The organism is Dolomitihabitans soli, from assembly GCF_022213955.1.
Taxonomy (GTDB): Bacteria; Actinomycetota; Actinomycetes; order Streptosporangiales; family Streptosporangiaceae; genus Streptosporangium_A; species Streptosporangium_A soli.
The window spans coordinates 1-57,671 of record NZ_JAKNTW010000010.1; the positions used below are offsets into that span (position 1 = coordinate 1).

Consider the following 57,671-nt stretch of genomic DNA (forward strand, 5'->3'; position numbering starts at 1 on the left):
CGGACTTGTCCTCCGAACTCGGCAGACTGGGCTCCACCTGGCCGGGCGGGCCATCCGGAGTCGGACTGCCCGGACCCTCCCAACTCTCCCCGTACTCCACCGACGGAATGTCCAAGGGCTTGGCATTCTCCATGTTGTCGATGATGTAGCGGAGTTCCTCCATCGTGGGCCGCTCGAACTGCTGCTCGATAATCCGCACCCCGTCGACCTCGAGCTCCCTCCGCGAACCCCCGGGACCATCGGAGTCATTGGGATGATCCTTCTCCGGAGTGTCCGGCCGATCCTGGGAATCGTCCCTGTCCTCCTCCTTCGGAGCGGCATCATCCTGCTGCGGTGGAGGCGTGTCCTCCTTGGGCGGCGGCGTCTCGTCCGCGGGCGACGGCTCCGCGCCGTACTCGATCCCGCCGGCCGCGGGCGGCAGGTCGGTCCCGATCCGCGCCTCCGACCCGTAGGGCGTCCCGACCTCGGCGGCACGCAGCGTATCGGGCTGGGACACGGTGCCATTGGCGGTCTGGACGGTCTGAACGGCCTGGTCCGTAGCGGGGCCGTTCTGCTCCGGGACCGGCCCGTCGGACTTGTCCTCCGAACTCGGCAGACTGGGCTCCACCTGGCCGGGCGGGCCATCCGGAGTCGGACTGCCCGGACCCTCCCAACTCTCCCCGTACTCCACCGACGGAATGTCCAAGGGCTTGGCATTCTCCATGTTGTCGATGATGTAGCGGAGTTCCTCCATCGTGGGCCGCTCGAACTGCTGCTCGATAATCCGCACCCCGTCGACCTCGAGCTCCCTCCGCGAACCCCCCGGACCATCGGAGTCATTGGGATGATCCTTCTCCGGAGTGTCCGGCCGATCCTGGGAATCGGGATCGGTGTTACCGCCCTCGGGGCCGGTGGGGTCGGTGTTACCACCCTCAGGATCGGAGGGGTCGGTGTTACCACCCTCAGGATCGGAGGGGTCGGTGTTACCACCCTCAGGATCGGAGGGGTCGGTGTTACCGCCCTCAGGATCGGAGGGGTCGGTGTTACCGCCCTCAGGATCGGTGGGATCGGTGTTACCACCCCGATCGTCACGCGGATTGTCTTCCCGATCGCCCTTGGGATCCCTGTCCTCCTCCTTCGGAGTGGGATCATCCTGCTGCGGTGGGGGCGTGTCCTCCTTGGGCGGCGGCGTCTCGTCCCTCGGTGGAGGCGTGTCCTCCTTCGGCGGAGGAGTGTCTTCTCTGGGCGGCGGCGTCTCATCCCTTGGCGGAGGCGTGTCCTGCTTCGGCGGAGGCGTCTCGTCCTTCGGTGCAGGCGTGTCCTGCTTGGGGGCAGGCGTCTCGTCCTTGGTGCCCTTGTCGTCCTTGTCAGCGCCTTCTGAGGGCATGTCCGTGCGAGGGTTGCCATCGCGGTCGGAACGGGTGCCCTTGTCCTCGGGGTCCTTCGTCTGCACGACCGATTCGTCGGCGTCGCGGGGAGTCTGGCCGTTCCGCGCGGGCTCCGTCGCGGTCTGGTCCTTCTCCTTCTTCTCCAGAAGGGTGAGCCGCGAGGTCACGTCACGCACCATGTCGTCGGCGGCATCGGCCACCTGAACGGGACGATGAGCCGTCCCGGACGGCACGCCCGCCGCGCTGACCAGCCTGGCCACGCGTCCTTCTGTGGTCCGCATCTCGGTGGCCGCGCGTTTGACCTCAGCCAGCAATTGACGAACGAGCTTGGGGTCCATTCCATCGAACTTGCCCATGCGCGACTCCCAGGGAGGTATCAGCCCACCTCACGGTACCTGGGTTACGGTCATTCGTCCCGAAGATAATCAGACAGCATGGATCTTGTCGTGCTCAGCCCGGGATGTCGGAATCTCCGTCCGTGGCGACGTAACCCACCACGCCCCGTAGTTTCTCCTGGCTGATCGCACCTTTACGGAGCAGGCGAGGGACCGCCGTGGTCAGATCGAGGATGGTGGAGGGGGTCCTGTCCACGCAGGCTCCGCCGTCGAGATAGACGGCCACCGTCTCGGCGAGCTGGTCCTCCGCCTCGGCGGCGGTGACGGCCGGCGGGGCGCCCGCGCGGTTGGCGCTGCTGACCGCCATCGGCCCGGTGTCCTTGAGCAGGTCGAGCGCGACCGAGTGCAGCGGCATCCGGATCGCCACCGTGCCCTTGGTCTCGCCCAGGTCCCAGGAGAGCGACCGGTTGGCCTGGCAGATCAGGGTGAGGGGACCCGGCCAGAAGGAGTCGACGAGGTCCTGCCCGTACGGGCCGAGGCTCTCCACCAGCGCGTTGGCCGCGCGGACGGTGCCCACCAGCACGGGGACGGGCATGTCACGGCCGCGTCCCTTGGCCTCAAGGAGCGCGGTGACCGCCGAGGGGGTGAAGGCGTCGGCGCCCACGCCGTACACGGTGTCGGTGGGCAGCACCACGAGCTCGCCGCGGCGTACGGCGGAGGCCGCGTCGGTCAGTCCCGCGGCCCGCTGCTCCGCATCCGCACAGTCATAACGTCGGGTCACGGTAGACAATCCTTCCAGGTGCACATGGTCAGGTGCTGGACAGGGCCCGGTTCACTCCTGGCCGAAGCGGGCGGTGACGAAGCGGTCCCTGCGAGTGAGGTCCTGACGGCTTCGCACGTCGCGCCAGCCGTTGTCCTCGGTGAACGTGAGATAGACGGCGGATCCCTGCGCGTCGGCGTGCTCCACGGCCACGAATCCGCCGGGGCGCAGCAGCCTGCGGGCCGTACGTTCCACGGCGCGGACCTCGTCGAGGCCGTCGGCGCCCGAGCCGTACAGGGCGCGGGCCGGATCGTACTCGCGCACCTCGGGATCGCGGGGGATCGCGCCGGGCGGGATGTAGGGCGGGTTGGAGATGACCAGGTCGACCCGGCCGTCGAGCTCGTGCAGGCACTCGGCCAGGTCCTCGGGGTGCAGGGTCACCCGGCCCTGTCCGAGCTCGGAGATGTTGCGCTTGGCCCAGCCGTACGCGCGCGGGTCGACCTCGACGGCGTGCACCTGCGCGAGCGCCACCTCCTGGGCGATCGACAGGGCGATGGCGCCGGAGCCGGTGCCGAGGTCCACGACGACGGGCGAGGCGACGTCCATCTCGCGGAGCCGGTCGATCGCCCAGCCCGCGACCACCTCGGTCTCGGGGCGCGGCACGAAGACGCCGGGGCCGACCTCCAGTGACAGGTAACGGAAGTAGGCGCGGCCGGTGATGTGCTGCAGGGGTTCGCGGGCCGCGCGCCGGGCGACGCCCTCCCAGAACAGCGCGTCGAAATCGGCGTCCTTGACCGTGAGCAACTCACTTCTGCGCACGCCGTGAACGAAGGCCGCGATCTCCTCGGCGTCGGTACGCGGAGAAGGCACTCCGGCTTCGGCCAGCCGGGCGGTGGCAAGGGCGATCTCGTCCAGGAGGAAGGTCATGTCATGGGGTTCAGGAATGGGCGGCGAGCTTCTCCGCCGTCTCGGCGTCGGTCAAAGCCTGGATCACCGCGGTCAACTCGCCGTCCAGGACTTGATCAAGGTTATACGCCTTGAAGCCGACCCGGTGGTCGGAGATGCGGTTCTCCGGAAAGTTGTAGGTGCGAATGCGCTCGGAACGGTCGACCGTGCGCACCTGTGACTTGCGCTCGGCGGCGGCGGAGGCCGCGGCCTCCTCCTCGGCCATCGCCTGGAGGCGGGCGCGCAGCACGCGCATCGCCGAATCCTTGTTCTGGAGCTGGCTCTTCTCGTTCTGGCAGGAGACGACGACGCCGGTGGGCACGTGGGTGATGCGGACGGCCGAGTCGGTGGTGTTGACGCTCTGGCCGCCGGGGCCGCCCGAGCGGAACACGTCGATGCGCAGGTCGTTGGGGTCGATCTGGATGTCGACCTCCTCGACCTCCGGGTAGACGAGCACGCCGGCCGCACTGGTGTGGATGCGCCCCTGCGACTCGGTCGCCGGAACCCGCTGCACCCGGTGAACGCCGCCCTCGAACTTCAGCTGCGACCACACGCCGTCGTGGCCCTTCGCCTTGATGGCGACGGTGACGTCCTTGTAGCCGCCGAGGTCGGAGTGCTGGGCGTCGATGATCTCGGCCCGCCAGCCGACCCGCTCCGCGTAGCGGAGATACATCCGCAGGAGGTCACCGGCGAACAGGGCCGACTCCTCGCCGCCCTCACCCGCCTTGATCTCCATCAGGATGTCCTTCGAGTCGTTGGGGTCGCGCGGGATGAGCAGGTGCTTGAGCCGGTCCTCCAAGGGGCCGATCCGCGCCTGGAGCTCCTCGGCCTCCGCGGCGAAGGACGCGTCCTCCGTGGCCAGCTCCCTGGCGGCGGCGAGGTCCTCACGGACCCCGTCGAGCTCCCGGTAGGTGGTCACGATCGGGGTGAGCTCGGCGTAACGCTTGCCGAGCGTGCGCGCCCTGTTCTGGTCGGCGTGCACGGCGGCGTCGGAGAGCGTGGTCTCCAGCTCGGAGTATTCCTTGAGCAGCTCGTCCAGATTCACCGTGCGTCGTCCCTTCGAAGAGCAAAAGCCTGACCATGAAGAACGCCGACCCGGTCACATCCTTCTGACGAGGGATGATTCCGAGTCGGCGGTGATCTGAGCTAGTTGCCCGTGGTCTTCTTCCCGAAGCGCTTCTCGAAGCGAGCCACCCGGCCGCCGGTGTCGAGGATCTTCTGCTTGCCCGTGTAGAACGGGTGACACGCCGAGCACACGTCGGCGTGGATCGAGCCGTTCTTCGCGGTGCTACGGGTGGTGAAGGAGTTGCCGCACGTGCAGGTGACCTGCGTGACGACGTACTCCGGGTGGATGTCGGGCTTCATGTTCTTTCCTCTCGCAAGGTGCGGTCGCCGGGTCGCCGTGACTCTGCGCGCTGAGCACACCGGACGGGTGCGCGCGGGCGGGAACCGGTACCTGCTGCGGTTCGGCTACCAGTGTGCCAGATCCTGCAACCATCCCAGGCCGTGGGTAATTCCCGTGCGCGGAAACGGCGGGCCGTGGCGGCCCGCCGTCTCCCTCGGTGACGCTAGTCGCGCTCGTTGCTCACGGTCGTCTTCTGGACCTGGAGCAGGAACTCGGCGTTGGAGCTGGTCTCCTTCATCTTCTCCAGGAGCAGCTCCAGAGCCTGCTGCATGTCGAGAGCGTGCAGCACCCGCCGCAGCTTCCAGGTGATCTGCAGCTCGTCCTTCGACATCAGGATCTCTTCCTTACGGGTGCTGGACGCGTCGACGTCCACCGCGGGGAAGATCCGCTTGTCTGCCAGCGAGCGGTTGAGCTTGAGCTCGGCGTTGCCGGTGCCCTTGAACTCCTCGAAGATGACCTCGTCCATCTTGGAGCCGGTCTCGACCAGCGCCGTGGCGAGGATCGTCAGCGAACCGCCGTTCTCGATGTTCCTGGCCGCGCCGAAGAACCGCTTCGGCGGGTAGAGCGCCGTGGAGTCGACACCACCGGACAGGATCCGGCCGCTGGCCGGCGCCGCGAGGTTGTAGGCGCGGCCGAGCCGGGTGATCGAGTCGAGCAGCACGACGACGTCGTGGCCCAGCTCGACCAGCCGCTTGGCCCGCTCGATGGCGAGCTCGGCGACCGTGGTGTGGTCTTCGGCGGGACGGTCGAAGGTCGAGTGGATGACCTCGCCCTTCACCGACCGCTGCATGTCGGTGACCTCTTCCGGACGCTCGTCGACCAGCACGACCATCAGGTGGCACTCGGGGCTGTTCCTGGTGATCGCGTTGGCGATCGCCTGGAGCACCATCGTCTTGCCCGCCTTGGGCGGCGAGACGATCAGGGCGCGCTGGCCCTTGCCGATCGGGGTCACCATGTCGATGATCCGGGTCGTCAGCACGTTGGGCTCGGTCTCCAGCCGCAGGCGCTCCTGCGGGTAGAGAGGCGTGAGCTTGTTGAAGTCGGGACGGTTCCGGCCCTGGTCCGGGTCCATGCCGTTGACGGTGTCGAGACGGACCAGCGCGTTGAACTTCTCGCGCCGCTCGCCCTCACGCGGCTGGCGCACGGCGCCGGTGATGACGTCGCCCTTGCGCAGGCCGTTACGGCGGATCTGGGCCAGCGAGACGTAGACGTCGTTAGCACCCGGCAGATAACCGCTGGTGCGCACGAACGCGTAGTTGTCGAGGATGTCCAGGATTCCGGCGATCGGGATCAGGACATCGTCGTCGCCGACGACCGGCTCGTTGCTGTCGAAGCGGTCACGTCCACGACGGTTCCGCTCCCTGAACCGGCCACGACGGCCGCGACGGCTGCCGTCGTCGTCCTGGTCGGCGCCCCGCGGGTCGCCGCCTCGCGGGTCACCGCCACGCCCCTGGTCACGGCCCTGGTCGCGATCGCGGTCACGGTCACGGCCCTGCTCACGGTCACGGCCCTGCTCACGGCCCTGGTCACGGTCGCGGTCGCGGCCCTGCTCACGGTCACGGTCACGGTCACGGCCCTGCTCGCGGCCCTGCTCGCGGCCCTGCTCGCGGCCCTGGTCGCGGCCCTGGTCACGGTCACGGTCTCCGCGACCCTGACCGGCGTCCGCTGCCCGCTGGTCGGTACGGCTGTCGCCACGCTCGCGCCGGTCGCCACGCTCCGCGCGGTCACCACGGTCACGATCGGCACGGTCGCCGCGGTCGGCACGCTCACCGCGGTCAGCACGCTCAGCACGGTCACCGCGGTCGGCACGCTCACCGCGGCCACGGCGGTCGCCCCGCTCGCGGCGGCTCTCGCCACGCTCGGACCGGCCGTCGGACTGCGCGCTCTCGGGCTGCTCGACGACGGCGGGTGCCGCGGCGACGACCGGCTCGGCCTGCGTCACGGGTGCCGCCTGCGCGGCGATCGGCTCGGGCGCGGCCGGCTGCTCGGCTACCGGCTCCGGCGCGACGGCGCGGGAACGTTCCCTCCGGGCACGCGCAGGGCGCTCGGCGGGCTGCTCGGCCGGCGGCGCGGCGGCCGCCGCCTTCGACGCGGCGGGCGCGGCGGGGGCGGTGTCTCCGGCGGCGGGCGTCTGGCCGCCATCAGCGGAAACGCCCTGCTTCTCCTGGATGGCCGCGATGAGCTGGCTCTTGCGCATCCGCCCGGTCCCGCTGATACCCAGGCTCGACGCGAGCTGCTGGAGCTCAGGCAGCACCATGGCGGACAGGCCGGTGCCGGAGCGACGTCGCGGCTTGGCCGGGGCGCGCGTGGGGGTGTCGCCGGCCGCCGGCTTCCCAGAGCCGGTGTCGGAGAGGAGTTCGGTGGTGTCGCTCACTAAGGGTCCTTCCCAGGGGTCGGGCGTCGGCCGCGATAAGCCAATCGTCCCGGAGGTGCGATCGATCCGGCGGGACAGACCGGGTCGGGGTGCACGTTGCGATCCTTGGCCGCCCCGAAGGACGGCTGCCACTGTCGGGGACAGGTCCGTCCAAGCCGTCAGCGCCGGGACGTGCCGGCGATGGGTGCCTGGAGGTCACCCCCCGGATTGTTATTGCCAACCAGATGTCGAGATGGTTGGAGCCCGCGTATCCCCGCACACTCCGCCCCTCGACGCGTCTACCGGATGTGGACCAACCGGAGACGACGGATTCAGGAACAGTGTGCTGCCCACATCTGATGAGGTGGAGCATGATGCAGCGATGTGTGGCTGACAAGCACGCACCCATCATGGGGGCATCTGGTGCGGCTATAAGCCTAACATCACCAGCGCACACGGCTATTCCCTGAAGGTCGAAGAGGCATCAGCGTGTCTCGGGAAACTGGACGGTCGCACCATCGATGTCGACGTCCAAAGGCTGGATGTGCCAGTCAGTACCCACTTCTGACGCGATCAAATCCTGCGTATCCGCTGACGAAAACGCAAGAACTGTGGGCCCCGCCCCGGACACGACTGCGGGAACTCCGACCGCGCGGAGACGTTTTACCAGATCCGCGGTCTGTGGCATGGCAGGCGCGCGGTAGTCCTGGTGCAGCCGATCTTCTGTGGCGGCGAGCAGCACCGGGGTCTCCGGTTGAAGTGTCACCGCCGCGACAAGGAGTGCCGCCCGCCCCGCGTTGGCGGAGGCGTCGGTGTGGGGCACGTCTTTCGGCAGGTATCCCCGCGCCACTTCGGTGGACAACCGGTGCCCGGGGATGACGACCACAGGCCGGATCTCGGCATGCGGGCGCAGCTTCACCATACGCGGAACTCCGGATCGCTCGCTCCACGCGATCGTCAATCCGCCCGCGAGACACGGCGCGACGTTGTCCGGATGCCCCTCCATCTCGGTGGCCAGCGCGTAGACGTCCTCGTCGGAGAGGCCGTCGGGCAGGCCGCCGCCGAGCGCCCTGGCGGCGAGAATGCCCGCGCAGATGGCCGCGGAGGAGGAGCCGAGGCCCCTGGCGTGCGGGATGCGGTTGTGACATCGCAGACGGATGCCTGACGGCTGCGGCGCGCCCATCCGGGAGAATGCCCGCCGCATCGCCTGTACGACCAGATGGCCCTCGCCCGGATCGAGCTCACCGGCCCCCTCGCCGGTGACCTCGATGTCGATTCCCGTACCCGTGAGCGTGGCCTCGATCTCGTCGTGGAGGCGGAGGGCCAGCCCCAGCGTGTCGTATCCCGGGCCCAGGTTCGCCGAGGTCGCGGGCACGCGGACGACGACGGTCGTGCTATCGGACATGCGTCACCTTCGAGATGTCAGGCGAGCTCCAGCGCCATCGCGGCAGCGTGGGCGTCGATCGAGATCGTGACCGGCGCGGGAGCCCCGGAGATCGCCCAGTCGGGGTCCTTCAAACCGTTGCCGGTGACGGTACACACCACCCGCTCACCGGCGCGGACCAGCCCCTGCTGGTGCGCCTGGAGCAGGCCGGCGACGCTCGCGGCCGAGGCCAGCTCGACGAACACGCCCTCCTCCTGCGCGAGCAGCTTGTAGGCGGCGGCGATCTGCCGGTCGGTGACGGCCTGGATGTCGCCGCCCGACTCGTCACGCGCCGCCTCGGCGAGCTGCCACGACGCGGGGTTGCCGATCCGGATGGCGGTGGCGATCGTGTGCGGGTGGGTCACCGGCGCGCCGTTCACGATCGGGGCGGAACCGCTCGCCTGGAACCCCAGCATGCGGGGCGTGCCGGTGGCGGGGCCGTCCGCGGCGTACTCCTTGTAGCCCATCCAGTACGCGGAGATGTTGCCGGCGTTGCCGACCGGGAGGCAGTGCACGTCGGGCGCGTCGCCGAGCACGTCGACGATCTCGAACGCCGCGGTCTTCTGCCCCTGCAGCCGGTACGGGTTGACCGAGTTGACCAGCGCGATCGGGTAGCTCTCCGACAGCTTCCTGGTCATCTCCAGGCAGTCGTCGAAGGACCCGTCGACCTGGAGGAGCTTGGCGCCGTGCACGAGTGCCTGCGCCAGCTTGCCCATTGCGATCTTGCCGCGGGGCACCAGGACCGCACAGGTCAGCCCGGCGCGCACCGCGTACGCGGCGGCGGAGGCGCTGGTGTTTCCGGTGGAGGCGCAGATGACCGCCTTCGCGCCCGACTCCACCGCCTTGCTGATGGCCATGGTCATGCCACGGTCCTTGAAACTGCCGGTCGGGTTGAGCCCCTCGACCTTGAGGTAGACGTCGCAGCCGGTGAGCGCGGAGACGCGCCGGGCCGGCACGAGCGGCGTGCCGCCCTCCAGCAGGGTGATCACCGGCGTCGCCGTGGTCACCGGAAGCCGGTCGCGATACTCCTCGATGAGGCCACGCCATGCGCTGGTCATGATTCTGCTCCTACGGCTGCATGCTGTGTAGGTGTCCGAGTTTACGGGCACTGGCCTGACCTGCCGACACAGGATGTCCCACCGGCGGACATCACCGATAGGGTCGGCAGATGCTTTCCCCCCGGCAGACGCACGAGGAGCATTCGCCATGACGGGTGGAGCGGGCGCCGCCCGGCCCCTGATCAGACACAACGACCACTCTCCGCTGGAGCCGCCGCCGCTCGGCGGGTGGCAGCCGTCACTGCCGGTGAGCGTCGTCATCCCCGCCCACGGCGGGCAGCATCGTCTCGACCTGACCCTGGCGGCCCTGGCGGCCCAGACCTATCCGGTCCACCTGCTGGAGGTCATCGTCGTCGACGACGGCAGCGAGCCTCCCCTGCGGCTGCCCGAGATCGCGCCGATCGACACCCGGATCGTTACCGCCGACCCGTCCGGCTGGGGCATCGGCCACGCGTTCAACACGGGCGCCGCCGCCGCCGAGGGTGTCCTGATCCAGCGGCTCGACGCCGACATGATCACTTGTAAGGAGCACATCGAGGCGCTCGCCCGCTGGCACCACCTGACCGACTACGCGGTCGCCATCGGCTACAAGAGGTTTCTCGACGAGCCGGAGCTGACCCCGGAACAGGTGCACGAGGGGGTGCTCGGCGGCGGCCTCGCCGACCTGTTCGACCTGGACGCGGCGGTGCCCAGCTCGACCGAGCAGACCATCGCCCGCCTCGACGGGCTGCGTGCCAGCCGCAATCCCTACCACGTGTGCACCGGCCCCACGCTGTGCCTGCACCGCGAGCTGTTCCTGGCGGTCGGCGGCATCGACCCGGCCGTCCCGCGCGGCGAGGACACCGAGTTCGCCTACCGGCTCGCATCCAGCGGCGTCGTGTTCGTCCCCGACCCGGCCGCGCAGGCGGTCCACCTCGGGCTGCCCGCCCAGCGTCTCGAACGTGACCGCGCGGTCCGGGTGGTCTCGCCGTACCTCGCGCATCGCGTCCCGCTCCGCCGTGACCTGCGTAAGGACCAGGGGCGGCAGTGGCTCGTGCCGTACGTCGAAGTGGTCCTGGAGATCGGGGACGCCGGTGCGGAGGCCGTGCGCGGCGCGGTGGGGGCGGCGCTTGAGGGGTCGGTGCGCGACGTGGTGGTCACGCTCGTCGCGCCGTGGTCGAAGCTGACCGGCGAACGGCGTCAGGTGCTCGCCGACCCCCAGCTCGACCTGCGGCTGCTGAGCGAGCACTTCGCGCACGACGTACGGGTACGGCTCGCCGACGAGATCGTCCCCACGCCCGCGCCCATCCCGTTCCGGTACACCGGCCCGGTCGAGGTCCCGCTCGCCGCCGACACGCTCAAACTCATGATCGACACAGTCCAGCAGAACCGGGACGGCATGCTCGTCGTCACCCTTCCCGGCGACCACACGGCCCGCCTGGAGCGCACCGAGGCCCTCAGCCGCGCCCTGCTCCTCGCCACCCCCGACGCCGCCCTCGCCGACCTGATCAGGCCCGGCGCCGACCGCGCCCTCACCGACGCGCGCAGAACCGAACTCCTCGACGCCACCCACGGCGTACGGCACGGCGACCCCGCCGACTACTGGCCCGCCCCGAAACCCGCCCCGAAACCCGCGTCGGCACCCGGCTCGAACCCCGCCCCGCCCACCGGCTCGAACCCCGCCCCGAAACCACCACCCCCGAAGGCCCCGGCACCCGAACCGCCGCCCGCGCGCCCCGGCCTCCTCGGCAAGCTCCGCAACGCCGTCAGCTTCTCAGCCTTGAAGGACTGAGCTCGCAGCTCCTCGCCGTCGGTGGCTTCGACTTTGTAGGCGATGAACCGGCGGAGCTGGTGGAAGCTCCATGAATGCAGCGTGACCCGCTGGGCTTGCGGAGCCGTACCCGCCGCGCGCAGGGTCGCCTGCTCAGGCGTCGGCAGGAGCTTGACCTGCACCACCAGTTTTCATCGAATATTCTATCGTTGGGTCCATGTCACCGCGATGGGAACCGAACCCCGATGTTAGAAGGGGCAGAAGCGTCGTATGCGCGCTTCACGCGCATTTGGTCTTCATGCCAAAGTATCGGCGGGGTGTGTTCACCGACGAGATCCTGCGTCGCTGCGAAGACATCATGATCGAGGTGTGCGACAGCTTCGGGGCCGAGCTGGTCGAGTTCACCGGCGAGGACGGTCATGTGCAGCTGCTCGTGCACTACCCACCCAAAGTCGCCCTCTCGACGCTGGTGAACAGCCTCAAGGGCGTGTCCGCGCGGCTGCTCCGCAAGGAGTATCCGGCACATATCGGCAAGTATTCGGGGGGCGGGCACTTCTGGTCACCGTCGTACTTCGCCGCCTCCTGCGGCGGCGCACCCCTATCGATCATCGAGGAGTACATCGAGAACCAGAAACACCCGGGCTGAGCCGCTCGATGGCCTACTCGATCGCTTACCGGCCACTGCACCGCTCGGGTCTTGGCGGCCCTCCCGCGCTGTCGTTTCCTCCCACCGGGTGAGCAGGGCGTGAACGACCGGGTTCCACCCCAGATCGCTCTGAACTCCGGCTGACCTCCGCCTTCTCCCCCGACAGACCGACCACGCCCCATGCCAAACCGGAAGCGGTAGGACGTCACGCCCAGCCGTACGGCATCGCGACCACCGGTCACAGCCGTCTCGTACCAGGCCGGCCGTACCGCACCCAACCGCGGGCCACACCGCGACCTCGTGGCAGGCCAGGCCGGTCGTACGGCATGGCGAGAGGTGGAGGCGCGTCGCGAGGTCGCGGCAGGGGCCGCGCTATGGCCGTGCGGGCAGCGGGGTGAGGGTGGGCCAGCGGGTGAGCATGCGGTCGCGGAGGGCGGCGGCGAGGGGGGACAGGTCGCCGAGTTCGTGCGTGCCGGCGACGACGTCCAGGCGGTGGACGAGTCGCTGGCGGGCGGTGGCGGTGCCCCAGGTCCAGTCGTCGCCGGGGACCACGGCGAGGTGGTCCACGGTGCCGCGGCGGGCACGCTCGACCAGGGCGTCGCCGCGCAGGAGCCAGCCGGCGCAGGCGTCGGCCAGGCTGCCGGAGACGTCGTCGCCCTTGGCCGCCTTCCACACCGCCCGGTAGCGCTCCTCGGCCTCGGCCAGCACTCCTCCCGGGATGGCCAGGGAGCACCAGCACGTCGGGAAGCCGACCCGGAGGTAGGCCAGCTCCATCAGTCCGTTGCCCAGGGCCGCCTGTTCCAGGTCGATGAAACGCACCCCGCCGGGCGTGAGCAGCGAGTTGTCGGGACAGGGGTCGCCGTGCAGCATCGCGTGGTGGCCGGGAGCGTCGAGCCGGGCCAGCAGCGCCGCCAGCTCGCCGGGGACGCCCGCGGGGACCGGCACCTCAAGGGCGCGCGCGAAGGCGAGGAACGCGTCGGCGTCGGCGGCCGTGGGCGGCTGCCAGCGGGGCAGCGCGCCCTCGTCGGCGGGACCGGTCACCGCGTGCAGCCTGGCCAGGGACTCGGCGTAGCGCACCGGCCAGTCGTCGCCCGCGGGCTGCTCGGCGAGTCGCTCAAGGACCAGTGTCGCCGCCCCGGGGTCCGTGGTGATCAACCTGGCGGCGACGGGCGGCTCGGCTCGGGCGGCGAAACCGAGCGCGATGATCTCGCGAGCGCAGCGCTCCGTCGCGTCGGACCCGCCCACCACGCGTTTCACCACGGTCTCCGTGCCGCCGAAGGTGGCCATCCACACCTCGGAGCGCGGACTGCTCTGCACACTCTCCACCTCGGCCGGTTCACCCAGAACGGCCCGCAGCCGCGCGCTCATCATCACCATGTGGGCACGCTAACCGGTGCCGGGTCCGCCCTCATCCGGATTTCGGGTCCACCTTCACCGCGATCTCGCCGCCCAGCCTGGCCCCACCGACCAGATCGAGGTCGTCACCGCTCCAGAAACGGCCGGGGTCGAACCAATTGGGCCGGCGCCCGCCGGGCAGCAGCCCCATCGCCTCGTAGGTGACGGCCACGACCTCCGCGCAGTAGGCGCTCTCCAGCGTGCTGTCGGGCTTTCCGCGCCGCAACCGGGGCAGGCGACCGCGCACCCAGCGTCCGGCGAGCCTGGCCGTGGAGGGGAACGGCGTGCCGTCGAGACGGGCGATCGTGCGCAGGACGGCGTCCTCCATCTCGCGGCCGGCGGGCGGGTCGAGCTGGCGGAGCCACGCCCGCTGGCCGTACCGGGTGGCCCAGACCTCGACGGCGGAGCGCAGGTCGTGGAGCTGGACCCCGCGCTGATGGGTGCCCGACCACAGGTCCGGCAGCGAGCGGCCGAGTTCGGCGTGCCACATCAGCGGCGGGAGGTCTTCGATGACGACCGACATGCCGACGTGGTTGACCGGGCTGTTGGTGGTCATCTGGATCGCCCTGTCGGGCGCCGCGCGCCCGCGAAACAGCCACACGTCTCCGGTCCGGGTGTGATCGAGTGCCTCGTTGAGGCTGATACGCGTGCCAGACATCCCGCTAGTGTCGCTGATTTCCCGTCTTTCTGAGTGATTCGGACGTCTCAGGCGAGGCGTGGCTCCCCGAGCGGTGCGGGTGGCGATCGGGGAAGGTGTCGCTCCGAACCCGCGATCGTGACCCCGCGGGACGTGCCGTACCGGCGAGGACGCGGCCCCGCCCGGTACGGCATGCGACGGCGTATCGCCGAGATCACGTCTCCGCCGGTCGATTCGGCTACCCGTGGCCGAAAGCGGTCGGCTGGACGGGGCCTGACCACGCCGCCGGGGATCAGCTCGTACGCTGTGGGCATGCGGTGGTGGAAGATTCTCGGTCTGGCCGGATTCGCGGGCGTGGCGGCGACCGGCGCGGTGATCGTGCGGGCGGAGCGGCGCAGGCGCGCCTACTCCCCCGACGAGATCAAGGAGCGCCTCCGCGACCGGCACGCGGAGACGACGGGGACGACGGCGGATACCTCGGGGCGGGCCGGCGGCGCAGCACCCGCCGAGTGAGCCGGGCAGGCCGGTGGACACCCTCCCGCCCCAGGCGGCCTGCCGGTGGGCGGGTCAGCGGCGGCGGCGCAGGACGCGTCTGAGTGAGGTGGCCAGGCCGGTGGGCTGCGCCGCCGGCTGTGCCTTCTTGGCGGCGGCCAGTTCGCGGCGCAGCGAGCCGACCTCCCGGCGGAACTCCACGGCGCTCTTGCGCCAGCGGCCCGCCTCCTCGCGCCACTTGTCGATCTGGCCGCGGAGCCGCTCGGCCTCCTTCTTGAGCTTCGCGACCTCGGCCGCGGCCTCCGCACGGGCCCGATAGGCGCTGCGGCGTCCCTGGATGGCGGTGGCCTCCGGTGTGAAGCCGAAGCTCTTGCCGTCGACCCAGAGCACCCCGAAGGTGTCGTGCACGGCGTCGTCGAGGTCCTCGTCGGGTCCGGCCACGATCGCCGCTCTGGAGAAGGCGGCGGTACGTTCCAGACGGGCGGCGACGATCCCGTCGGCGCTCTCGTCCAGCAGCACGTTCAGCAGGCCGTACCCCTGTTCCCTGGCGAGGTCGAGCAGCCGTGCCAGGGAGTCCTCGCCGGGGACCCAGCCCGCGGGGAGCCGTAGCCGGTACGGCCCGGCCGGGGTGTCGGTGCCGAACAGGGCCGCGGGCGGGTCGGCGGTGGCGAGCCGTACCCGGGCCTCGTGGGCGTAGTGGCCGCGGATCAGGACCAGGTCGAGATCGGGGTCGGTGAGGGGGGCGCGGCGCTCGGGGGTCAGGGAGTCCCATGGGCCGACCAGCTCGACGGATACGTCGGGCACGGTGCCCGCGAGGACGGCGTCCACCGTGGCGCGCACCTCGTCGTAGCCGCCGGCCTCGACCACGACCTGCACGTACGGGACCTTCCAGCGCCGGGTGGGGTGCGAGCGCAGCCAGCGGTAGGACGGGATGCGGTCGGCGACGTAGGCGTGGCTGACCCGGTCGATCGGGGCCTTGTCGCGCATCCGCATCGAGGGGCCGAGGTGGTAGCCGCGCGCCTCGGGGTCGGGCACGAACACCGCGCCCGCCTGGGCGAGCCGGTAGCCCAGCTCGGTGTCCTGGCCGAGGACGAGGTCGACGTCCATCGGCCCGGCGCGGTGCAGGAGGCGGGCGTTGACCGAGGTGGCGCCGCCGACGTGCAGGCTGAAGGCGCGGTGCGGGTCGTCGACCAGGCCGCCGGTGCGTTCCAGCAGGTCGATGAGCCACTGGTGCGGCTCGGCGGGTTCGAACAGCTTGGCCAGGTCGTCGGCGGCGGCGACCACCTCGGGGCTGGGCGGTTCCGCCGAGGTGAACCTCAGGTGAGTCGCGACCACCAGGTAGGGCGCGAGGTGGTGCCAGCGCATGTGGGCTTCGAGCGCGTCACGTTCCAGGACCACGTCGGAGTCGAGCCAGTGGATCACGTCGCCGGTGGACGCGGCCAGCCCCGCGTTGCGCGCGTCGGCCCGTCCCGGCGTGTCGCAGACGATCAGTCGGGCCAGCTCGGGCCGGGTCTCCCCGAGGGTGAGCGCGGGCGCGCTGCCGTTGTCGACCACGATGACCTCGAGCAGCTCCTGCGGGTACGTCTGGGCGGCCAGCCCGGCGAGCGTCAGGTCGAGTTTCCGCTGCCCGTTGTAGGCGGGCACGACGACGCTCACGGTGAGCGAGGGGGTCCACGAGCCGAGCCGGGGAGGGCGCAGCGTGGTGTAGTCGTTTCCCTTGACACGGGCGCTCACGGTTGGGTCCCTCTCGGTTGCCCGGATGACGGCGTCTCCATGATCAGGCTGGGACGGAAACCGCGCCACTGGTTCGTGGCGACCCGCAGGAAATGGGCGAGGGGAAGCTGCCAGGTGTGCTGGTCTTCGAGGGATCGCCGCAGGACGTAGCCGAGCCCGTGGGTCCGGTAGATTCTGCCGTTCTCGGCGTGGATGCGCTTGAGGAGGTCGGCGTCCACACCTCCGGGGAGAGGGCTGAATCCGCCTATTTCCCGAAATTTCGCTATATCGAGGAGAATCGTGCCTCCTGCGACGTGCTCGTTCCCCACCTCACTGGTGTAGTCGGTCCGCCGGATCGTGGCCCGCAACGGCTCCAGGTAGAAGAACTCGGCCGCGGTGCCCACCACGTCCGCCGTCGCGTACTCCTTCGCCAGCAACAGGTCGGCCAGGTGCTCGGGCCCATACCAGTCGTCATCGTCCCACTTGGCGAGATAGTCGCCGCCCGCCGTGGCCGCCGCCCGGTTCAGCACCTCCCCGAACGGCGTCGCCGCGTCGGCCTCCACCACGGTCAACGGCAACGGATACCCCTGCACCGCCCGCCGTACCCGCTCGTCATCGGCCGTCGCCCCGTGCAGCCCCACCAGCACCTCGACCCGCACGTGGCGCTGCCGCGCGATCTGTTCGAGCGCCGCGCCCAGCAGGTGCGGCCGCATACTCGACATGACCACGCTGACGAGCGGCCCGCCGTCCTCCCCGGTACGGCCCGCCTCCGAGGTACGGCCGGCCCGCGACCGCAACCCGTGCCGCCGCAGCCGCACGCTGTGCTCCTCGCGCCGGAGATCCGCCACCGACCCGACGAGCGGCCCGGGAGTCCCGTCCGCCCGTGCACGTCCCGGGACCGCCGCGCGCTTCTCGTCCGGCGTCTCCGTTCCCGGACTCCCGGCCGGCTCACCGGCGTCGGGCTCCCAGGCGGTCAGCAGTTCGGCGAGCTCCGGATCGGCCTCCCGCACCCAGCCGGGCACCTCGGAGGCGTACAACGGGACTCCCGCCGCCGCGAGGTCGAGCACCGTCTCGTGCTCTCCGGCCGCGAGCCACTCGACCCGCAGCCCCGCGAACGGCCGCAACCGGGCCACGTCATCGGCCGTCACCTGCCCGGGAAGGGCCTCCCCCGCCGCCTGCCACCCGTTCGCGGCCCACCGCAGCACTCCGGGCGCCTCGGCAGGAGTACGCAGGTAGCCCCTGGGCGTGGCCACACCAGGCGGCTCAGCGGGCAGGTCGGCAGATGGGTCGGCGGGCTCGGTCAATGGTCCATCGGACGGCATCGCTGCGTTGGCATTCATACATCACGTCGATCGAATCCATGGGTCTAAGCAGGGCAAAGGGCGCAAGTCAGGGCCCAAGTCAAGAAGACTAGCGCCCAACGACGTCACAGGGGGCGACCTCCACAATCCACCCCATAAGGGGTCGCGCAGATAGACGCAGGCTCCCCTGGCAGAACGTCTTCCGTCGCCTCGGCCGGCTGCCACGGATGCCGCGCCATCGTCGCGATTCAGGCTACGGCGGGGACGGTCTCTCGGGCGCGCCAGATCCAGTGGCCCGGAGGAAGCGGGCGCCCCACTCCTGGACATGCGCGGCGAACTCCGGCGGCCCCAGCACCTCGAACTCGGCGCCCACGTTGCCCAGCGCCTGGGTCGGCCAATCGAGGGAGGTCGAAGTCATGGTGAGCCGGCAGGTGTCGTGGTCGAGCGGTTCGATGGTGCCCCACTGACCGACCGCCTGCCGTACCCGGGTCGCGGGGGCGTGGACGAGCGCCTCGACCTGGTACGGGGCCGGGGCGGCGCTCGCCGCCTGGACGAAGGCCGCGGCGTCCTCGGCCGGGAGCGGACGCGGCCGGAAGCGCGTGCCGGTCGCGGCCGGCTCGATCACCCTGTCGAGGCGGAAGCTCCGCCAGTCGTGCCGGGTCAGGTCGTAGGCGACCAGGTACCAGCGTCCGCCGAGTGCGACGACGCGGTGCGGCTCGACCTCGCGGTCGGTGGGTGCGGAGCCTCTGGCCGTGTAGCCGAACCGCAGTCGTTCCTGGTCCCGGCAAGCCTGGGCGGCCGTGGTGAGCACCCCCGCCGCGACGACCGGCCCGGACGCGGCGACGGAGAAGGTCATCGCCCGCAGGGCATCCACCCTGGCCCGCAGCCGGGGCGGCAGCACCCGCACCACCTTGGTGAGCGCGCGCAGCGACGCCTCCTGCATCCCGGCGATCCCGCTCTGCGCCGCGTCGCCGATGCCCACCGCGAGGGCCACCGCCTCCTCGTCATCCAGCAGCAGCGGCGGCAGGACGGCACCGGGCGCGAGCTGGTAGCCGCCGTCCGTACCCCGGGCCGCGCCGACCGGGTAGCCGAGCTCGCGCAGCCGGTCAACGTCACGGCGCAGCGTCCGCTCGGAGACCCCGAGCCGCTCGGCCAATTCCAGGCCGGGCCAGTGGCGGTGGGTCTGCAGCAGCGAGAGCAGCCTGAGGGTCCGTGAGCTGGTGTTCGCCATAGCGCCATCCTCGCCCGACTTCCGGTCAAAAAGTGACCGGAAGCTTCTTTAGTGTCGATCTCGAAGGCCGTACAGACCTAAGGACCAAGAAATGATCACCCGTGAGATCCAGCTGGCCGCGCAGATCGCCGGCGCAATCGCCGCCTGGCGGGAACACTTCCGCACCTGGCTGGGCGAGGGCCGCTTCGTCTACCCGCAGACGGTCGTCAAGGGCGGGATCGAGGACGTGCCGCAGGCGTTCCTGTCCCTGCTCCAGGGGTCCTACCGGGGCGATGTCTCGGTGCGGCTGTCGTGACGACCCTCTCGAGCAGGGCCCTGAACCGGGCCCTGCTGGGCCGTCAGTTCCTGCTGGCACGCACCGATCACACCCCGCTGGAGGTGATCGGGCGCCTGGTCGCGCTGCAGGCGCAAGAGCCCAACTGGCCCTACGTCGGGCTGTGGAGCAGGATCCATGGCTTCACCCACTCCCAGCTCACCACACTGCTGCAGGATCGGAAGGTGGTCCGCTCCGGCCTGATCCGCAGCACCCAGCACCTCACCGCGGCCGACGACTTCCGCCGGCTGCGGCCGCTGCTGCAGCCCGTGCTCGACCGCACCGCCCGCTCGGCGTACTTCGCCCGCAACAGCGCGGGCCTGGACCCCGCCTCGCTGGTCGTCACCGGGCTTGAGCTGCTGGCGGGCGGAACGACACCGCGAAAGGAGCTGGCCCGACGGCTGGCCGAACGCCACCCAGGCCGCGACGGGCGCATCCTCGCCGGAGAGGTCGAGCTCAGAGCCCCCCTCATCCACAGCCCGGCCACCGGCACATGGGGCTCCTGGGGCACCCGGTCGGCCGTCTCCGTCACGCCCGCCGAGACCTGGCTCGGCCGGCCCATGTCCCCGGTCACCGCCAAGGACCTGATCCGCCGCTATCTGGCGGCGTTCGGCCCAGCCGGGACCATGGACGTACAGGCCTGGTCCGGGCTGACCCGCCTCGGCGAGATCGTCTCCGACATGCGCGCCGAACTGCGCCACTACCACGACCCCGACGGCAGGGAACTGATCGACCTGGCCGACGCGGAACCGCCCGATCCCGACACGCCCGCGCCCGTGCGACTGCTGCCCGCCTTCGACAACGCCCTGCTCGGCCACGCCGACCGGACCCGCATCATCAGCCACGAGGACCGAAAGCGCGTGATGCCCGGCCAGGCACAGGTACGGCCCACCTTCCTCGTGGACGGCCGCGTGCACGGAAGCTGGTCCCTCGAAGGCGACACCCTGCTCCTCACTCCGTTCCGCCCGCTGTCCGCGATCGATCGGGCGGCCTTGGAGCAGGAGACGGAGCGCCTACTGCCGTTCGTGGGAGGCGAGAATGTGTCCTACAGCAGCCCGATCGCGATCAAGTCGTCCTGACCATCCACCCCGGCATCCATCCCGGCATCGACCGCTGGACTCAAGCCAGGCAAGGTAAGCACGGGTCAACTCGGCGAGTGGTGCCGTGCGGTTGTCTAGCCCTCGTGGCTGGACTCAAGCCAGGCAAGGTAAGCACGGGTCAACAGAGCACAAGCGCCACGAACGCCACCTCGGCCGCCCGGGGCTGCCTTGCACGACGGTTACATGATCGGCAGGCGCGAGCATCGGCGGCAGGCGCGGGCCGAGGCCGCCATGATCGCGTGCGACACCGCCGCGAGCACGCCGACGCACGCCGTCAGCGGCCAGTTCGTGGTCAGGGCCGACACGGTGACGAGCGCGAGCGTGGAGACCCCCATGGCGACGCCGGTGGTGGTGCCGGACCAGGCGACCGCCAGGGGCAACCGCCGCGGCGTGGACAGCCGGCGCACGAGGGCGCCGGTGGCGGCGAACATCGCGGCCAGCAGTACGGCGACGGCCGTGACCCCGCTCAGCTGTGCGGCCGGCGACTGAGCCGGGTCCGGCAGCCGCCAGTCGTGGCCGGCGATCCAGATCAGGCACCAGCAGGCGATCAGGAAGGGGATGGTCAGGGCGACGGCGCGGGCGGTGTGCCGAGTCTGGGCGATGGTGAGCTCCCGCTGGCAACTCGGCACGAGTTCGCCGACGGCCCCGAACTCCCGTACCGCCTGGCCGGCGGCACGGTGGTAGGGCACTCCGTCGCCGGTGTGCGCCGCCGCCGCGTCGGCGAGGCCGTCGCGGATCTCCGCCACCATCCGGGCCTTGATCCGGGCCGGGCCGTGCAGCGCCACCGCCAGAGCCGCGACGTAATCCTCGATCGGGTCCTCGATGCGGTCCTCGATGCGCTCTTCGATGGGGTCGGCTTCCCGGCCGGCGGCGGTCACGTGGTGGGCCGGGGCGACGCGACGGGGTTCAGGACGGAGCCGATCGCCGTCGTGAACTCCTGCCACGCCGTCCGCTCGGTTGCCAGGGTGCGCCGTCCGGCGTCGGTGAGCTGGTAGCAGCGCCGCCGCCGTTCGCCGACGGACTGCCAGCTGCCGTGCAGCAGCCCGAGGCGTTCCAGCCGGTTCAGGGCGGGATAGATCGTGCCCGTACGCATTTCCAGCGTGCCCCCGCTGCGCTGCTGCACGGCGGCGATGATCGCGTAGCCGTGCAGCGGGCCGGATTCGAGTACGGCCAGCAACAGCCCGTCCAGGTGCCCTCGCACTGCGTCTGCCCTCATAGGTTGGCAGCCTACTCACATAAGCGTAGGCATGGTATCTATTGGCAGCCAACACATTGAGAAGAGAGGCCCTCGCAGTGACCAAGGTGCTGCTGTCCGTGCATGTCCTCGCGGCGATCCTGGCGATCGGGCCGATCACCGTGGCCGCCTCGCTGTTCCCCCGCTACGCACGACAGGCGGCCGCGGGAGGCGGCGATCCGGGGGGCCGAGCCTCCGGTGTCCCCGCGTTGCTGCACCGGATCTGCCGCGGCTACACCGTCGCCGGGATCGCCGTCCCGGTCTTCGGACTCGCCACCGGCGCCCAGCTCGGCGTTCTCACTGATGCCTGGCTGATCGCGTCGATCATCCTGACCGCGATCGCGGCCGCCATCCTCGCGCTGGCCATCCTGCCCGGCCAGCGACGCCTGCTCGCGTCGACCGGTGACTCGGCCGCCCCCGAGGATCCGCAACCGATGGCGACCAGGCTGATGGCTCTCACCGGCGCCTTCAACCTCCTCTGGGCGATCGTCGTGGTCCTCATGATTGTCCGCCCCGGCTCCACCACAGGCGTGTGAGCCGAAACCATCGTCGCCGATTCCCCGGCCCGCCACCTCAAACGCGCGCGCCGCGCTGATCGCCGGCACCACCCTGGCGAGAGCCCGCCCACAGCCAGGCGTACCTGGTCCGATCGATCGGCGCGGACCGCGCGCCTGACTACTCCGGCCGGCAAGAGACCGCCCACAACCGGGCCGACCTGGTCCGATCGATCGGCGCGAACCACGCGCTCGGCTACTCCGGCCGGTAGCGGAGGCCGTCCATCAGCAGGTCGAGAAGCCGGCGGACCTGGTCGCGCTGCTCCGGTTCGCCGGCCGCCAGTGACATTCCACTCAGACCGACCAGCACGTCCTGGGGCTCGACGTCCTTTCGGACGGTCCCGGCCTCGCCGCCCGCCCGCAGCAGGGCGGTGATCGCGGCGACCATGCGGTCGCGGCTCTCCTCATACGGGTTGGCGCCGGACGCGAATACGGCGCGCAGAGCATCGGCCAGGCCGCGTTTGGTCGTCATGTAGTCGACGAAGCGGTCCATCCAGGCGCGGGTGGCCTCGTCGGGCGGCAGCGCGCGGAGCAGCTCGGGGGCCGCGTCGCACAGCCGGGCCAGTTCGTTGCGGTAGACGGCCTCGACGAGCGCCTCACGAGTGGGGAAGTGCCGGTAGAGCGTGCCGATGCCGACGCCCGCCTCCTTGGCGATCGCCTCCAGCGTCACCTCCAGCCCGTGCTGGGTGAACGCCCGCACGGCGGTTTCCAGCAGCAGCTCGCGGTTACGCCGCGCGTCGGCGCGGAGCGGGCGGGGGGTGGTCGCCGGCACGGTTCCTCCTCGGTCGTGAATGTCGTAGCCCAATATGCGGCGACCCTGCGCCACTTGCCAATCGGAGGGCCCTCCGCTTAAACTCCATACATTCGGAGGTCCCTCCGTTTATCATCGCACCCTGCACAGCCGAGGAACAGGCACATGCCCACTCGCATCACCACACCCTTCAGCGCCGAGTCCACCGCCGCCGAGGTCGTGGCCGGCATCGACCTCACCGGCCGCCGCGCCATCGTCACCGGCGGCGCGTCCGGCATCGGCGTCGAGACCGCCAGGGCGCTGGCCGGGGCGGGCGCCGAGGTGACCCTGGCGGTCCGCGACCGCGCGGCGGGCGAGCGCACCGCCGACGACATCACCGCCACCACCGGCAACAAGCACCTGCTCGTCGCGCCGCTGGACCTCGCCGACCAGGCGTCCGTCGCCGCGTTCACCGCGAGCTGGGACGGACCGCTGCACATCCTGGTCAACAACGCCGGCGTGATGGCCTCGCCCGAGACGCGCACCCCCGAGGGCTGGGAGCTGCAGTTCGCCACGAACCACCTCGGCCACTTCGCGTTGACGACCGGGCTGCTCGACGCGCTCATCGGAGCGGACGGCGCCCGGGTCGTGTCGGTCAGCTCCAGCGCGCACCTGCTGTCGCCGGTGGTCTTCGAGGACATCCACTTCCGGGAGCGCGCCTACGACTCGTGGGCGGCCTACGGCCAGTCCAAGACGGCCAACGTGCTGTTCGCCGTCGAGGCGAGCAGGCGCTGGGCCGACGCCGGCATCACCGTCAACGCGCTGATGCCCGGCGGAATCCGCACCAACCTGCAGCGACACGTCAGCCAGGAGGAGCTCGACCGGCTGATCGCCGAGCGCGGCGCCACGACCGGCGCACGGTGGAAGACACCCGAACAGGGCGCGGCCACGTCCCTGCTGGTCGCGACCTCACCCCTGCTCAACGGCGTCGGCGGCCGCTACTTCGAGGACTGCCAGGAGGCCGGCCCGAACCAGCCGGGCACCCTCGCAGGCGTTGCCGCCCACGCCCTCGACCCCGAGGCCGCCGCCCGCCTCTGGGACGTCTCCGAGCAGACCCTGCACCCCTAGCCTGCCGAGGGTGAGCCCTCGTCGTCGGGCGAAGATGTCCGAGTTCACGGCGTTCACCGAACTCGCCGAGCAAGGGCTGAGCGCCGTCGGCGACAACCCCAAGGGCAGAGCCCGGTTGGAGCTGATGCGCGACATGTACGCCTTCATGGGCCGCGAGGTCCCAAAGCTCCTCGACCAGTGGGACCGGCAACGAGGCGGCTGAGGCAGGCTCGACGATCTGCCTCACGTGTGGGTGCACCGGAAACCAGGTGGCTCCCCCTGCACCCGATCCACGCGCGGGCTTCGACCAGCGAACTCCTCCAGCGGGCCAGGCGTTACGGCGGCCCGCCGGGAGCGCTGGAGGAGCGTGGACCCCACGGGCAGAGCCACGGGCGGCGCGGGGCGCCAGGTGGGCTCGCCGTACGACATCCGCCCGGGTCAGGTCGTTTCGTCGCCCTCTACGCGCATCACGCTGGCCACCGCGCGGACGATGTCGAGTTCGCGCAGGCTCTCGATGGTGCCGGAGAGGGCGGCGTCGGTGGCGCGGTGGGTGACGAGGACGAGCTGGGCGTCGTCGCCGTGGCCCTCCTGGCGGACCGTCTGGATGGAGACGTCGTGCTTGGCGAACATGTCGGCGACGCGGGCCAGGACGCCGGGCTTGTCGGCCACGTCGAGCGCGACGTGGTAGCGGGTGACCGTCTCGCCCATGGGGTGGACGACGAGGTCGGCGTACGTGGACTCCTCGGGGCCGCGGGCGTTCGAGAGGCGGTTGCGGCCGACCGCCACCAGGTCGCCCAGGACGGCCGAGGCGGTGGGGGCGCCGCCCGCGCCCTTGCCGTAGAACATCAGCTCCCCCGCCGACTCGGCCTCGACGAAGACCGCGTTGTACGCCTCGCGGACCCCGGCCAGGGGGTGTGACCTGGGGATCATCGCGGGATGGACCCGGACGCCGACCGAACGGCCGTCGTCGGAGCGGGAGCAGATGGCCAGCAGCTTGATGACGTAGCCCATCGCCTTGGCGCTGGCCACGTCGGTCGCGGTGACCTCGGTGATGCCCTCGCGGTGGACGTCGGCGGCGGTGACCCTGCTGTGGAAGGCGAGGCCGGCGAGGATGGCGGCCTTCGCGGCGGCGTCGAAGCCCTCGACGTCGGCGGTCGGGTCTGCCTCGGCGTAACCCAGCGCCTGGGCCTCTTCGAGCGCGTCGGTGAACGACGCCCCGTTTGAGTCCATCTTGTCCAGGATGTAGTTGGTGGTGCCGTTGACGATGCCCATCACCCGGTGCACGTGGTCGCCGTTGAGCGACTCGCGGAGCGGGCGGAGCAGCGGGATGGCGCCCGCGACGCTGGCCTCGAAGTAGAGGTCGGAACGGCCTGCCCTGGCCGCGGCGTGCACGGTCGCGCCGTCCTCGGCGAGCAGCGCCTTGTTGGCGGTGACCACCGACTTCCCGGCGGTGAGCGCGGCGGTGATCAGCGACCTGGCGGGCTCGATACCGCCGATGACCTCGATCACGATGTCGATGTCGTCGCGGACCACGAGCGCCTCGGCGTCGGTGGTCAGCAGCTCGGGCGGCACCTCGGTGTCACGCTTGCGCCCCAGCCGTCGTACGGCGACGCCCGCGAGCTCGACCGGGGCCCCGATCCTGGCGGCGAGGTCGGCGGCCTGCTCGTCGAGCAGCCGTACCACCTGGGATCCCACCACGCCACAGCCCAGCAGGGCGACTTTCAGCGGTTTCACAGTTGTCCCCTCAGCAGGTCGTCCTCGGTCTCGCCGGGGACGATGACCCTGGCCACGCCGTCCCTGACCGCGACGACGCCGGGCTTGGGCTGGTAGTTGTAGTTGTTCGCCAGCGATCGGCAGTAGGCGCCCGTCGCCGCGACGGCGAGCAGGTCGCCGGGCGTCAGGTCGGCGGGCAGGTAGGTGTCGCGGACCACGATGTCGCCGCTCTCGCAGTGCTTGCCGACGACCCGGGAGAGCATGGGCTCGGCGTCGCTCTCGCGCGAGGCGACCACGCAGGTGTAGTCGGCGCCGTAGAGGGCGGTGCGCACGTTGTCGCTCATGCCGCCGTCGACGCTGACGTAGGTGCGCAGCCCTTCGACGTCCTTGACGGTGCCGACCTGGTAGAGCGTCACGCCGCCGGTACCGATGATCGTACGGCCCGGCTCGACGGTGAGACGCGGCACGGGCAGCCCCGCGGACGTGCAGACGGTGGCGACGATCTCGCGGAGGCTGTCGGCGATCACCTTGATGTCGGGCGCCTCGTCGGTGTCGGTGTAGGCGATGCCGTAACCGCCGCCGAGGTCGAGCTCGGGCAACACCACGCCGTGCTCGTGCTTGATCTGCACCAGCAGCGCGGCCAGCCGCTGGGCGGCCACCTGGAACCCGGCGGTGTCGATGATCTGCGACCCGATGTGGGAGTGCAGGCCGACGAGTTCGAGCTGCGGCAGGGCCAGGACGCGGCGCACCGCCTCGGCGGCGGCGCCGGTGTTGAGCGAGAACCCGAACTTCTGGTCGTCGTGCGCGGTGGCGATGAACTCGTGGGTGTGCGCCTCCACCCCGGTGGTCACCCGGACCAGGACCCTCGGCCGCACCTTGTGCCGCTCGGCGAAGAAGCCCAGGCGGGCGATCTCCTCGTAGGAGTCGGCGACGATGTGGCCGACTCCGGCCTCGATCGCACGCTCCAGCTCGGCGGCGGACTTGTTGTTGCCGTGCAGGGTGATCCGCTCGGGCGGGAAGCCGACGCTGAGCGCCACGGCCAGCTCGCCGCCGCTGCAGACGTCGAGGCCGAGACCCTCCTGGTCGATCCAGCGGGCGACCTCCCTGCACAGGAAGGCCTTGCCCGCGTAGTGGACCTCGCTGTCGGCGAAGGCGGACTTGAAGTCGCGGCAGCGGGAACGCACGTCGTCCTCGTCGAGCACGTAGAGCGGCGTGCCGTACTCGGTGGCGAGATCGCGTACGTCGAGACCGCCGACCGTGACCGCGCCACCCGTACGGCCGGACGTTCGCGGCCAGATCGCGTGGTTCAGCGTGTTCAGGTCTGCGGGAGGGCGGGGCGGGCGCTCCTGAGGCAGCATCTCGGCATGCCTGTCGCCTGCGGGATGGACGTATCGACTCACCCGAACGAGGCTATCGGACCGGCTGATCCGCCTGGGACGCGTGCCCGAACTTCGAGACGCCAGCCACGGTAATTTATCGCTATTTATCGCCAAATTTCCGTATATCTTCCGCCAAGGCGGTCGCTACGACACTCGCTCCTCGGGCGCCGCCCACGTGTTGCACGCGCCGATGGTTCCCTCCCGCATGCCCAGCCTGATCCACGCCGCGCTGCTGCTCGCCGATCCGTGCGACTCGCGGTGCTTGGCCCACTCCAGGTCCTGGTCATCGGCCTGCGCCCCGTCGGCGTCCCCCATCTGGTCGACCGGCTCGGGCTCGATGCCACGCAACGAGACGGCGGCCAGGCAGTCGGCCTGCAACTCCAGCCGCCGGGACCACGCCTCGTCGAAGACCTCGGGCCCGCGCTGGTCGGCGATCCCGCTGATCTCCTGGACATGGTGGGCGTACTCGTGGGCGAGGGTGAACATCGTGTAGAACGCCCACCCGTTGTCGTCGATCAGCACGTTGACCGAATTCGACTCCGGGCAGTAGATCCCCGACCAGTCGTCATCGTCCTTGCCGCAGGCGGCCTCCTCCGGGCTCCGGACCAGATTGACCTCACCGGGCGGCTCGTAGTCGTAGCCCGCGCTGCCCAGCACCTCCGCCCACGACCGGTCCAGGCAGGGCGCCAGCGACCGTAACGCCTTGACCAGGTCCTCCTCGGAGATCTCGTCCCTCATCCGGGGCACCTCGCAGCGGCTGGTCACCTTGCCCGTCGAGTAGAGCTCGTGGGTCGCCGCCCCCGAACGCGGCGAACCGGCCGCCGTGCCGAGTAACTCGCGCAGGTCGGGAGAGAGTACGACGACCCCGCCGGCGATGAGCGCGAAGGCGGCGGCGATCGGCAGCAGTCGCCTGAGCAATCCGCGGCCTCGTGGTTCGCGTGGCCGCCAGTCCCGTGGGCCGTCTGCCACCGCTCACTCTCCCCTGTTCAGGTATCCGGGGGTGTTTATCACACTCTTTCGGACGTTGTCTGTCCAACGGCGGGCAGCCCTCCGGCCAGCACCAGCCGCACCGCACCCGCCAGCCGTACCCGCGCGATGTGCACGGTCCCGACCGCCTCGTCCCCCCGTGGCACGGCAGGCGCCCGCTCGTGCGCGTCGTGGTACGCCAGGGCCAGCCGGACGAGGTAACCCGGCCATCCCGCGTCCCTGCTCGAACGCCGCCCCGGCAGTTCGGCCAGCACCCTGAGCACCGCCCGGTCGCGAGGGTCGGTGAGCGACGCGGGCTCGAAGGGTCCGGACGGCACGCCGAGGTCGCGCGCCCAGCGCCGGACGGCCACGGCCCTGGCGAGACCGTAACGGACCACGAACCCGGGGTTGTCCCAGGTGCGCGGCAGGTCGGGCCACCCCGCCGCCGGGCCGCCGGTGATCTCGGCCCCGGTGATCTCCTCGACTAGCGTTCCCGGCTCGGCCACCACGATCTCCAGGAACCCGCCCGCCACGACCCTGACCTCCGAGATCCCCGGCAACGGGCGCACCAGGGCCGCGAGGCGGGCGCCGGGCTCCCGCGCCCGCAGCGCGGCGGCCGAACGGTAGACCGCCTCGCGCTCCCACGACCCCACGGGTTCGGGCGGTTCGCCGAGGATCTCGGCAAGCTGTGCAGGCGTCACCCCGGGAACGATACGTCCAGGAACGCCGCACCACGGCGATCCACCGCGAGCCGTACCCCCGCCTGGCGGCGAGTCGCCGGAGCGGCACGGCAGGCCGCGCCCCCGACGAGCCGCCGCGCCCGTCCCGTCCCGGTGTGACGGCCGGGGGCCGCTCCGGCGAGCCGCCGTTCACGCCATCGCGTGCGGTTCCGCCTCGCCGTAGCCGACGAGGCGAGCCGAGCCGAGCAGGTCCGCGTCCTCGTCGCGCACCCGCACGTAGCCGAACCGGTCGGCGGAGAAGACCTTGATCTTGTCGGCGCGGCACTGCCGCATGAGGACCTCGTCCCACCCGTCGGACAGGTCGGCGATGCCCAGCCCGCGCAGCACCCCGCGGCGGGCGAGCAGCGTGCCACCGGCGACCTCCGGCAGGTAGGAGTAGTCCGCGCCGGGCTGGCGGAGGACCGTCGCGCCGGCGTCCCGCAGGTAGGCGTAGTAGGACGCCTTGCCGACGATGTCGGCGGTGGCGAAGAGGAACGCCCTGCTGAGGTCGGCCAGGTAGTGCTCGCCGTACACGTCTCGCGGGTCCATCACCGCGACCAGGTCGCCCTCGCACAGGTCGAGGGCGCGGTCGAGCATGCCGCCGGTGCTCAGGCCGGGGTCGGCGGCGCGGGCCACCACGTCGGCGGCGAGCAGGTCGCGCGCCCGTTTGCCCGCGATCTCCGGCTCCGGCGCCACCAGCACGACCTGGCCGACCCCCGACTGCCTGGCCACCTGGGCGAGCATCCGGTCGACGTCGCCGCCGCCCATGGGGATGACCACCGAGATGTTCAGCGTCGCCCTGGCGGCGGGCAGGCCGATCAGTTCCAGCAGGTCGTCGACCCGTTCGGTCATCGTGCCGCCGGCGTAGGCGTTGCGGACCCCGGCGTGCGCCCGACGGTCGTCGGGCAGGCTGCCGATCGGCGTGCCGCACGCGGCGATCTCGGCCAGCCGCCAGGTCGCGGTGCTCGGCGGGCAGGTGACCCCCTTGGGCCAGCGGTAGGAGGTCAGCACGTCCGGATACGACAGGTGGGCCGGGAGCAGCTCGTCGAGGCTGAGGATCCGGTCGAAGCGGTCCCCGGCCAGCGGGATGGGGTTGTGGACGCGCGGCTGGACGGCCAGCGGCAGCAGCCCGGCGCGCGGGTGGACCGAACGCCAGACGTGCAGCGCCTCATGGGAGGCGGTCACGACGTGCTCGAACAGCGCGGCGGTCGCCTGGTAGTCGGCGACCTCGCCCGAGGTGTGCCAGAAGAGGGTGCGGATGCCGCGCTCGGCGCACCAGGCGAGCAGATCGCGCAGCCCCTCCCCCGGCTCACCGGTCACCTCCTGGGCCCACGGCCCCTCGGTGACCGACTCCACCAGGAGCAGGTGAGGCGTCTCCTGCGGGAGCACCCGGGCGAAGTCGCGCGGTGTGAAGCCGACCGTCTGCCGCCACTCGTAGCGGAGCAGCGCCTCGGCGTGCGGGTCGACGACGGCGGCGACGGTCAGATGCGGCCGGGTGTTGGGCCCGGTCGGCACCCGGAAGGGCTTGAGCTTGAACGAGGCGCCCTCGATGGTCCGGACCGAGGAGCGCGCCTGGAAAGCGGCTCCGGGGGCCTGCTGTTTCTCCGGCGCGGCGGACGGCACCGGCTGGCGCTTGGGCGCGACGGGCCGCTTGGCGGACCTGGCCGCGCCGCGGAGGCCGCGGGCCAGCCGTACCGGGTTGCTCTTGCCCGTCTTGAGCGCGTCGCCGAGGCGGGACCAGCGGGCCACCTCCATGGAGGAGAGCTTCCACCGCGCGACCTCGGTCTGGTAACGCTGTTCCGCCAGGTCGCGACGGAGTTTGTCCTCGCCGGCACGGGCGTCCTGGAGCTCGCGCTCGCAGGCGTGCAGCCGTTTCTCCGCTTCCCGCAGATCCGCCGTCGCGTGTTCGGCCTCGGCCACTTTGGCCTGGGCGGCGTCCAGGAGCCGCGCGAGTTCCGCGGCCCGCTCCGCCTGCGCGATGGCGTCCCGCAATGCCCGCCGGGTTCCCTCGAGTTGCTCGCCCGCCACGTCGTCCTCCGATTTGTCGGCGGTGCAAAAGGATACCCTCTGCATATACGCGACATAGAGGAGTTTGACCGTGCGCAACGGCGAGTGGCCGGCCTTCACCGTGCGGCCGTACGTGTGCGGCGCGATCGGCGACTTCGACCGGGTTCGGCTGGAGGAGCTGAGAACCGCCGGGCCGAGGGTCCGGGCGGCACTGGAAGTGCCCGGCGCGGCGCTGTTCAGCACCGGCCCGCTGCCCCCCTACCACCGGCGTGACCGCGACTACGCCTTCGCCTGGGGGGAGCGCAGACCGCAGGTGACCGCGAGCTGGATCTCCGTCGCGGAGACGTACGAGACTCCCGGGCTGATCGACGACGGCGAGCGGGTCACCCTGCACGCGGGCGGGCTCGGCCTGGTCGACGTCTACTACGTGACGACGCCCGAGGCGGTCTACTTCTCCTCGCTGCTGCGACCGCTGCTCGCCCTGGTCCGCGGGCCGTACGAGATCGACTGGGCGGCGTGGGCGTCGATCGTGCAGGTCACCTTCCCGCTGCGGGACGACACGCCGTACGCCGGGGTCAAGCGGCTGGCGGGGGCGAGCGCGCTGGTCTACGACCGCGCCACGGGGCGGGTCGCCACCGACCGGCGGCTGCCGCGCTGGGTGCGCGAGGAGCCGTACGAGGCGGGGCGGAGCGCCGGGGAGATCCTGGCGATCCTGCACGAGGTCTACAAGGAGTTCGACGACCGGCCGCTGCTCGTGCCGGTCAGCGGCGGCTACGACTCGCGGCTGCTGTGCTCGGTGGCCGTGGCCAGGGGCGCCGACGTGGAGTCGTGGACGACCAGCCCCGACGACGGCACCGACACCGACATCGCCTTCGCCCGCGCGATCACCAGGGAACTGGGCGTACGGCACCGCGTGATCGCCCAGGACGCGGCGGCCTATCCCGACGACGCCGACGCGGTGGCCCGCAGGCTGGAGTACCTCACGCCGCACCACGCGTGGTACGCCCCGTTCGCGCGCCAGGTGCAGCGGGCCGGGCGGACGCTGGTGGACGGCCTGGCCGGCGGCCCGCTGCTGAAGAACTTCATGGTCAGCGGGGACGCCCTGCACGCCGCCTCCGCGGCCGAGCGCCAGGCGGCCGTGCTCAGGTCGCTCTCCCTCGGCGCCCCCTCCACGCCGTTCCTCTCCGAGGAGGCGGCGGCCTGGATCGGCGACACCGTCCGGTCCGGGTTCGCCCAGTCGACCTCGATGCTGCACGGTCACCGCGCCGAGCTGCCCCTGTCGGTGCTGCACACCAGGACCGTGCGGGGCATCGCCCGCTCCCCGGTCAACCTGGTCGGCCCCGAGGCGTCCTTCGCGGCGCCGTTCATCCACCCCGACTTCTTCGACGCGGCGCTGTCCGTCGGGGTGGCCCGTAAGGACAAGGGCCGTTTCTACCGTGAGGTGTTGCACACGGCCAATCCGCGGGTGGCCGCGCTGCCGTCGACCAATGTGATCAAGCAGCCGCTCCAGCGGGTGCCGCTGCGCTCGACCGCCGCGCCCGCCAGGGAGCACGGCCATCGTCTGCTGACGCGGGTGGCCCGGGAGGTGCCGAGTCTGCTCTCGGACGAACTGCACGCGGTCGTGGCGCAGGGGCCGGACGCGCTCGCCCGTTTCAACGGGTGGAACGACCGCTTCTGGCTGCGCGGGCTGGTGCTGTTCGGCGGCTGGCTGACGGACCACGAGGGCGCCCTCGGCGACCTCACTCCGCCCTGGCGATCAGGCGGCTGACCTCCAGGTTTCGGTCACGTGTGCTGAAGGTAACAGGCCAATTACGGGCCCAACCCGCGAATGATCTCCGGTTCCGTCGATGCACCCTGATTATCGTGCTTCGGAAGCCGCGATCCGCTGGTAGTGTTCGGACGAAAGCACGCTAAAGGACGGGCCTGAATCACAAATTCGGTCCCGAGGGCATGGAGTTCGTGGGGATGACGACTCCGGGCGGCGTGCTCACCCAACATCAGCAGCCGGCCGAGTCCGGTGACTTCGTTTTGCCCTTTTCCTTCACTGTGAGCGAGAGACGATGACGACATCCCCCTGCTCGGAACCGGTTTCAGAGGACTTTGTCTCTGCCGATCCGCAGTGGTACAAGCGTGCGGTGTTCTACGAGGTGCTCGTCCGTGGGTTCAAGGACTCCAACGGAGACGGCACGGGAGACCTGCCTGGTCTCATCGAGAAGCTGGACTACCTGCAGTGGCTCGGCGTCGACTGCCTGTGGCTGCTGCCGCTCTACGACTCGCCGCTGCGCGACGGCGGGTATGACATCGCGGACTATATGAAGATTCTTCCGGATTTTGGGGATCTTGGGGACTTCGTCCAGCTGATCGAGTCCGCCCACGAGCGTGGGCTTCGCATCATCACCGATCTCGTGATGAATCACACAAGTGATCGGCATCCCTGGTTCCAGGCGTCCCGTCATGATCCGGAAGGCCCTTTCGGCGACTTCTACGTGTGGTCCGACCACCCCGAGGGCTTCCCCGACGCGCCGATCATCTTCGTCGGGGCCGAAGAGTCGAACTGGACCTATGACCCGGTGCGAAAGCAGTACTACTGGCACCGTTTCTTCCACCACCAGCCCGATCTCAACTACGACAACCCCGCCGTCCAGGACGCGATGCTGGAAGTGCTCCGCTTCTGGCTGGACCTCGGCATCGACGGCTTCCGCCTGGACGCCGTGCCGTACCTCTTCGAGCGTGAGGGCACCTCCTGCAGCGGCCTGCCCGAGACCCACGCCTACCTGCGCAAGGTGCGGGCCGAGATCGACAGGCTCTACCCCGACCGGGTGCTGCTCGCCGAGGCCAACGGCTGGCCCGAGGACGTCGTCGAGTACTTCGGCGACCCCACCACGGGAGGTGACGAATGCCACATGGCCTTCCACTTCCCGCTCATGCCCCGCATCTTCATGGCCGTACGGCGCGGCACCCGCGAGCCGATCTCCGAGATCATGTCGCGCACCCCCAAGCTCCCCGAGAAGGCCCAGTGGGGCATCTTCCTCCGCAACCACGACGAGCTGACCCTGGAGACGGTCACCGACGAGGAACGCGACTACATGCACGCGGAGTACGCCAAGGACCCGCGGATGCGCGCCTACCTCGGCATCAGGCGGCGGCTGGCCCCGCTGCTGGAGAACGACAGGGACCAGATCGAGCTGTTCACCGCCCTGCTGCTGTCACTGCCCGGCTCCCCCGTCATGTACTACGGCGACGAGATCGGGATGGGCGACAACATCTGGCTGGAGGACCGCGACTCGGTCCGCACCCCGATGCAGTGGAGCCCCGACCGGAACGCCGGATTCTCCCTCGCCGACCCGGGCCGGCTCTACCTGCCGACCGTGATGGACCCGATCTACGGGTTCCAGGCGGTCAACGTCGAGGCGCAGCAGAAGAACCCGGCCTCACTGCTGCACTTCACCAGGAAGATGCTGGAGATCCGCCGCCAGCACCCCGTCTTCGGCACCGGCGTCTACAGCGAGCTGTGGTCGTCGAACCCGGCCGTGCTGACCTTCGTCCGCGAGGACGGCGAGGACCGGATGCTGTGCGTCAACAACCTGTCGAAGTATCCCCAGCCGGTCGAACTCGACCTGCGGCGCTTCGTCGGCAGAACCCCCGTGGAGTGCCGCGGCGGGGTGCCGTTCCCGGTGATCGGTGAGCTGCCCTACATGCTCACCCTGCCGGGCCACGGCTTCTTCTGGTTCTCCATCCGCTAGACCTCCGCCCCCAGATGACCGCGGTCCCCCGACCGCGGTCATCTGATCACGCCACCAGATCGCGGCCCCCGGCCGCGGTCACCTGATCACGCCACCTGATCGCGGTCACCTGATCGCGACGGGCACCCGGGCACGAGCCGCCCGTCGCGCCGGGATCAGCGCGACCAGCAGGGCCGCGCCCACCGCGACCAGCACCGCCACCAGCAGGGTCACCGCCGACGGGGCGCGCGCGATGCCCGCGCCCACCCCGCTGGTGTGCCCCTGCAGGTTGATGATGCCGTTGGAGAGCGAGGCCCCGGCCAGGACGCCCGTGACCACGCCGATCACCACGAGCACCCCGGTGCCCGTCACCAGCGTCGCGGCCACCTGCCTCGGGGTCAGCCCCATCGCCTTGAGCACGGCGAGGTCGAGCGCGTGGTCGCGCAGGCCCAGCGCGCTCGCGGTGAGCAGGTTGGCCAGCCCGATCAGCGCGAGCACCACGACCAGCGCGACGATCACCACCCGGATCACGGCCAGCCGCTCGGCCGGGTTGACCACCCGCGCGACCTCCAGGTTCTGCCCGGAGGCGGCCAGCAGCCTGGTCCTGACCTCCTCGGCGTCGACTCCCGGCTTCACCACGAGGCTGTAGAACTCCGGCGGCAGGGCGTCCTTGGCGGAGAGGCTGTCGATCCCGAAGGACAGCACCTCGCCGTCCTTGTCCGGCTCCACGACCCGGCCCACGATGCGCAGGATCAGCGGGGTGCCGCCGACGGTGACCCGCACCCGGTCGCCGATCTCCACCTCCAGCAGGTCGAGCAGCCCCTGCCCGGCGACCGCCTCACCTCGTTCCGCGTAACCGCGCCCGTCCACGACCACGAACGGGTACGGCTCGGCCGAGGTGCCGATCGCCCGCGCCGGCACGGTCCTGGTCTGCTCCGGTTCGAGGGCGTCCACCTCGGTGCCCGGGTAGAACGCCGTCACCCCGGGGTCGGCCCTGATCAGCCTCTCCGCGTCGCTGGCGGGCAGCCTGCCGGGCTTCACGGTCAGCGCCGCCGCCTGGCCGACCTGCTCGGGATGGCTGAGGAAGTTGTCCAGCGTGGCCCAGCAGCCCAGCCCGATCGTGATCATCATCATCGGCACCGCGACGCCGAACGTCGTCAGGAACGCGGGCAGCCTGCGGGTGAACGCGTCACGGGCGCCCAGCACCAGCGCGGGCGGCAGCCGTACGAGCAGGGCCAGCCTGGCCATCCGGGACAGGTGGCCGCGCGGCGGCATGGCGGGGGCGGCGGGGATCGGCGGGGTCCGGCCGCCGCGCCAGGCGGGCAGCGCCACCGCGACCAGCACCACGGCCGCCGTGCCGACCGCGATCGCCGCCGTGGGCATCGGGGACAGCGGCAGCCCCGCGCCGCCGTCCAGCGCGAGCATGGTCACGAACTGGCCGCAGACCAGCCCCGCCCCGACGCCGGCCAGGCCCAGCGATCCGTGCTCGACCAGCAGCATGCCCATGACCTGGCCCCGGGTGAGGCCGAGCGACTTCAGCGTGGCGAAGTCGCGCGACTGGGTGAGCACCCGGCCGCCGACCACGTTGGCGATGGCGAGCGCCGCGGCGATCAGGCCGACGACTCCGAACAGCGCCAGGAGCAGGCCGAGCAGCCGGTTGTCGAGCTCCATGGAGGCGCGTACCTCGCGCCACGTCGAGATGCGCTGGATCCGTTCGTCGAGCAGGGTGACCGCGCCCTGCACGACCAGGCGGGTGGCCTCCGGATCATCCAGCCGCAGGCCGATGACCGACTCGCTGAGCCCGACCGCGGGCTCCACCCGGTCGAGAGTCTCGGGCAGCGCCCAGGCCAGGCCGGGGGTCCACTCGGGATAGAAGCCCTGCTCCGCGGTCTCGGCGATGCCGGCGACGGCCAGCACGTGGCGGGTGCCGTTCAGCGCGGTCACCGTGAACGGGCTGCCCAGCCGGAGCCCGGACGCCCGCGCGAAGGACCGCTCGACCACCACGCCGTCGAGGTCGGCGCGGTCGAGCCAGCGCCCCTCGCGCACCACGGGGTGCGCGATCTCGGGCGGGTCCACCGGCAGCGCCCTGAGCGCCACCGGCGCCTTCCTGCCGTCCTGGGCGAGCGTGACGGGCGCGCTGCGGTACGGCCCGGCCACGCCCGTCACGCCGGGCAGCGCGGCCAGCCCGGCAGGGTCGGGGCTCTGCTTGGCGTGGATCCACACGTGGGCGCCGTCGGTCTGGGTGAACAGGCCGCGCCACGGGTTGGTGCTGTCTTCGAGAAGCGTGGCCGAGGTGATCAGCGCGGTGACGATGCCGGCGACCGCGAGGACGGCCAGCAACGCCTGTCCCCGCCGCGCCCGCAGATCGGCCTTGATCCACCTGGCGGAGGCGCGCACCGTGCTCATCGCAGCTCGACCACGTCTCCCGCCCCGCCCCTTGAGCGGCGGCGGGGGACGGCGATCGTGCCGTCGTCGATGACCTGACCGTCGAGCAGCGACACCACCCGGTCGGCCAGGCTGGCCACTCTCGCCTCGTGGGTGACGAGCACGATCGTCTGACCGTCGCGGTGTACCTCGCCCAGCAGGCGGAGCACGTCACGGGTGTTGCGGCTGTCGAGGTTGCCCGTCGGCTCGTCGGCGAGCAGCAGGCTCGGCCGGTTGGACAGGGCGCGGGCGAGCGCCACGCGCTGCTGCTCACCGCCGGAGAGCTGCGAGGGCGGCGCGTCGGACCGCTCGGTCAGCCCGAGCGCGTCCAGGAGATACTCCCTGCGCGCGCGGGCCTCCTTCGGACTGGACCCGGCCAGCAGCGCGGGAAGTTCCACGTTGTCGGCCACGGTCATGTTCGCGACCAGGTTGAAGAACTGGAAGACGAAGCCGATTTTCTTCCTGCGCAGCAGCGCCCAGGCGCTCTCCCGCAGGGTGTCGACCCGCCTGCCGTCGAGCCAGATCTCGCCGGAGGAGGGCTTGTCGAGCCCGCCGAGCATGTGCACCAGGGTCGACTTGCCGGAGCCGGAAGGCCCCGTGACGGCCACGAACTCCCCGGCCCCGATCTCCAGGTCCACCCCTCGTACGGCGGGCACGGGCACGGCGCCTTGCTGATAGATCTTGCCCAGGTTGACCGTCTTGATCACTGTGCTCAGCTGCTTAGGGGTCACGGAAGCTCCTCCTGGCAGCGTTCGAGCCAGTCGAGATCTGCCTGAAGATGCAGCATGGCACCTTCGATCAGCAGATGCGCCACGCGGTTGGCCTGGTCCGTGCCGTCGGCCAGCTCGTTGAGGCTTCGCATCAGTGAAAGATAGTGCCGCCGCTGGCGGTTGATCAGCGCCATCCGGTCGGCGATACCGGTCATCGGCGCGAGCACGAGCTTCATGAAAAAGTCGTCACGGACCCTGGGGCCCTCCGTCGGCTCGTCGACCCAGGCTTCGAGCTTCTCTCTGCCCAGCGCGGTCAGGTAGTAGACCTTCTTGTTCGGCCGGTTCGACTGCTCCACGTCGACCGCGCGGACCAGGCCGTCCTTCTCCAGCCTGCCGAGCGTGACGTAGATCTGGCCGATGTTCGGGGATGGGTATGCATCGCCGAAGGTCAGCTCAAGTGCCTGTTTGAGCTCGTAGCCATGTGCAGGTTCCTTCGCGAGGAGTGCCAGCAACGACAGCCGCACGCCCCACCTCCTCGACAGCCCGTTATGGATGCGTTACGGGAACATCTGTTGACGCTCACATTACCGCTGTGCATAACATGAATGCATCTACCTAACACGCATGTAACCACCTTGGAACCTGGAGGAATCAACGTGCATCGCCTTGTCTCCGTCACGCTGGCAGTCATGCTGCTGGCCGGCTGCACGGGACCGGGCGAAGAGGCCGCACCAGAGGTCGGAACGGGCGGAACCGGCCCGATCACCCTCGTCATCGGGCGGGACACCACGTCCTACCTGCGGCCTCTGCTGGACCGCTGGAACGCGGCGCACCCCGGAGAGCCGGTCACCCTGCTGGAACTCCCCGAGGCCGCCGACGAACAGCGCGCCCAGATGGTCGCCAACCTCCAGGCGAAGAGCGAACGTTACGACGTGCTCGCCCTCGACGTGATCCGGACGGCCGAGTTCGCCGACGCGGGATGGATCATCCCGCTGGAGCGAGCGATGTTCCCACTCGACCGCTTCCTGCCTCCCGTCGTGGACACGGCCGTCTATCAGGGCAAGCTGTGGGCGGTGCCGTACAGCAGCAACGCCGGTCTGCTCTACTACCGCAAGGACCTCCTCCGCAGGGAGGGTCTCAAACCGCCCAAGACCTGGGCGGAGATGCGGGAGCAGGCGAAGAGACTGAGCGCGAAATACGACGTCGGCGGATACGCCGGTCAATACCTCGCCTACGAGGGACTGACCGTCAACTTCGCCGAGGCCGTGCAGTCGGCCGGCGGCAAAGAGATCATCAGCTCCGACGGGGCCAAGGTCACGATGGACGTCGGCAAGGCCGAGGCCGGGCTCGACTTCCTGGTGCGCGGACTCCGCGAGGGCTGGATCCCCCGCGAGTCGCTCACCTTCAAGGAGGAGGAGTCGCGGCTGGCCTTCCAGGAGGGACGGCTGCTGTTCTCACGCAACTGGCCACACGCGTACGGCCCGGCCACGCAGTCGGCGATGGCGGGGAAGTTCGCGGTGACCGGGTTGCCGGGCATCGACGGGCCGGGATCAAGTTCGCTGGGCGGTTACAACCTGGCGATCAGCGCCTACTCCAAGAAGCAGAAGTCGGCCCTGGCCTTCATCCGCTACTTCACCGGGCTGGAGAACCAGCGCCGCGTGCTGACGGACGGCTCCTTCCCGCCGGTGTGGGCGGAGTTGTACGACGATCCCGCCCTCATCAAACGTTTTCCCTACCTGCCGGTGCTGAAGCAGAGCATTCTCAACGCCCAGCCCCGGCCGGTGGCCGCAAACTACAACCAGGTGAGCCTGGCGATCGCCAGCGCGGTCTCCCGGGCACTCACCCCCCCTTTCGAGGAGTCGAGCGGCGACATAGCCGCCTCCCTGAAAACCGAACTAAACGAGATCATTCGGGCCCGTTAGCGAGAGGCGATCCCTCTCCGGCGGCGGACCGTCATCCCCATCTCAGTTCGTTGCACCAAAAAACTCACATTCGGGGCTTAGAAACGCAGGAGGAACGCACTATGCGTAAAGCCAAGGCCCTGGCGGTCGTCGCAGGGCTGTCGATCGTCACCGCCGCGTGCGGCGGCGCCGACCCCGCCGAACCGGCACCGGCCGCCAACGGCGCCAGCAGCGCCCCCGCCGCCAAGACCCTCGAAGGTGTCACCCTCGAGGTCGCCGCGAAGTGGACCGGCGAGGAGCAGACCAACTTCGAGGCCGTGCTGAAGGCCTTCCAGGACAAGACCGGCGCCAAGGTGACCTACGCCTCCACCGGCGAGGACACCGGCGCCTACCTCGGCCCGCGGATCCAGGGCGGCAACCCGCCGGACATCGCGATCCTGCCGCAGCCGGGACTCGTCCAGCAGTACGCCGAGCAGAAGGCCCTCAAGCCGCTCGCGTCGGAGGTCCAGGCCGAGATCGACAAGAACTACACGCCCTACTGGAAGGAACTCGGCTCGGCCGACGGCCAGGTCTACGGCGTGCTGGTGAAGGCGGCCCACAAGTCGCTGATCTGGTACCGCGCTCCGGCGTTCGAGGAGGCCGGCGTGCAGCCGCCGACCGACTGGGCGACGCTCCTCACCGCCGCGCAGACCGTCGCCGACTCCGGCACCCCGCCGTTCTCGTTCTGCGGCGCGTCCGGCTGGACGCTCACCGACCTGTTCGAGAACGTCTACCTCTCGACCGCCGGCCCGGAGAACTACGACAAGCTCTCCAAGCACGAGATCCCGTGGACCGACGCGTCCGTGACCACCGCGCTGGAGAAGATGGCGGAGATCACCGGGAAGAAGGAGTTCGTGCTCGGCGGCAGCTCCACGGCCCTGCAGACCGAATTCCCGGCCTGCGTGACCAAGGTCTACGGCGAGAAGAAGGCCGCGATGATCATCGAGGCCGACTTCGTGGCCGCCTCGGCGTCCGAGTCCGGCGCGAAGGTCGGCGAGGACGCCAAGTTCTTCCCGTTCCCGAAGGCCGGGGAGACCGAGCCCGTGGTGCTCGGTGGCGACATCGCGGTGGCGCTGAAGGAGTCTAAGGGCGCGATGGCGCTGCTGCAGTACCTCGCCTCGGCTGAGGGCGGCGCCGTCTGGGCCAAGCTTCCCGGCTACCTCTCGCCCAACCGCAACGTCCCCGCCACGACCTACCCGAGCCCGGTGACCCAGCAGCTCGCTCAGACGATCATCGACGCGGGGGAGTCCGTCCGGTATGACATGTCCGACCTCGCGCCCAGCGCGTTCGGCGGCACCGACGGCAAGGGCGAATGGAAGTACCTCCAGGACTTCCTGCGCGACCCGTCCGACATCAAGGGCATCCAGGAGAAGCTGGAGTCCGAGGCCACCAAGGCCTGGAAGAAGTAGGAGGATCAGGCCGTGACCGACCGGTCAGACGGCCCGCAGGCCACGCGCGGCGACGGCAAGTCCGCCGCCCGCGGGGCCTCCCCCGAGCCGCAGCCAACCACACCCCCAGCGAAGGGCGCACAGGGACCAACGCCGAGAATGGCGCTCTGGTTCCTCCTGCCGGCGCTCATCCTGCTGGGCGCCATGGTGATCTATCCGATCATCTTCTCCATCTTCCGCAGTTTCTTCGACTCCGCCGGCGACACCTTCGTCGGCGCCGACAACTACACCGCGATCTTCACCGACGCCTCGATGCTCACCACGATCAGGAACAACCTGATCTGGGTCGTGATCGCCCCCATCCTGGTGACCACGATCGGCCTGATCTTCGCGGTGCTCACCGAGCGCATCAAGTGGGCGACCGCGTTCAAGCTGATCGTGTTCATGCCGATGGCCGTCTCCCTGATGGCCTCCGGCGTCATCTTCCGGCTGGTCTACGAGCAGGACCCGGACAAGGGCGTCGCCAACGCGGTGATCACCTCCGTAGGCGACGTCTTCGACTCCAGCCAGGGCTACCCGGGCGCCCGGCCCAGGGAGAACGACGCCGCGCCCGCCCTTGAGAACGGCGCAGTCGTCACCCGGCAGCCCATCCAGGCGGGGCAGCCCGCTCTGCTGCCGCTCGTCGGGCTCAAGCCCGACCTCCTGCCCGCCGACGCGGTCACCGCGAAGGCGGTCACCGGCCCCGGGGTGGGCGGCACGGTCTGGCTCGACTTCGCACCCGGCGGAGGCGGTGCCGTCGGCAAGATCGACGACAACGAGAAGGGCATGCCGGGGGTGACCGTCGAGGCCGTGCAACAGGGCGCGGTCAAGGGCACCACCACGACGGCGGCCGACGGAAGCTTCACCTTCGCCGGACTGCCCGCCGGCGACTACGTGATGCGACTGCCGCAGAGCAACTTCACCGCGTCCTTCGGCGGGGTGAGCTGGCTCGGCCCGACGCTGATCACCCCGGCCATCATCGGCGCGTTCATCTGGGTGTGGGCCGGCTTCGCGATGGTGCTGATCGCGGCGGGGCTCGCAGCCATCCCGCGGGACGCCCTGGAGGCCGCCCGCATCGACGGGGCCACCGAGTGGCAGGTCTTCCGGAAAATCACCGTACCGCTGCTCTCGCCGGTATTGGTGGTGGTGTTCGTGACGATGATCATCAACACGTTAAAGGTATTCGACCTGGTCTTCGTCATCGCCCCCGGGTCGGTCCAGCCACAGGCCAACGTGATCGCGCTGGAGATGTGGCGGGTCTCCTTCGGCGGCGGAGGCAACCAGGGACTCGGCTCAGCATTGTCGATCTTCCTGCTGGTGCTGGTCCTGCCATTCATGATCATAAATATCCGGCGGTTCAGAAGGGAGCAGCAGTGATGATGGCCACCGCGACCGTCGAACGTACCGTCGCGAATTCGGCGGGCGCCCCCAAGCGCGGCGTACTCGGCCGCGTCATCGACCGACTCGGCGGCGGGTTCCTGCAGGCCCTGCTCATCGTGGTCGCCCTCTTCTGGCTGATGCCCACCCTCGGGCTGCTGATCGTCTCCATCCGCGGCGAGACGTTCAACAACTCCTCCGGCTGGTGGACGGCGTTCACCCAGCCCGCCCAGCTCACCCTGGCGAACTACAGCGACCTGCTGGCGACGGGCTTCACCAGCTCGTTCTGGAACACCATCGCGATCACGGTCCCCGCGACGCTGCTGGTCATCGGCATCGCCGCGATGGCCGGCTACGCCTTCGCCTGGATCGAGTTCCCCGGCAGGGACGCGGTGTTCCTGGTGGTGGTGGCGCTGCTGGTGGTCCCCATCCAGATCGCGCTGATCCCCATCGCCAAGCTGTACGGCTCGCTGAACATCTTCGGCTCGATCCCCGGTGTGGTCCTCTTCCACGTCGCCTTCGGGCTCCCGTTCGCCATCTTCCTGTTGCGCAACTTCTTCGCCGGCATTCCCAAGGAACTGCTGGAAGCCGCGCGCATGGACGGCGCGGGAGAGTGGAAGATCTTCGCCACGGTGGTCTTCCCGCTGGCCAAGCCGGCGATCGCGTCCCTGGGCATCTTCCAGTTCCTGTGGGTGTGGAACGACCTCCTGGTGGCCCTGGTCTTCGCTGACACCGACAATCAGCCGATGACCAAGGCCCTGCAATCACAGATGCGGCAGTTCGGCACCAACGTGGACATCCTTGCCCCCGGTGCCTTCCTGTCACTGATCATCCCCCTGGTGCTGTTCTTCGCCTTCCAGCGCTACTTCGTCCAGGGCATGATGGCCGGCTCCGTCAAGTGACCCATCCGGAGGCTCGCCTGGCTCTACGACAGGCGGGCCTCCGCCCGGGTTTGATCATTTTTCTGGGGAAGGTCACATGACGGGCTGACGGCCACTATGGTTTTCATCCATGGCTGGACGTCCGTTGCACGAAGTCGTAGAAGCAGGCTGGGCCAAGGCCCTCGATCCCGTCGGAGAGAAGATCTCCGAACTGGGCGAGTTCCTTCGCGAGGAGATCGCCGCCGGCAGGCAGTACCTCCCGGCCGGCGCCAACGTGCTCCGCGCCTTCCAGCAGCCGTTCGACGAGATCAAGGTGCTGATCGTCGGGCAGGATCCCTACCCGACGCCCAGCCACCCCGTCGGCCTGAGCTTCTCGGTCGCGCCCGACGTCAGGCCGTTGCCGGGCAGCCTGGTCAACATCTACAAGGAGTACATGGCCGACCTCGGCCACCCCGCTCCCACCAACGGCGACCTCACCCCGTGGACCGAGCAGGGCGTGCTGCTGCTCAACAGGGTCCTGACCGTGATGCCGGGCAAGCCCGCCTCACACCGGGGCAAGGGCTGGGAGCAGGTCACCGAGCAGGCCATCCACGGCCTCGTGGCCCGGCAGAAGCCGCTGGTCGCCATCCTGTGGGGGCGTGACGCGCGCAACCTGCGCCCGATGCTCGGCGACGTGCCGTGCGTCGAGTCGGCCCACCCCAGCCCGTTGTCGGCCCGCAACGGCTTCTTCGGCTCCCGCCCGTTCAGCCGCGCCAACCAGCTCCTCGAGCAGCAGGGCGCCACTCCCGTGGAGTGGAAGCTGCCCTGATCCCACTAGGATTCGACCATGAGCGATGAGCCAGACACCGAGCGCTATCTCCGGATCACCGTTGAGCTGACCGTGGAGGTGCTCGACGTCGACGCCCTCCAGGCTGCGGCGCTCGCCGAGATCCGGCACCCCGAGGCCGACCTCGACGACAACGAGCGTGCCGAGCAGGCGGGGCTGGTCACCGACGACGAGACCGGCGCCACCGCGTTGCAGTGGCTCATCGAGCCCGACCACGTGCTGCACCTCATCGACCACATCGCCGAGGTCGAGCCCCGCGAGGCCGTCCTCGGCGTCGAGCCCGCCGAGGCCCCCGAGGAAGACGAGCACGAACACGAGCACAACGGCAACTGATTCGGTCGCACGTGTTCCGGCCTCTCGACGCGGTCGCCCAGCGGGCGGCCGGCGATGCCCGAGCGTCCCCCCTTCAGGAACATCACAGACTTCCCGGCCACGGCAGGCGCTGACAGGAGGACTCAGGTGATCGTCGCTTTTTCCGTCACACCGCTCGGAGTCGGCGAGGGCGTCGCCGAGCCCGTGGCCCGGGCCGTCCAGGTGGTGCGCGACAGCGGCCTCCCCAACCACACCGACGCCATGTTCACCACCGTCGAGGGCGAGTGGGACGAGGTCATGGCGGTCCTCAAACGAGCCGTCGACGCGGTCGCCGAGGTGGCCCCCCGGGTGAGCCTCGTCCTCAAGGCCGACCTCCGCCCCGGCGTCACCGACGCGATGACCTCCAAAATCACCTCCCTCGAACACCACCTCGGCTCCACCACCCGCTAGCGCGGTGTCCTCGAACCCTCCCCCAGGTTCGAGCGGCCCCTGGCTCGGCATCAGGTACCGCCGGACGGGCGGGAACGGGCCGGAAGGCTCGAAAGCCTGTGGAGACCCGGTAAGACCATCTCGGTGGCTCGGGTCGGTGAAGCGTGAAGCCGCAGAAGTGCCGCAGGTGCGGTACAGGCAGAGTCTTCGGCATTCATGCCGAAGAGCGCGTCAAGCCGTGAAGTCGGCGACGTTGTCCCCGGCCCAGGTGGCGAAGGGCCGGGCGGGGTGGCCGGTGACCCGCTTGACGGTGTCCGTGAGGACGGCCGGCACGCCGTCCGCGGAGTGCCACCAGTCGAGCAGTTTGTCGGCGAACGCACCCGGCAGATGGTCGGCCATCTCGGCCTTCCACGCCGCACGGCTCACCTCGTGGACCGCGATCGGTTTGCCGGTGACGTCGGCGATCCGCCCGATCTGCTCGGCGAACGTCAGCGACTCGGGCCCGGTGACGGTGTAGATCCCGCCATGCAGACCCGGGTCCCTGAGGACTTCGTACGCGACTTCGGCCAGGTCCGCCTCGTGCAGCGGGTCGGTGTACGCGTTCGGGTACGGCAGGCTCACGGCGCTCGCCGTTCTGATGGGCCACGACCACTGCCGGGCGTTGCCGGCGAACGTGCCGGGGCGCAGGACGGTCACCTCGAAGGGGTGCGGGTGGAGTGCCCGTTCGACGACATGATGGGGATCCGCCGGGTCGGCCGCCATCGATGATGACAGCAGGACGACGTGTTCGACCCCGGCGACGGCGGCCTGCTCGGCGAACGCCTCGACGGTGCTCGCCTCCGCATAGAGGAAGACCGACTCGACACCCCTGAGCGCCTCAGGAAAGGTGTCCGGGTCCCCCAGATCACACCGGACGGCACCGCGCACCTCCTCCGGCCTTCTGGAGCCGACCCGGACGGTCTGCCCAGCACGGTCAAGCAGGGCGAGCAGCGATTTGGCGACCGCGCCGCGGCCACCGGTGACGAGAATGGTCATTTCAGATCTCCTGATTCACAGTGAAATACCTCCGGAACGACGTTCGTAACGAACAGCGTTCTTGCCGAACGCTAGGGAACGAACGACGTTCGTGTCAAACGGTGTTCGTTCTGCCTATGCTGGCGGGCATGACATCCCCAGCGCCGGTGAGCCGCAGGGCCCGGCCCGCCAAGGCTCCGCTGAGCCGTGACGTCATCGTCCGCGCGGGCCTGCGGATCCTCGACCGTGACGGCATGGACGCGCTCACCATGCGCAGGGTCGGCACCGAACTGGACACCGGCGCCGCCTCGCTCTACGTGTACGTCAGGAACCGCGACGAGTTGCTGACCCTGATGTGCGACGAGGCGCTGGGCGAGGTCCCGCTGCCCGCCGACCGCGGGGGGTCGTGGCGCACGCGCCTGACGAACCTGGTCAACGCCTACATCGAGGCCCTCGCCCGTCATCGGGGGCTGGCGCTCGTCGCGCTCGGGACCATTCCCGCCGGCCCGAACGCCCTCCTGATCACCGAGCGCATGCTGGCCCTGCTGAAGGAGGGCGGGCTGACCGACGACACCGCCGCGTGGGCCGTCGACCTCCTCGGCCTCCATCTGACCGCGGTGGCCGCCGAACAGAGCGCCCACCACGACCAGACGGTCGACGGCGGCTCGGAGGCCGCCTACCTGCAGGAGGTCGGCGACCACTTCGCGGCGCTGCCCCCCGACCGATTTCCCATGATCACCGCGCTAAGGGAGCCGCTGCTGGCCGGCAGCGGCGAACAGCGGGCGACCTGGTTCCTGCACGTCCTCCTCACCGGCATCCTCGCCACCCCGGTCGAACGCTAGACCCACGGCGGCACCGGTTCCGCACGCCCGCCCGGAGTCAGACCGGGACCGACGAGGCGGAAGACCACACCACGGGTCAGGGTTTGCGGGCCGCGCCGCCCCAGCCGAGGATGGCGAACCTGCGGAGCAGGGATGGGGAGATGAAACGGTCGGAGTCGAGGAGCTCGAAGTCGCCGAAGAAGCGTTTGATCTCTTCGACGGTCCGGGGGAAGACGCCTGAGCTGGCCCGGGAGTAGACGTCGCGCACCGCGGCGGTGTCGTCGCCGCGGGTGTCGCCCATGGTGAGGTGGCTGATCACCAGGTGGCTGCCGGGCGCCATCAGCTCGCGGAGCTGGGCCACCTGGTCGTAGGGGTCCTCCAGGAAGTGGAGCACCGCGACCATGAGGACGGCCACCGGCTGGTCGCCGTCGATCAGACCGGTCTCGACGGCCTGTTTGAAGATCTCGGCGGGATGGTGCAGGTCGCCCTGCACCATCGCGACGCCGGGGCTGGCGGCCAGCAACGCGCGGCCGTGCACGCACACCACGGGATCGATGTCGACGTAGACGATGTGGGCGTCGGGGGACACGGCCTGGGCGACCTGGTGGACGTTCTGCTGGGTGGGGAGACCGGCGCCGATGTCGATGAACTGCCGGATGCCCATCTCCCGGGCGAGGTGGGTGACGGCGTTGCCGAGGAACTCCCGGTTGTGCCGGACACCGTCACGCGACTCGGGGAAGGCCTTGACGATCTGCTCGGCCGCCTCACGGTCGGCGGCGAAATTGTCCTTGCCGCCGAGCATGTAGTCGTAGATGCGGGCGACGTTCGGCGTGGTGACATCGATGCCTTGAGGGATGCGCTCGTTCACTATCGCTCCTCACCCGTCGACAACGCGATGGGCGAAGCCTGAGTGATGCCGCGGCCCCGCCCGCGCGCTGATCGTAGCGCAGGCAGACCCGTGCACACCGGACTTTTAACACGTCATACGTCCTATCTGGACAAATGCTCGGAGTAAGGCGGACGCCCTGAACGCGCGTCGCGTCTGGCGGCGGGAGCGGCCTTCCACCTGGCCTTCTACCCGGCCTTCTACCCGGTCAGGCGCTCGGAGTAGGGCGGACGCCGGAGACGCGTGTCGCGCCTGCGGGTGGCGGCTACCTTGGCGCAGGAGAGGGCATCGGCGGCCGGACAGGGGGTGGCCTGCAGGGTCTGCCCCGGCGCGCCGGCCCAGGAGAGGGCGACGTCGCCCCCGTCGATCCGGAGCCGGTCGTCGATGGTCCGGCGGACGGCGGCCGGATGAGCCGCCAGGAAGGCCAGGTGCTCCGCGAGCAACCGCTCGGCGACGGCACGCAGCAGGCTTCCCGTGCACAGGTCGTGGCCGCAGGCCGCCCGGTCGAGCAGGATCTCGGGTAACCCGAACCGTCGCAGCCCTCGGCTCGCCACCAGCGCGGGAGCGATCCGGCCGCCAAGCCAGTCGTCGGCCAGGGCGAACTCCGTCCGCTCCCCCGGGCAGCCGCCGCAGTGGAAGACGGCCGCGCCCGTGGTGACATCGTGGATCACCCCGTCGCACTCGGCCGCGAGCGCACGGGCCGCCGCCCTGGCGGTCTGCGCCGCCTCGGGCTGGACCGACACGGGCGCGACGCTGGACACCACGACGTGATGCCGGGCCCGCCCCCACCCCTGCTCCCCCGACTCGGCGACCGCCGCCAGCCAGGGCGACCTGCGCGCCCGCCGGATCGAGACGGTCAGCCGCGGCGACCCGAGCGTGTCCGCCGCGATCCGGCGGAACGGCCGCCGCATGCGCCAGGGCACCACGCTGTCGACGAACCCCGGGCCGAGCGCGGCGGGCAGCCGGCCGGCGACGACCACGAAGGCCGAGCTCGTCTCTCCCGGTAGCTCCAATGTGATCTTCATCTGGCCTCCTCATCGAGCGAGGCCCCCAGCATCCGCGCGGCTCCTGCCGCCTCGGCTCCCCGAACGCCGCTCTGTGGACAGGCGACGGGCTTTCCACAACCTCATATCCCGATAGGGGCGGGGTATCCCGGCACCGGGGTGGGAAGCAGCCAGGGCTCATGGACGGACCGACCTGGAACGGCGGCCAGTTCGGGGACGTGCGACCTGACGTAGTCGCCCGCCGGGTCGAAGCGCCTGGCCTGCCTGATCAGGTTGAAGCTCCGGTTGGGACGGGTGTCGTTGCCCGTGCCGGCGACCCACTGCCAGTTGCCGCTGTTGTCGGCCACGTCACCGTCGAGCAGCAACGCGAAGAAGTGGCCCGCACCCGCCCGCCAGTCGATCCGCACCTGTTTCACCAGGTAGGCGGCCGTGATCAACCGGGCCCGGTTGTGCATCCAGCCCTCCGCGGCGAGCTGACGCATGCCCGCGTCCACGATGGGCACCCCGGTCATCCCCGCGCGCCACGCCGCGAGGGCGTCCTCGTCGTCCCGCCACCGCCTGCGTCCCGGCCGGTAGTCGAGCCGGTTGATCTGCGGGAACGCGTATGTCACCTGGTGATGGAAGTCGCGCCAGCAGAGCTGCCTGACGAAGCTCCCCGCTCCCGCCCGCTCGGCGAGTTCCAGCGGCGACAGGCAACCGAACCGGAGATAGGGGCTCAACCTGGACGTGCGGTCACCCGCCAGGTCATCGTGGCCCTCGCCGTACCCGGCCAGGCCGTGCCGTAGCCAGTGCTCCATCCGGGCACGCGCCGCCGTCTCCCCCGGCGGTGCGAAACCCTCGGTCGCGCCGGCGGGGATGCGCCCGGCGGCCGGCGACGAGGGGACCTGCAGCCGGCGCGGCGCGGGCCGTACGGGGCGGCGGGTGGTGGTGGACCAGGCGCGCCAGTAGGGCGTGAAGACCCGGTAGTGGTCTCCCCCGCCGGCGGGCAGCAGCTCGCCCGGCGGAACCACCGTCACGCCAGGGAAGCAGCGGAAGCCCAGGCGGGCCCGGGCGCATTCGTCGGCCAGCCGTCGTTCCCTGCGCCTGGCGTAGGAGCTGACGTCGGCGGTGGTCCAGACGGCCTCCGCCGACACCTCCGCGGCCAGTCTCAGGGTCTGCGCGACCACGTCGCCGCGCCGTACGAACAGCTCGCCGCCGCGGGATCTGAGCGAGTGGCGCAGATCGGCGAGGCAGCCCCGCAGGAAGGGCGCACGGTGGCCGGCGGGCACGGCCGGGTCGAGCACGAACAACGGCACGACCCGGCGGGCCCGCTCGCACGCCTCGGCCAGCGCCGGGTGGTCGTGCACACGCAGGTCCCTGGTGAACAGCACGATGACGGTCTCCACACCAGGGAGTCTGCCCAGGTCAGGTCAGATGGTACGGAGAATGGCCAGCGAGTGGCCGGGGAGCACGAGATCCTCGTCGAGGACGATGTCCTCGTCGGAGGCGAGCAGGATCCGCGCGCGCGGCAGCTGCAGCCTGACCACCGCCGGGCCCAGGTTGGCGGCGACCCTCAGCGAGCCGCGATGCATGACGAGCCACCGGTCGTCCTCGTCATAGTCGACCTTGATCTGGTCCAGGCGGGGGTCGGTCAGCTCGGGGAGCGCCTTGCGCAGCGCGATCAGGTCGCGGTACCAGTTGAGCAGGGCGCGGTGGCCGTCGAGCTTCAGCTCGCACCAGTCGAGTTTGGAGCGCAGGAACGTGCTCTCGTTCTGCGGGTCGGGGGCCTTGTCGGCCCAGTCGTCGTAGCCGTGGCCGACGAACTCGCGGCGGCGCCGGTCGGCCTCGGTGGAGGCCAGCTCGGGGTCCTCGTGATCGGTGAAGAACAGGAACGGCGTACGGGTGCCCCACTCCTCGCCCATGAACAGCATCGGGGTGAACGGCGAGGTCAGCAGCAGCCCCGCGCCGACCCGAAGCGACTCGGCGGACAGCCGGTCGCCGGTCGCCCGGTTGCCGATCTGGTCGTGGTTCTGCAGCGCGCAGACGAAACGGTAGCCGGGCACATGGGCGGCGGGGCGTCCGTGGGAGCGTCCGCGGAAGGTGGAGAAGGTGCCGTCGTGCAGGTAGGCGGAGGTCAGCGTCTTGGCCAGCACCGCGAGCGGGCCGAAGTCGCAGTAGTAGCCGTGCCGCTCGCCGGTGAGCGCGGCGTGCAGCGCGTGGTGGACGTCGTCGTCCCAGACCGCGTCGAGACCGTAGCCGCCGGCCTCGCGCGGGGTGACCAGCCGGGGATCGTTCAGGTCGGACTCGGCGATCAGCGTCAGCGGCCGGCCCAGCGAGCTGGCCAGCAGGTCCACTTCGACGGCGAGTTCCTCCAGCAGGTGCACGGCCCGCTTGTCGTGCAGCGCGTGGACCGCGTCGAGCCGCAGGCCGTCGATGTGGAAGTCGCGCAGCCACTGCAACGCGTTCCCGATCAGGTAGCGGCGCACCTCGTCGGAGCCGGGACCGTCGAGGTTGACGGCCTCCCCCCAGAAGCTGCCGAGCGCGCTGTTGAAATAGGGACCGAAGGGGTGCAGGAAGTTGCCGGACGGGCCCAGGTGGTTGTAGACCACGTCGAGGATGACGCCGATCCCCGCCTGGTGACAGGCGTCCACCAGCATCTTCAGCCCGTCGGGCCCGCCGTAGTTCTCGGTGACGGCCCACAGGTCGACGCCGTCGTAGCCCCAGTTGTGCTTGCCGGGCACCGGGGGCACCGGCAGCAGCTCCACGAAGTCGACCCCCAGGTCGACCAGGTGGTCGAGCATCTCGGCGGCCTCGGTGAAGGTGCCCGCGGCGGTGAAGGTGCCGACGTGCAGCTCGTAGATGACCGCGCCGCGCAGCACGCGCCCGCGCCAGTCGTGGTCGCTCCAGGTGAACCGGTCGTGGTCGTAGACACGGCTGGGCCCGAACACGCCGCCGGGCTGCCTGCGGGTCATCGGGTCGGGGTACGGCCCGCCGCCGTCGACCCTGAAGGAGTAGTCGGTGCCGTGATCGGCTCCCGCCACCTCGGCGTACCACCACCCCGCAGGGCCCGCCCACATCGGGTGACGGACCTCGGCGACCTCGACCTCGACCGTGGTGGCGTCCGGCGCCCAGACCTTAAACATCGTCGGCGTCATCCCTCTCCAGTAGTGCGACCGGGTACTGGGACAGCAGGTGCGCCAGGGGCACGCGCCCGGTGTGCGGGCGGCCGGTGAGCAGATCGTGCCAGTGGCCGTGGGGCAGCGTGATCCAGGTGTTCCCCCAGCCGCCGCGCGCGGCCAGCCGTACGGGCAGCCGGGTGGCCACCGCGACGGCCCGCGTGCCGCGGGCGAAGGCGATCGCGTGCGCCGCCGCGTCCCCCTGCGCGGCCAGCGGCTCCTGCGGCAGGCCGGGGTCGAGCCGGCGGCGGAGGTTCAGCGCGGTCCTGGTGAGCAGCAGCTTGGCGGAGTCCCAGGCGGAGACGGGCACGCACGGGAAGGCGACCGGCCGCCGGTTGTCGGGATCGACCAGGGAGAAGTCAGTGATCTCATTGCCCTGGTAGACGTCAGGAACGCCGGGCATCATCAGCTGGACGATCTTCTGGCCCAGCGAGTTGGCCATGGCGTGCGGCTCGATCTTCGCGGCGAAGGCGGCGACGGAGGGTCCGCACTCGCTGATCGCGCGCTCGGCGAAGCCGCGCAGGTCACGCTCGTAGCCGGGGTCGGAGTCGATCCAGGAGACGGAGGTCTTGGCCTCCCGCGCGGCCTTCAGCAGGTAGTCGGTGAACCTCTCGGCGCTGATCGGCCAGGCGGCCATGAGGTTCTGCCAGCCGAGGTAGTCGAGCGCGGGGTCGAAGGACACCTGTGCCGCCCAGCCATCCACGGCCGCCGCCCACTCCGCCGGCAGTTCCGACAGTACGGCGAGCCGGGCACGGACGTCCTCGGAGCGCTTGGTGTCGTGGGTGGACAGCGTGGTCATGTTCTCCGGCGGCAGCGTGCGGCAGTAGTCGTGGAACTCGGCGGGCGTCATCCCGAAGTCGCCGGGTTCGCCGCCGACCTCGTTGAGGCAGGCCAGGGGGTACCACCGGTAGAGGGCGGTGTCCTCCACGCCCTTGGCCATCACGGGACCGCAGGTCTGCTGGAACCGCACGATCGCCTCCGGCGTGCCGTACAGCACCGCCTCGACCACCTCGCGGACGGCGGACTCGTCGCCGAGGCGGTCGGCGGCCAGCCGGGCGGCGGTCTCCACGATCTCGACGGACTCCGGCGGCGGCGGCTCGCCCGGCACGGCGTACGCCCGGTAGACGGGCATCGCGGCCAGCAGTTCGACGACGGCGGCGCGTAGCCTGGCCCCGCCGACGACGGCGGTCAGCCGATCGATCTCGGCGCCGAAGAACAGGTCGAGCACGTGCCGTTTCGACTCGCGGACCACCGTGGTGTAGTCGGCCGGTCCGCCGGTCAGCCGGGTGAACAGCTCGACCAGCGGCTCGCGCCCGGCCGGATCGACGAACAGCCCGGTGATCCGGTTGAGCACGTCGTAGCCGGTGGTGCCCGCGCAGGCCCAGTCGTCCGGCAGCCGTTCCTCGCGGATCAGGATCTTCTCCGCGATCGTCCACACACCGCCCGACCGCTCCCGCAGCCGGTCGAAGTAGCCGCGCGGGTCGGCCAGCCCGTCGGGGTGGTCGACCCGCAGCCCGTCCACCAGCCCTTCCTCGACCAGGGCGAGCACCACCCGGTGCGTCCCCTCGAACACCCCGGGGTCCTCCACGCGCAGCCCGATCAGCGAGGACACGTCGAAGAACCGCCGGTAGCCCGGCCCCTTGCGGAAGGAGACCAGCCGATAGTGGTCGCCGGGCAGCGGAAACTCGTGGTCGTGGTATCTCAGCACGTCACCGTCGGGGTACGGCTCGCGGTCGTCGCCGAGCACCGGCAGGTCCACCCGCCCCGACCCCCAGTCGATGTCGAACCACGAGGCGTACGGCGAGCCGGGCCCGTCCTTGAGCACCGACCAGAGCTGCGCGTTGCCCGACTCCGGCACCGGGACCGTCATGTGGTTGGGCACGATGTCGACCACGACGCCCAGCCCGTGGGCGTCGAGCCGCTCGGCCATCGCGCGCAGCCCCTTCGCCCCGCCGAACTCCTCCCTGATCCGCGAGTGGTCGGTCACGTCGTAGCCGTGCCGGGAGGCGGGCACGGACTGCAGGATCGGCGACAGGTAGACGTGGCCGACGCCGAGGTCGGCCAGGTAGGGCGCGAGCTCGGCCACGTCGGCGAACCCGAAGTCGGGGGTGAGCTGGAGGCGGTAGGTCGAGGTGGGGGCCGCGCCCCGGGACGGCCTAGACACGCCGCAGCACCCGGACCGAGCGACCGGCCACGGCCACGCCCTCTCCGGCCCGGCACGCCCGGGCGTCCAGTGTGATCGGCATCGCCGTGTCGATCTCGGTCAGCCACATCTCGCCGTAGTCCTTCGGGATCGTGAACCGGATGACGTCATGGTGGGCGTTGAACATGAGCAGGAAGGAGTCGTCCTTGATGCGGCGGCCCCGGCGGTCGGGCTCGGTGATGGCGTCGCCGTTCAGGAAGACCGCGAGCGACCTGGCGTAACCGACCTTCCAGTCGGCGTCGGTCATCTTCTCTCCCGGCGGGGTCAGCCAGACGATGTCGCTCAGCCCGTCCTCCGAGCCGCGCACCGGCCGGCCGTAGAAGAAGCGCCTGCGGCGGAAGACCGGATGTTCCCGCCTGAGCTTGGCCAGGCGTTTGGTGAACTCCAGGAGCAGCCAGTTCTCCCGCACGTCGGACCAGTCGACCCAGCTGATCTCGTTGTCCTGGCAGTAGGCGTTGTTGTTGCCCTTCTGGGTGCGGCCCAGCTCGTCGCCGTGGGAGAGCATCGGCACGCCCTGCGACAGGAACAGGGTGGTGAGGAAGTTTCGCTTCTGCTGCTCGCGCAGCGACTCGATGGCGAGCGTCGCGGGCCCCTCCGCCCCGCAGTTCCAGGACCGGTTGTCGTCGGTGCCGTCGCGCCCGCCCTCACCGTTGGCCTCGTTGTGCTTGGTGTTGTAGGAGACCAGGTCGCGCAGGGTGAAGCCGTCGTGGCAGGTGACGAAGTTGATCGAGGCGGCCGGACGTCTGCTGTCGAGCTGGTACAGGTCGCTGGAGCCGGTCAGCCGCGAGGCGAACTCGGGCAGCGCCGCCGGCTGTCCCCGCCACAGGTCGCGGATCGTGTCGCGGTACCGGCCGTTCCACTCGGTCCACCGGGCCGGGAAGTTGCCCACCTGGTAGCCGCCCGGTCCGACGTCCCACGGCTCGGCGATCAGTTTGACCTGCGAGAGCACCGGGTCCTGCTGGACCAGGTCGAAGAACGCGCTCAGCCGGTCGACCTCGTGCAGTTCCCTGGCGAGAGTGGCGGCGAGGTCGAACCGGAACCCGTCGACGTGCATCTCGATGACCCAGTAGCGGAGCGAATCCATGATCATCTGAAGCACGTGCGGCGACCGCATGAGCAGGCTGTTTCCGGTGCCGGTGGTGTCGAGGTAGTAGCGCGGATCGTCCTCGACCAGCCGGTAGTAGTCGACGTTGTCGATGCCCCGCATGCTCAGCGTCGGACCGAGGTGGCTGCCCTCCGCCGTGTGGTTGTAGACGACGTCGAGGATGACCTCGATCTCGGCCTCGTGCAGCGCCTTCACCATCGCCTTGAACTCCAGCACCTGCCCGCCGCGCTGGCCGGTGGAGGAGTAGGCGTTGTGCGGGGCGAAGAACCCGATCGTGTTGTAGCCCCAGTAGTTGGTCAGCCCGCGCTCGGCCAGCCCCTGGTCGGTGACGAACTGGTGCACCGGCATCAGCTCCAGCGCCGTCACGCCGAGCCCCGTCAGATGGTCGATGATCTCCGGGTGGCCGAGCGCGGCGTAGGTGCCGCGAATGCGCGCGGGGATCTTGGGATGCCCGATCGTCAGCCCGCGCACGTGCGCCTCGTAGATCACCGTGTCGTGGTACGGCCGGGCGGGCGGACGGTCGTGGCCCCAGCCGAAGAACGGGTTGATCACGATGGACCGGGGCACGTAGGGGGCCGAATCCGCGTCGTTACGGCTGTCGGGCTGCCCGAAACGGTAGCCGTACACCGCCTCGTTCCAGTCGACCTCGCCCTCGATCGCCTTGGCGTACGGGTCGAGCAGCAGGTTGGCCGGGTTGCACCGCCGGCCGGTCCGGGGGTCGTAGGGGCCGCGCACGCGGTAGCCGTATCGCTGCCCGGGACCGATTCCCGGCAGGTAGCCGTGCCAGACGAAGCCCTCGACCTCGGTGAGCGAGACCCTCGCCTCGTGGCCGTCTTCGTCGAAGAGACACAGCTCCACACCCTCGGCCGCCTCGGAGTACAGCGCGAAGTTGGTGCCCGCGCCGTCGTATGTGGCACCGAGCGGGTAGGGATCACCCGGCCAGATATCCGTCATTCACACCGCCCTCCAGCGGTGAGAGGTCATTCCCACATGTGCGTACGGCCATGCGTGACAGCCCGCCCCTGTCTGCCGGGGCGCGAAAGTCACCGCGTGGGGGGTCGCTCAGACGGACGTCAGCGCCGGCCTCCCCGCGTGCCGACCTTCTCCACCCGCCCGTACCCCGCGCACCCGCCGCACCGACCCGGCGCGCACTCACCCTGCGCGCACTCACCCGGCTTCGTCACCGCCGCGTCCCCGCTGCCCTCGCACACCGTGCACTCGGTGAAGGCGTCGAAACGTGAATACCGGTAGAGCCTCTTGAAGGGTCCCGGTCGCCGGGTCTCCCAGCCGACGACCAACGCGAATGAGTCGATCTCGGCGAACAGCTCGTCATCCAGGCCGTGCACACAGATGAAGAACCACCTGCGCGCAAGGCTCCAAGGGCTTGTGCCAAGCCCGATGTCGTCAACGTGCATGAAGATTGTCTCTCTGCTCTGACTACAGATGATCGCGTCAGCCGGGACCACCTCATCGCCCCCCTGGATCAGCTGAGTTCCGGAGCGCCCCGTCGCGCTCCTCGAACTCCCCCCATGGGCATGTTCCGGCTCCCTTCGGGCAGTCGAGGGACTCCCTTACCTTCTACGCTGGTTCCTTACCGATTACGACGTGCCTATGGCAATTGCCACACGAATGTACCCCTGGCGGTTACCTATCGGAATTGTCATGCGTGGCTAGCCTTGGTTCAGCCCGGCCACCGTCGGCTTCGGACCCCCGCCGCAGGCGGCCTGGGTGCCACGGTCGAGGGCCCGCCTCCTCCCCGACGCCCGCAGCGGGACCCTCGCGTCGAGACAGGTCCACGAAACAGATCGAATCAGCCCGACAAAACAGCATAGAAAGCAATAAAGCACTACAAAACACCTGAGGGTCGGCGGCCATGCCAGAAAATCTTGTAACAGAAGAGCATCCTCGCCACTACGCGGCCCACATCGCGCGGCATTATACGTATGCAATTGCCGATCGAACCTGCCGTTGGTGGTTACCGCCGACCGGCCAAGGGAAGATCGGTGACTGTAGCGAACCACCCGCGGCCATCGTCCGCAGCATCGCGAAGAGGTGAACGTCGATGGCTGGAGTCAACCCGACCCTTCGACGTCGCCAGTTGGCCGCCCGCCTGCGCGAGTTGCGCAAAGAGGCCGGCCTCAGCATCGATGACGTCGCGCAGAAGCTGCTCTGCTCCCCCGCGAAGATAAGTCGCATAGAGACCGCGCAACGCGGGGCGAGCCTACGTGACGTCCGCGACCTCGCGCAGATATATCTCGTCACGGGGGCCGCCGAGGTCCGGGCCCTCATGACAATGGCCGACGAGGCCAAGAAGCCCGGCTGGTGGCAGCAGTACGACGACCCGGACTTTCGCAGCCTCCTTGGCCTCGAAGAAGCCGCCACGTCGATGACCATTTATGAGACCTGCATAGTCCCCGGCCTTTTCCAAACCGAGGAGTACGCGCGCTCCATCATTCGCGGGCTGCTTCCGCGAATGAGCCCCGACGTGCTGAACGTGCGCGTCGAGGCACGCATCAAACGACAGCAACTACTCTTTCAGGAAACACCGCCACGCTATTGGGCACTCATGGACGAATCGGTTCTGCATCGTCACGTCGGCGGGCGTGAGGTCATGCGCGACCAACTCGGCCGCATCCTGGAGTTGTCGGAGCTTCCGCACGTCGTGGTGCAGGTCATCCCCTTCACGGTCGGTGCGCACATGGGCCTCGACAATGCGTTCACCTTTCTTCAGCTGTCCGACCCCGCGGTCGCCGACACGGTGTTCGTAGAAGGGCTCATGGGGCAGCTCTATCTTGAGAAACC

50 protein-coding genes and 1 pseudogene (1 of these 51 running past the window's edge) are annotated in these 57,671 nt (G+C 70.2%); 19 read left to right on the forward strand and 32 right to left on the reverse strand.

The window, feature by feature from the left end; genetic code table 11:
* The 8 genes and pseudogenes from MBA17_RS21930 to thrC all read right to left on the reverse strand — a co-directional run.
* Nucleotides 1-1,723, reverse strand: a pseudogene (locus MBA17_RS21930) (hypothetical protein); the annotation flags it as partial.
* A 94-nt stretch (nt 1,724-1,817) separates the two neighbouring features.
* On the reverse strand, nt 1,818-2,483 hold the full coding sequence (locus MBA17_RS21935; RefSeq protein WP_238498410.1) for an L-threonylcarbamoyladenylate synthase: 666 nt from the start codon (nt 2,481-2,483) through the stop codon (nt 1,818-1,820).
* Between the two features lie 51 nt (nt 2,484-2,534).
* Nucleotides 2,535-3,389: a peptide chain release factor N(5)-glutamine methyltransferase gene (gene prmC / locus MBA17_RS21940; protein ID WP_238498411.1), complete on the reverse strand. Its 855-nt coding sequence runs from the start codon at nt 3,387-3,389 to the stop codon at nt 2,535-2,537.
* A 10-nt stretch (nt 3,390-3,399) separates the two neighbouring features.
* Entirely contained in the window at nt 3,400-4,452 is a 1,053-nt protein-coding gene (prfA, locus tag MBA17_RS21945; RefSeq protein ID WP_238498412.1) for a peptide chain release factor 1, read from the reverse strand.
* A gap of 101 nt (nt 4,453-4,553) precedes the next feature.
* Nucleotides 4,554-4,772 carry a 50S ribosomal protein L31 gene (gene rpmE / locus MBA17_RS21950; RefSeq protein ID WP_238498413.1) on the reverse strand — a complete coding sequence of 73 codons (219 nt, stop codon included), beginning with the start codon at nt 4,770-4,772 and terminating at the stop codon, nt 4,554-4,556.
* A 203-nt stretch (nt 4,773-4,975) separates the two neighbouring features.
* Nucleotides 4,976-7,186, reverse strand: a complete 2,211-nt coding sequence (gene rho, locus MBA17_RS21955) for a transcription termination factor Rho (protein ID WP_238498414.1) — start codon at nt 7,184-7,186, stop codon at nt 4,976-4,978.
* A gap of 463 nt (nt 7,187-7,649) precedes the next feature.
* Nucleotides 7,650-8,570, reverse strand: a complete 921-nt coding sequence (gene thrB / locus MBA17_RS21960; protein ID WP_238498415.1) for a homoserine kinase — start codon at nt 8,568-8,570, stop codon at nt 7,650-7,652.
* A gap of 17 nt (nt 8,571-8,587) precedes the next feature.
* Entirely contained in the window at nt 8,588-9,646 is a 1,059-nt protein-coding gene (thrC, locus tag MBA17_RS21965) for a threonine synthase (protein WP_238498416.1), read from the reverse strand.
* A 148-nt stretch (nt 9,647-9,794) separates the two neighbouring features.
* On the opposite strand from thrC, the gene MBA17_RS21970 reads away from it, so the two are divergent.
* Nucleotides 9,795-11,417 carry a glycosyltransferase family 2 protein gene (locus tag MBA17_RS21970; RefSeq protein WP_238498417.1) on the forward strand — a complete coding sequence of 541 codons (1,623 nt, stop codon included), beginning with the start codon at nt 9,795-9,797 and terminating at the stop codon, nt 11,415-11,417.
* Nucleotides 11,418-11,613: 196 nt separating this feature from the next.
* Nucleotides 11,614-12,042 carry an IS200/IS605 family transposase gene (gene tnpA / locus MBA17_RS21975; RefSeq protein WP_238498418.1) on the forward strand — a complete coding sequence of 143 codons (429 nt, stop codon included), beginning with the start codon at nt 11,614-11,616 and terminating at the stop codon, nt 12,040-12,042.
* Between the two features lie 372 nt (nt 12,043-12,414).
* Here tnpA and MBA17_RS21980 read toward each other — a convergent pair whose 3' ends face one another.
* Both MBA17_RS21980 and MBA17_RS21985 read right to left on the reverse strand, forming a co-directional pair.
* Nucleotides 12,415-13,419 carry a phosphotransferase family protein gene (locus MBA17_RS21980; RefSeq protein WP_238498419.1) on the reverse strand — a complete coding sequence of 335 codons (1,005 nt, stop codon included), beginning with the start codon at nt 13,417-13,419 and terminating at the stop codon, nt 12,415-12,417.
* Between the two features lie 31 nt (nt 13,420-13,450).
* On the reverse strand, nt 13,451-14,095 hold the full coding sequence (locus MBA17_RS21985) for a hypothetical protein (protein WP_238498420.1): 645 nt from the start codon (nt 14,093-14,095) through the stop codon (nt 13,451-13,453).
* Nucleotides 14,096-14,386: 291 nt separating this feature from the next.
* Here MBA17_RS21985 and MBA17_RS21990 point away from each other — a divergent pair, with 291 nt between their 5' ends.
* On the forward strand, nt 14,387-14,587 hold the full coding sequence (locus tag MBA17_RS21990; protein ID WP_238498421.1) for a hypothetical protein: 201 nt from the start codon (nt 14,387-14,389) through the stop codon (nt 14,585-14,587).
* Nucleotides 14,588-14,641: 54 nt separating this feature from the next.
* On the opposite strand, the gene MBA17_RS21995 is transcribed toward MBA17_RS21990, so the two are convergent.
* The 3 genes from MBA17_RS21995 to MBA17_RS22005 form a co-directional block, all read right to left on the reverse strand.
* Nucleotides 14,642-16,300 (reverse strand): glycosyltransferase, encoded by a 1,659-nt coding sequence (locus MBA17_RS21995; RefSeq protein ID WP_238498422.1) that lies wholly within the window; start codon nt 16,298-16,300, stop codon nt 14,642-14,644.
* Nucleotides 16,297-17,583: a glycosyltransferase family 2 protein gene (locus MBA17_RS22000; protein WP_238498423.1), complete on the reverse strand. Its 1,287-nt coding sequence runs from the start codon at nt 17,581-17,583 to the stop codon at nt 16,297-16,299. Before MBA17_RS22000 ends, MBA17_RS21995 begins: the two co-directional genes overlap by 4 nt.
* 250 nt (nt 17,584-17,833) lie before the next feature.
* Nucleotides 17,834-18,811 (reverse strand): helix-turn-helix transcriptional regulator, encoded by a 978-nt coding sequence (locus tag MBA17_RS22005; RefSeq protein WP_238498424.1) that lies wholly within the window; start codon nt 18,809-18,811, stop codon nt 17,834-17,836.
* 91 nt (nt 18,812-18,902) lie between these two features.
* Between MBA17_RS22005 and MBA17_RS22010 the strand changes: the two genes are divergently transcribed.
* Both MBA17_RS22010 and MBA17_RS22015 read left to right on the forward strand, forming a co-directional pair.
* Nucleotides 18,903-19,106, forward strand: coding sequence for an MDR/zinc-dependent alcohol dehydrogenase-like family protein (locus tag MBA17_RS22010; RefSeq protein WP_238498425.1), 204 nt, complete (start codon nt 18,903-18,905; stop codon nt 19,104-19,106).
* The gene (locus MBA17_RS22015; RefSeq protein ID WP_238498426.1) at nt 19,103-20,203 is read left to right on the forward strand and encodes a winged helix DNA-binding domain-containing protein; all 1,101 of its coding nucleotides are present in this window, start codon (nt 19,103-19,105) and stop codon (nt 20,201-20,203) included. The genes MBA17_RS22010 and MBA17_RS22015 overlap by 4 nt, the downstream gene beginning before the upstream one ends.
* Nucleotides 20,204-20,403: 200 nt before the next feature.
* Here the strand turns inward: MBA17_RS22015 and MBA17_RS22020 are convergent, their stop codons facing one another.
* Together MBA17_RS22020 and MBA17_RS22025 are read right to left on the reverse strand one after the other, a co-directional pair.
* Entirely contained in the window at nt 20,404-21,102 is a 699-nt protein-coding gene (locus tag MBA17_RS22020; protein ID WP_238498427.1) for a permease prefix domain 1-containing protein, read from the reverse strand.
* Complete coding sequence (locus MBA17_RS22025; RefSeq protein ID WP_238498428.1) at nt 21,099-21,440, reverse strand: PadR family transcriptional regulator; 342 nt, start codon at nt 21,438-21,440, stop codon at nt 21,099-21,101. The genes MBA17_RS22020 and MBA17_RS22025 overlap by 4 nt, the downstream gene beginning before the upstream one ends.
* A gap of 77 nt (nt 21,441-21,517) precedes the next feature.
* Here MBA17_RS22025 and MBA17_RS22030 point away from each other — a divergent pair, with 77 nt between their 5' ends.
* Nucleotides 21,518-21,994: a hypothetical protein gene (locus MBA17_RS22030; protein WP_238498429.1), complete on the forward strand. Its 477-nt coding sequence runs from the start codon at nt 21,518-21,520 to the stop codon at nt 21,992-21,994.
* 214 nt (nt 21,995-22,208) lie between these two features.
* Here the strand turns inward: MBA17_RS22030 and MBA17_RS22035 are convergent, their stop codons facing one another.
* Nucleotides 22,209-22,784: a TetR/AcrR family transcriptional regulator gene (locus MBA17_RS22035; RefSeq protein ID WP_238498430.1), complete on the reverse strand. Its 576-nt coding sequence runs from the start codon at nt 22,782-22,784 to the stop codon at nt 22,209-22,211.
* 144 nt (nt 22,785-22,928) lie between these two features.
* Between MBA17_RS22035 and MBA17_RS22040 the strand changes: the two genes are divergently transcribed.
* Nucleotides 22,929-23,870, forward strand: coding sequence for an SDR family NAD(P)-dependent oxidoreductase (locus MBA17_RS22040; protein WP_238498431.1), 942 nt, complete (start codon nt 22,929-22,931; stop codon nt 23,868-23,870).
* A gap of 10 nt (nt 23,871-23,880) precedes the next feature.
* On the forward strand, nt 23,881-24,072 hold the full coding sequence (locus MBA17_RS22045) for a hypothetical protein (RefSeq protein ID WP_238498432.1): 192 nt from the start codon (nt 23,881-23,883) through the stop codon (nt 24,070-24,072).
* Nucleotides 24,073-24,287: 215 nt separating this feature from the next.
* Here the strand turns inward: MBA17_RS22045 and MBA17_RS22050 are convergent, their stop codons facing one another.
* The 5 genes from MBA17_RS22050 to MBA17_RS22070 form a co-directional block, all read right to left on the reverse strand.
* On the reverse strand, nt 24,288-25,583 hold the full coding sequence (locus MBA17_RS22050; RefSeq protein ID WP_238498433.1) for a homoserine dehydrogenase: 1,296 nt from the start codon (nt 25,581-25,583) through the stop codon (nt 24,288-24,290).
* Entirely contained in the window at nt 25,580-26,962 is a 1,383-nt protein-coding gene (gene lysA, locus MBA17_RS22055) for a diaminopimelate decarboxylase (RefSeq protein WP_238498434.1), read from the reverse strand. Before lysA ends, MBA17_RS22050 begins: the two co-directional genes overlap by 4 nt.
* 123 nt (nt 26,963-27,085) lie before the next feature.
* Nucleotides 27,086-27,859, reverse strand: a complete 774-nt coding sequence (locus MBA17_RS22060; RefSeq protein ID WP_238498435.1) for a neutral zinc metallopeptidase — start codon at nt 27,857-27,859, stop codon at nt 27,086-27,088.
* 89 nt (nt 27,860-27,948) lie between these two features.
* A complete protein-coding gene (locus tag MBA17_RS22065) occupies nt 27,949-28,608 on the reverse strand; it encodes a DALR anticodon-binding domain-containing protein (RefSeq protein ID WP_238498436.1) in 660 nt (219 codons plus the stop codon).
* Nucleotides 28,609-28,776: 168 nt separating this feature from the next.
* Nucleotides 28,777-30,699: a hypothetical protein gene (locus MBA17_RS22070; RefSeq protein WP_238498437.1), complete on the reverse strand. Its 1,923-nt coding sequence runs from the start codon at nt 30,697-30,699 to the stop codon at nt 28,777-28,779.
* Between the two features lie 25 nt (nt 30,700-30,724).
* Between MBA17_RS22070 and MBA17_RS22075 the strand changes: the two genes are divergently transcribed.
* Nucleotides 30,725-32,401 carry an asparagine synthase-related protein gene (locus MBA17_RS22075; RefSeq protein ID WP_238498438.1) on the forward strand — a complete coding sequence of 559 codons (1,677 nt, stop codon included), beginning with the start codon at nt 30,725-30,727 and terminating at the stop codon, nt 32,399-32,401.
* Nucleotides 32,402-32,693: 292 nt separating this feature from the next.
* Entirely contained in the window at nt 32,694-34,376 is a 1,683-nt protein-coding gene (gene treS, locus MBA17_RS22080) for a maltose alpha-D-glucosyltransferase (protein WP_238498439.1), read from the forward strand.
* Between the two features lie 105 nt (nt 34,377-34,481).
* Here treS and MBA17_RS22085 read toward each other — a convergent pair whose 3' ends face one another.
* Genes MBA17_RS22085 through MBA17_RS22095 form a run of 3 tightly spaced genes read right to left on the reverse strand, consistent with a single transcriptional unit; the run spans nt 34,482 to nt 38,013 of the window.
* Nucleotides 34,482-36,761, reverse strand: a complete 2,280-nt coding sequence (locus MBA17_RS22085; RefSeq protein WP_238498440.1) for an FtsX-like permease family protein — start codon at nt 36,759-36,761, stop codon at nt 34,482-34,484.
* A complete protein-coding gene (locus MBA17_RS22090) occupies nt 36,758-37,510 on the reverse strand; it encodes an ABC transporter ATP-binding protein (protein ID WP_238498441.1) in 753 nt (250 codons plus the stop codon). Before MBA17_RS22090 ends, MBA17_RS22085 begins: the two co-directional genes overlap by 4 nt.
* Entirely contained in the window at nt 37,507-38,013 is a 507-nt protein-coding gene (locus tag MBA17_RS22095; protein WP_238498442.1) for a PadR family transcriptional regulator, read from the reverse strand. The genes MBA17_RS22090 and MBA17_RS22095 overlap by 4 nt, the downstream gene beginning before the upstream one ends.
* A gap of 132 nt (nt 38,014-38,145) precedes the next feature.
* On the opposite strand from MBA17_RS22095, the gene MBA17_RS22100 reads away from it, so the two are divergent.
* From MBA17_RS22100 to MBA17_RS22130, 7 genes are all read left to right on the forward strand, one after another.
* On the forward strand, nt 38,146-39,411 hold the full coding sequence (locus MBA17_RS22100) for an ABC transporter substrate-binding protein (RefSeq protein ID WP_238498443.1): 1,266 nt from the start codon (nt 38,146-38,148) through the stop codon (nt 39,409-39,411).
* A gap of 101 nt (nt 39,412-39,512) precedes the next feature.
* Nucleotides 39,513-40,838 carry an ABC transporter substrate-binding protein gene (locus tag MBA17_RS22105; RefSeq protein WP_238498444.1) on the forward strand — a complete coding sequence of 442 codons (1,326 nt, stop codon included), beginning with the start codon at nt 39,513-39,515 and terminating at the stop codon, nt 40,836-40,838.
* A gap of 12 nt (nt 40,839-40,850) precedes the next feature.
* Nucleotides 40,851-42,233: an ABC transporter permease gene (locus MBA17_RS22110; protein WP_238498445.1), complete on the forward strand. Its 1,383-nt coding sequence runs from the start codon at nt 40,851-40,853 to the stop codon at nt 42,231-42,233.
* Between the two features lie 2 nt (nt 42,234-42,235).
* A complete protein-coding gene (locus MBA17_RS22115) occupies nt 42,236-43,135 on the forward strand; it encodes a carbohydrate ABC transporter permease (protein ID WP_455432825.1) in 900 nt (299 codons plus the stop codon).
* A 109-nt stretch (nt 43,136-43,244) separates the two neighbouring features.
* Nucleotides 43,245-43,922 (forward strand): uracil-DNA glycosylase, encoded by a 678-nt coding sequence (locus tag MBA17_RS22120; protein WP_238498447.1) that lies wholly within the window; start codon nt 43,245-43,247, stop codon nt 43,920-43,922.
* A gap of 18 nt (nt 43,923-43,940) precedes the next feature.
* Complete coding sequence (locus MBA17_RS22125; protein ID WP_238498448.1) at nt 43,941-44,273, forward strand: hypothetical protein; 333 nt, start codon at nt 43,941-43,943, stop codon at nt 44,271-44,273.
* A 126-nt stretch (nt 44,274-44,399) separates the two neighbouring features.
* Nucleotides 44,400-44,702: an MTH1187 family thiamine-binding protein gene (locus MBA17_RS22130; protein ID WP_238498449.1), complete on the forward strand. Its 303-nt coding sequence runs from the start codon at nt 44,400-44,402 to the stop codon at nt 44,700-44,702.
* A 210-nt stretch (nt 44,703-44,912) separates the two neighbouring features.
* Here the strand turns inward: MBA17_RS22130 and MBA17_RS22135 are convergent, their stop codons facing one another.
* Nucleotides 44,913-45,716 carry an SDR family oxidoreductase gene (locus MBA17_RS22135; protein ID WP_238498450.1) on the reverse strand — a complete coding sequence of 268 codons (804 nt, stop codon included), beginning with the start codon at nt 45,714-45,716 and terminating at the stop codon, nt 44,913-44,915.
* Between the two features lie 128 nt (nt 45,717-45,844).
* Here MBA17_RS22135 and MBA17_RS22140 point away from each other — a divergent pair, with 128 nt between their 5' ends.
* Nucleotides 45,845-46,537 (forward strand): TetR/AcrR family transcriptional regulator, encoded by a 693-nt coding sequence (locus MBA17_RS22140; RefSeq protein ID WP_238498451.1) that lies wholly within the window; start codon nt 45,845-45,847, stop codon nt 46,535-46,537.
* Between the two features lie 76 nt (nt 46,538-46,613).
* Here MBA17_RS22140 and MBA17_RS22145 read toward each other — a convergent pair whose 3' ends face one another.
* The 7 genes from MBA17_RS22145 to MBA17_RS22175 form a co-directional block, all read right to left on the reverse strand.
* Nucleotides 46,614-47,384, reverse strand: coding sequence for an SAM-dependent methyltransferase (locus MBA17_RS22145; protein WP_238498452.1), 771 nt, complete (start codon nt 47,382-47,384; stop codon nt 46,614-46,616).
* Nucleotides 47,385-47,602: 218 nt separating this feature from the next.
* Nucleotides 47,603-48,427 (reverse strand): hypothetical protein, encoded by an 825-nt coding sequence (locus MBA17_RS22150; protein ID WP_238498453.1) that lies wholly within the window; start codon nt 48,425-48,427, stop codon nt 47,603-47,605.
* Between the two features lie 101 nt (nt 48,428-48,528).
* Nucleotides 48,529-49,791, reverse strand: coding sequence for a cryptochrome/photolyase family protein (locus tag MBA17_RS22155; protein ID WP_238498454.1), 1,263 nt, complete (start codon nt 49,789-49,791; stop codon nt 48,529-48,531).
* 24 nt (nt 49,792-49,815) lie between these two features.
* Nucleotides 49,816-51,528, reverse strand: a complete 1,713-nt coding sequence (gene treZ, locus MBA17_RS22160; protein WP_238498455.1) for a malto-oligosyltrehalose trehalohydrolase — start codon at nt 51,526-51,528, stop codon at nt 49,816-49,818.
* Entirely contained in the window at nt 51,521-53,725 is a 2,205-nt protein-coding gene (gene treY, locus MBA17_RS22165) for a malto-oligosyltrehalose synthase (RefSeq protein ID WP_238498456.1), read from the reverse strand. Before treY ends, treZ begins: the two co-directional genes overlap by 8 nt.
* Complete coding sequence (glgX, locus tag MBA17_RS22170; RefSeq protein WP_238498457.1) at nt 53,718-55,823, reverse strand: glycogen debranching protein GlgX; 2,106 nt, start codon at nt 55,821-55,823, stop codon at nt 53,718-53,720. Before glgX ends, treY begins: the two co-directional genes overlap by 8 nt.
* 119 nt (nt 55,824-55,942) lie before the next feature.
* Nucleotides 55,943-56,284: a hypothetical protein gene (locus MBA17_RS22175; RefSeq protein ID WP_238498458.1), complete on the reverse strand. Its 342-nt coding sequence runs from the start codon at nt 56,282-56,284 to the stop codon at nt 55,943-55,945.
* Nucleotides 56,285-56,931: 647 nt separating this feature from the next.
* On the opposite strand from MBA17_RS22175, the gene MBA17_RS22180 reads away from it, so the two are divergent.
* Nucleotides 56,932-57,671, forward strand: the 5' portion of a protein-coding gene (locus tag MBA17_RS22180; protein ID WP_238498459.1) for a helix-turn-helix domain-containing protein. 112 nt of this gene lie beyond the right edge of the window; 740 of the gene's 852 nt are visible here — the first part of the coding sequence; its start codon is at nt 56,932-56,934; its stop codon lies off the right edge, out of view.

What these genes read in the sequence shown, in the direction of transcription:
- prmC (WP_238498411.1), bottom strand. Translation starts at nt 3,389, where the DNA reads ATGACCTTCCTCCTGGACGAGATCGCCCTTGCCACCGCCCGGCTGGCC.
- rpmE (WP_238498413.1), bottom strand. Translation starts at nt 4,772, where the DNA reads ATGAAGCCCGACATCCACCCGGAGTACGTCGTCACGCAGGTCACCTGC.
- thrB (WP_238498415.1), bottom strand. Translation starts at nt 8,570, where the DNA reads ATGTCCGATAGCACGACCGTCGTCGTCCGCGTGCCCGCGACCTCGGCG.
- thrC (WP_238498416.1), bottom strand. Translation starts at nt 9,646, where the DNA reads ATGACCAGCGCATGGCGTGGCCTCATCGAGGAGTATCGCGACCGGCTT.
- MBA17_RS21970 (WP_238498417.1), top strand. Translation starts at nt 9,795, where the DNA reads ATGACGGGTGGAGCGGGCGCCGCCCGGCCCCTGATCAGACACAACGAC.
- tnpA (WP_238498418.1), top strand. Translation starts at nt 11,614, where the DNA reads ATGTCACCGCGATGGGAACCGAACCCCGATGTTAGAAGGGGCAGAAGC.
- MBA17_RS21980 (WP_238498419.1), bottom strand. Translation starts at nt 13,419, where the DNA reads ATGGTGATGATGAGCGCGCGGCTGCGGGCCGTTCTGGGTGAACCGGCC.
- MBA17_RS21985 (WP_238498420.1), bottom strand. Translation starts at nt 14,095, where the DNA reads ATGTCTGGCACGCGTATCAGCCTCAACGAGGCACTCGATCACACCCGG.
- MBA17_RS21990 (WP_238498421.1), top strand. Translation starts at nt 14,387, where the DNA reads ATGCGGTGGTGGAAGATTCTCGGTCTGGCCGGATTCGCGGGCGTGGCG.
- MBA17_RS22005 (WP_238498424.1), bottom strand. Translation starts at nt 18,811, where the DNA reads ATGGCGAACACCAGCTCACGGACCCTCAGGCTGCTCTCGCTGCTGCAG.
- MBA17_RS22010 (WP_238498425.1), top strand. Translation starts at nt 18,903, where the DNA reads ATGATCACCCGTGAGATCCAGCTGGCCGCGCAGATCGCCGGCGCAATC.
- MBA17_RS22025 (WP_238498428.1), bottom strand. Translation starts at nt 21,440, where the DNA reads ATGAGGGCAGACGCAGTGCGAGGGCACCTGGACGGGCTGTTGCTGGCC.
- MBA17_RS22040 (WP_238498431.1), top strand. Translation starts at nt 22,929, where the DNA reads ATGCCCACTCGCATCACCACACCCTTCAGCGCCGAGTCCACCGCCGCC.
- MBA17_RS22070 (WP_238498437.1), bottom strand. Translation starts at nt 30,699, where the DNA reads ATGCAGAGGGTATCCTTTTGCACCGCCGACAAATCGGAGGACGACGTG.
- treS (WP_238498439.1), top strand. Translation starts at nt 32,694, where the DNA reads ATGACGACATCCCCCTGCTCGGAACCGGTTTCAGAGGACTTTGTCTCT.
- MBA17_RS22085 (WP_238498440.1), bottom strand. Translation starts at nt 36,761, where the DNA reads ATGAGCACGGTGCGCGCCTCCGCCAGGTGGATCAAGGCCGATCTGCGG.
- MBA17_RS22105 (WP_238498444.1), top strand. Translation starts at nt 39,513, where the DNA reads ATGCGTAAAGCCAAGGCCCTGGCGGTCGTCGCAGGGCTGTCGATCGTC.
- MBA17_RS22115 (WP_455432825.1), top strand. Translation starts at nt 42,236, where the DNA reads ATGGCCACCGCGACCGTCGAACGTACCGTCGCGAATTCGGCGGGCGCC.
- MBA17_RS22120 (WP_238498447.1), top strand. Translation starts at nt 43,245, where the DNA reads ATGGCTGGACGTCCGTTGCACGAAGTCGTAGAAGCAGGCTGGGCCAAG.
- MBA17_RS22125 (WP_238498448.1), top strand. Translation starts at nt 43,941, where the DNA reads ATGAGCGATGAGCCAGACACCGAGCGCTATCTCCGGATCACCGTTGAG.
- MBA17_RS22135 (WP_238498450.1), bottom strand. Translation starts at nt 45,716, where the DNA reads ATGACCATTCTCGTCACCGGTGGCCGCGGCGCGGTCGCCAAATCGCTG.
- MBA17_RS22140 (WP_238498451.1), top strand. Translation starts at nt 45,845, where the DNA reads ATGACATCCCCAGCGCCGGTGAGCCGCAGGGCCCGGCCCGCCAAGGCT.
- MBA17_RS22150 (WP_238498453.1), bottom strand. Translation starts at nt 48,427, where the DNA reads ATGAAGATCACATTGGAGCTACCGGGAGAGACGAGCTCGGCCTTCGTG.
- treZ (WP_238498455.1), bottom strand. Translation starts at nt 51,528, where the DNA reads ATGTTTAAGGTCTGGGCGCCGGACGCCACCACGGTCGAGGTCGAGGTC.
- glgX (WP_238498457.1), bottom strand. Translation starts at nt 55,823, where the DNA reads ATGACGGATATCTGGCCGGGTGATCCCTACCCGCTCGGTGCCACATAC.
- MBA17_RS22175 (WP_238498458.1), bottom strand. Translation starts at nt 56,284, where the DNA reads ATGCACGTTGACGACATCGGGCTTGGCACAAGCCCTTGGAGCCTTGCG.